Below are 47,519 nucleotides of genomic sequence, written 5' to 3' on the forward strand. Positions count from 1 at the left end.
TTCGCCAAGGACCTGCCGCGCAACAAGATCGTGTTCGGCACCGACTCGCCGCCGAACGAGCCGGGCATGTGGCTGCGCGAGCTTGAGGTGCTGTGCTCGCCCGCACCACAGGGCCTGGGCATCGACGAGGACCATCTTGAGGATTACCTGGGCAACAACATCGCAAGGTTGTGCGGCATCGAACCGACGCCGCCACCCAAGGACCTGGCGGAGGCGGACATTCGCCTGACCACCACCTACCTGTAGCGCCCCCCTTGTAGGAGCTGGCTTGCCAGCGAAGAGGCCCGTAAGTCGTGCTCTGCTTTTGCGGGCGCCTTCGCCGGCAAGCCGGCTCCTACAAAAAACCGCACCGTTTTTTAAGAGGTGAAACCATGACCCATTCGACGCTCGGGGCCTCTCAGGATTTTCACGTATTCATCGACGCCTATCGCCAGCAATACCCGGACGATGTGCTCAGCGTCCCGCATTCACTTTCAGCCGATCAGGATGTCACCGCCCTGGTCGATGCGCTCGCCTCCCAGGGCCGCGATCCCTTGTTGATCTGCGAAAAAGTCGGCCACTTCGGCGCCCCGGTGGCCACCAACCTGTTCGCCTCCCGAACGCGCATCGCCCGAATGTTCGGTGTTGCCCCGGCGCAACTACACGAGACCTTCCAGCAACGCGCCAACCACCCCATCGCCCCGCGGTACGTCGAAACCGGCCCCGTGCTGGACGAGATCTTCGAAGGCGAAGCCGTGGACCTGGCGCTGCTGCCGATGCTCAAGCATTTCGCCAGTGATCGCGGCCCCTACATCACCAACGCGATCATCATTGCCGAGGACCCGGTCAGTGGCATCGCCAACATGAGCTACCACCGCTCGATGCGCCACGCCCGGCAGACCCTCGCCACCAGCCTGCACTCACGCGGCCACCTGTGGCGCATGCTGCAAACCGCCCGCGAGCGCGGCGAGGAATTGCGCGTGGCCATGGTGGTCGGCGCGCACCCGTTGTTCATGCTCGCGGCAGCGGCACGGCTGCCATTCGGCAGCGATGAGCGCGCAGTGGCGGGCGGTTTGTTCGGCGCACCGCTGGAGTTGGTGAAGACCCCACGCTACGGCATCGGCGTCCCGGCCAGTGCAGAGTTTGTCCTGGAAGGTGCGATCGATCCGGCGGCCTATGCCGAAGAAGGTCCGTTCGGTGAGTTCAGCGGCTACTCCTCGGATCGCTCGACCAACAATGTGCTGCGGGTCGATACCCTGATGCGGCGCAAGGACGCCTGGCTGGTGGACGTGGTCGGTGGCCGCTACGCCGAACACCTGACCCTGGCGCGCCTGCCCCGGGAAGCGGAAATGAGCGAGAAACTCAAGGCGCGCTTCCCCGCCGTCACCGCCGTGCACTACCCCAATTCAGGCACGCATTTTCATTGCTACGTCGCCCTGGAACAAAGCCGCGACGGCGAAGCGCGGCAGATCATGCTGGCCCTGCTCGGCTGGGACCCGTACCTGAAAACCGTGATCGCGGTGGACAGCGACATCGACATCAGCGACGACAGTCAGGTGCTGTGGGCGCTGGCCACGCACTTCCAGCCGCACCAGGACATCTTCGTCATCGATGGCTTGCCTGGCAGCCCGCTGGACCCGTCTTCATCCGTCGACGGCACCACCTCGCGCATGGGCCTGGACGCTACCCGCGGTTCGGGATTCGACGGGATCAAGGCGCAGCTGGACCAGGACGTGCTCGACCGCGCCCGGCAACTGCTCGCAGGCCTGCAATCATGAACCGCCAGCGCATGGTGGTCGGCATCAGCGGTGCGTCGGGTTTTATCTACGGCGTGCGCCTGCTGCAATTGCTCGCCGAGCTCGACATTGAAAGCCACCTGGTCATCAGCCGCGCCGCGCTGCTGACCATGGCCCACGAAACCGATTACAAACTGGCCGACGTCACCGCGCTGGCCAGCCACTACCACCGCGCCGACGACGTGGCCGCCGGGATCGCCAGCGGTTCGTTCCGCTGCCTGGGCATGGTGGTCGCGCCCTGCTCCATGCGCACCCTGGCGGAAATCGCCACCGGCACCTCTTCAGGCCTGATCGGCCGGGCCGCCGACGTCACCCTCAAGGAACGTCGCACCTTGGTGCTGATGGCCCGGGAAACCCCGCTGACCCTCGCCCACCTGCGCAACATGACGGCTGTCACCGAGATGGGCGGCATCATCGCGCCGCCCGTTCCGGCCTTCTACGCCCGCCCGCAAGACCTTGCGCAAATGGTCGATCACAGCCTCGGCCGCGTCCTCGACCTGTTTGGCCTCGACGCCGGCACCGCGATGCGCTGGGGAGAACACACAAAACCCTGTGGGAGCGAGCCTGCTCGCGATAGGGCAATTACATCCAATAACCCTGTTGGCTGACACGCCGCCATCGCGAGCAGGCTCACTCCTACAAAAAAGCAGCATCCCTCCAAATTCATTGTGCACTGGTCAATTGTTATCAAGGAGCATCACATGAACACCCCCTTCAACGCCCCAACCCCCAACACCAAAATCCCGGTGACCATCCTCACCGGCTTCCTCGGTGCCGGCAAAACCACCCTGCTCAACTACATCCTCAAGCAAAACCACGGGCGCAAGATCGCCGTGATCGAAAACGAGTTCGGTGAGGTCGGCATCGACGGCGACCTGGTGCTCAGCTCCGAAACCGAAGAAATCTATGAGATGGTCAACGGCTGCGTGTGCTGCACCGCCGAGGTTCGGGAAGACCTGGTGCGCATCGTCCGTGAACTGGTGGCACGGCCGGTGCGACTCGATCACATCCTGATCGAGACCAGTGGCCTGGCCGACCCGTACCCGGTGGCCCAGAGCTTTTTCATCAACGACCCGATCGCCGATGAAGTGGAACTCGACGCCATTGTCACCATGGTCGATGCCAGGCACATCGCCCAGCACCTGCACGACCTGCAACTCGATGGCGTGGACAACCAGGCGGTGGACCAGATCGTCTGCGCCGACCGCATTGTCATCAACAAGGTCGATCTGGTCAGTGACGCTGAAGTAGCGGCCCTGAGCGAGACCATCCGCGGGCTCAATGCCACGGCCGACCTGGTGACCTCCAGTTATGCCGAAATCGACCTGTCGAAAATCCTTGGCATCGGCGCCTTCGAATCCACGCAGAAACTCATGGAAATCGGTGCCGACCACGATCACCACGCCGATGACCATCACCACGAACATGACGAACCCGACCATGAGCACGACCCGAGCGTGACCTCGGTCGGCATCGCCGTGGATGGCGCGGTTAACCTGGGGGACTTTCACCGCTGGATCACAAAATTGCGCACCGAGCAGGCCGACAACCTGTATCGCATGAAGGGCGTGCTGGCAGTGGCCGATCAGGACCAGCGCTACGTGCTGCAAGGGGTGCACAGCCTCGTCGAGTTCCGTGCCTCCACCCCATGGGGCGCCGAACCGCGCTCCAGCAAGATTGTGTTCATCGGCCGCGACCTGGACCGCGCGGCCCTGAACCAGGGCTTTGCCGCCTGCCTGGCAGGCTGAAAAAGGCATCGGAGCCGGTGGATGGCGGTTCCGGGCACAGAACGAGTACCCCTCTTTACCGAATAACAACAGCTAGAGGTGATTCTCCATGTCGTCAGCCAATACCCCCGCAACGTCCTCCATCCACCCCGTCGACCGGGTTCTGCCGGTGCGGCAAATGCTCACCCTCGGCCTGCAGCACATGGCCGTCTCGTACATCGGCGCCATCGCCGTGCCGTTGATTGTCGCCAGCGCCCTGAAAATGTCCCAGGCCGACACGGTGGTGCTGATCAGCACCACGCTGTTCTGCTCGGGCATCGCCACCCTGCTGCAAACCGTCGGTTTCTGGAAATTCGGCGTGCGCCTGCCGATCCTCCAGGGCGTGGCGTTCAGCAGCGTGGGGCCGGTGATCGCCATCGGCACCAACCCGGACGTCGGTTTCGCCGGGGTCTGCGGCGCGGTGATCGGCGCGGGGATTTTCACCATGTTGATCGCACCGTTCGTGGGTCGATTACGGCGCTTTTTCCCACCGGTGGTCACCGGTTGCATCGTCACCGTGATCGGCCTGCAGCTGTTTCCGATTGCCTATGAGTGGGTCGGTGGCGGTCGCCACGCCAGTGATTTCGGCGCGCCGGCGTACCTGGCCGTCGCGGCGGTGGTGTTGCTCAGCATCCTGCTGGTCAACCGCTACGGCAGCCCGATGCTGCGCAACATGGCGGTGCTGGTGGGCATGCTGGTGGGCGCGGCGCTGGCCTACGGGCTGGGCATGGGCAGTTTTCACAGCGTGCAGGAGTCGCCGTGGCTCACCGTGCCCTACCCGTTCTACTTCGGCCTGCCGACCTTCAGCCTGATTCCCATTGCGACCATGGTGGTGGTGATGATCGTGCAGATGGTCGAATCCATGGGGCTGTTCGTCGCCATTGGGGACATCGTCGATAAACCGGTGGAAGAGAAACAGGTGATCAACGGCCTGCGCGCCAATGGCTTGGCGAGCACCATCGCCGGGATGTTCGCGGCGTTCCCGTTCATTGCCTTCATGGAAAACGTCGGGCTGGTGATCCTCACCGGTGTGCGCAGTCGCTGGGTAGTCGCCATCAGCGGCTTGCTGATGTGCTCGGTGGCGCTGGTGCCCAAGGCCGGGGCGATCATCGCCTCGATGCCGACCGCGGCCCTCGGCGGTGCCGGGATCGCCATGTTCGGCGTGGTGGCGGCAGCAGGGATCCAGACCCTGGCCAAGGTCGACTATGAGCGCAACCGCTACAACGTGCTGATCGTCGGCTTCACCATCGCCGCCGCCCTGGTGCCGGTGCTGGCCCCGGCCCTGTTCAAGCAATTGCCCGAATGGTCGCAGCCGTTCCTGCACAGCAGCGTAGTGATCGCCTGCCTGGTGTCGGTGCTGCTCAACGCCACCCTCAACGGCGTCAGCGTGCCTGATGCCGCCGCCAGTGAATCCGCCACCCACAGCCTCTGACTGGAGCCGACCATGACTCAACTGCAAAACATCCTGATCAAGAACCCCGTGGCGGTGATGACCGGCCTGCGTGGCCCGCGGGCCAGGGCCGGTGCCGTGGACATCCGCATCGTCGACGGGCGCATCGCCGAAATGGCCCCGGGCCTTCAAGCGCAACCCGGCGAGCGGCTGATCGATGCGCGCCACGCGGTGGTGTATCCGGGCTGGATCAACACCCACCATCACCTGTTCCAGAACCTGCTCAAAGCGGTCCCCGAAGGATTGAACCAGGACCTGCAAGGCTGGCTGGCCAGCGTGCCCTACCCGCGCCTCAACCGCTTCACACCGCAGCTGGCGCGAATCGCCGCTCAACTGGGCATGGCCGAACTGCTGCTGTCGGGTGTGACCACCTGCGCCGATCACCATTACCTCTACCACGCCAACGGCACCACCGAGACCGGTGACCTGCTGTTCGACATGGCCGATCAGTTCGGCCTGCGTTTCGTGCTGTGCCGGGGCGGCGCGCTGGAGTCGGCCAGCGCCCATCCGGGGTTCTCGAAAACCGCGCTGCAACCGGAAACCCTGGACCAGATGGTGGGTGACATCGAACGGCTCAAGTCGCGCTATCACCAGGACACCCCGGATGCCATGCGCCGGGTGGTGGTCGCGCCGACCACACCGACTTTTTCGCTGCCGCCGACACTGCTGCGCGAACTGGCCCACAGCGCCCGCGGCCTCGGTTTGCGCCTGCACACGCACCTGTCGGAAACGCAGAACTACGTGAATTTCTGCCGCGAGAAATACAACTGCCTGCCGGTGGAATTCGTCGCCGAACACGAATGGCTCGGCCCGGACGTGTGGTTCGCCCACGCGGTTCATATGCAGCCCGGTGAAATCCGCATGCTTGCGCAAACCGGCACCGGCATTTCCCATTGCCCGGTGAGCAATGCGCGCCTCGGAAGCGGCGTCGCACCGGTGCCGCAGATGTTCGAGGCCGGGGTGCCGATTTCCCTTGGCGTGGATGGCGTGGCCTCCAACGAGTCCGGCAGCATGGTGGGCGAAGCGAACACCGCGTGGCTGATTCACCGGGCGCAGCAAGGCGCCTCGGCCACCACCGCCGAAGATGTCATCCACTGGGGGACGGCCGGCGGTGCCCGGGTGCTGGGGCTGGGTGCGGTGGGCACCCTGGAAATCGGCCAGGCGGCGGACCTGGTGATCTACGGTCTGGACCATCCACGCTTCTTCGGTTTCCACGACATTGCCGTCGCCCCGGTGGTGGCGGGTGAGCCGATCTCGGTGAAGTACAGCCTGGTCGGTGGCCGGGTGGTGGTCGATAACGGCGTGATCCCGGGGCTGGACATGCAGCGGATGCGGGCCGAAGCGTGGGATGGGGTGCGGCAGTTGATGAACATCGACGACTAACCCACCACCCCACATCCCTGTAGGAGCTGGCTTGCCAGCGAAAGCGGTGTGTCAGTTAGCAGAGAGTTGCCAGACCTGCTGTCTTCGCTGGCAAGCCAGCTCCTACAAGGGATCTCCGTCATTTTCAGGAACAATTGCCATGTCCGGCCTCAATGATCTTCTACAAGCCATCGACACCGCCGCCCACCACGGCGAAGAAAGCATCCTCGCCACCGTGGTCAAGGTGGAAGGCTCGGCCTACCGCCGTCCCGGTGCGCGGATGCTCATCCCCATACACGGCCGCACCGTCGGCACCGTCAGCGGCGGTTGCCTGGAACAGGACCTGGCAAAAAAAGCCTGGTGGCTCACCGATTCCGGCGAACCGGTGGTGCGCCGCTACAGCACGGGAGCCACCGAGGACGAAGACGACGAACAAAGCGCCCTGACCTTTGGCCTGGGTTGCAACGGCACGGTGTTCGTCATGCTCGAACGCCTTCGGGCGAAATCACCTTCCCCGGCCATCGAACTGCTGCGACGGGTGCGCGACAGCCAACAACCGGCCGCCATGGCCACGGTGATTGCCAGTTCCCGCGATGCATCGGCTCGGGTCGGTGACCGCCTGCTGTCAGACACCGAGGGCAGCCTGCGCAACCTTCAACTGAACGAGGCGATCCGCCGTGACCTGCACAAGACCCTGGCGCAGAAAAAGTCCTCGACACGGCTCTACAGCAACGCCCGTGGCGAGGTCGAAGTGTTTTTCGAGTACATCGCCCCGCCGCCTCGCCTGGTGATTATCGGCGCCGGCCACGATGCACAGCCGCTGGTGCGCATGGCCAAGTTGCTGGACTGGCACGTCAGCGTCGTCGACAGCCGCAGCCATTTCGCCCGCGCCGAACGTTTCCCGCAAGCTGACGCCGTTATCCTTGCCAGCCTCGACAACCCGTTCGACCTGGCCCCGCTGATCGACGGCGCCTTTGTGGCGGTGATGACCCACAGCTACCGCCAGGACCGCCATTGGCTGGGGCTGGCGCTGCAAGCCGCGCCCGCCTACATCGGCCAACTCGGCCCCAGGGAGCGCACCGAACGCCTGCTGGCGGAAATCGGCCCGGGACGCTCAGCGCTGCACTACCCGATGGGCCTCGACCTGGGGGGCGATGCACCGCAGAGCGTGGCGCTGGCGATACTCGCCGAGATGACGGCGGTGATGAATCAGCGCCAGGGCGGGATGCTGAGGCATCGGGGCAAACCGATTCACCAGGTGGATCTTGTGGTCAGTGAAAAGCTTGAGCCGTCAGGTATATGCCCGCTGGCAGGTGCCACCTAGAGACCTGTTCCTGACTTCATCACCAACTCTATCCGCTCACGTGCCGCACTCGTCAAACGCTTCAAACCGAATGCCTTGGCGATCTCGTGCGGTCTGTCACCTGCCGAAATCAAGGACGCGACGACCAGTAATTCTTCAGCTGCAATCTCTTCTACTGACCGAGCATCATTTGACGCGCCTGCAATCCGATAACTATTCCAGCCAGCAACGTCGCTTTCAGAATGCCAGACGAACAGACCTTCGACGGGGTCGCTCCTCAGGTGATGATTTTTTTCCGTCAGATCCAGTACCCGTTCACGAATCAGACGTCCAGAGCGCTGAAAACCATGAGCCCTGGCAATCCGCTGAACCAACAACGAATCGAGTATTGGAGCTTCTTGAACTAACACATGAGCAATCAAATCTGAAAGAACAGCGTCGTACTCTTGAGAGTAAAAGGCGTCGGCCTGAATCCGGTCACTCACATTCGTGAAGTCTGTGGCGCGATACTCGCCCTTCATTGCAGGCTTGGCGGGAGCAGCAAACGCGCCGGCAATCCTGATTTCTGCCTTCTCGTCAACGAGCCGATCCTGCGTGGAAGGACTGGCAATCGCCTCTGTCTGTTCCACGGTAGCTTCTGCCGACGGCGTCTGTACCAGGAGCAGATGAGGAACAGGTAGATCTTGAGGCTGTGCTAGCGCAGGGACTGCGCGCGATTCACTCAACAGACTCTCGAGTGATGCATGCAAACGATCAAGCGCACCAGACTTGTCAATCCACCACTCGGTAGACCACAGTCGAACCAGTTTCCACCCCAATCCTTTAAGGATGGCGCCTCGAACCTTGTCACGATCTCTGGCTGTTGCTGCACTGTGATAAGTCGCGCCATCGCATTCGACACCGGCGAGATAGTCGCCCGGTCGATCCGGATGGACGATCCCCAGGTCAATTCGGAAACGAGATACACCAATTTGAGGCACAACCTGCCAACCCTTGCGTCTCAGTCCTTGAGCAACAGCTTCTTCAAAGGGCGAATCATAGCCACCTACAGATCCCTGCACCGCCTCGGCAAGCGCCTTTGGTCCACGTTGGGCAAACTCGATAAAGTGCTTCAAATCGCGTACAGCCCGGGCGTTGGTGCGGTTCAAATCGACCATTGACGCGTCGAAAGATGAAAAAACCAACATTTCCCTGCGCGCACGTGTAATCGCGACATTCAAGCGGCGCCACCCACCCTCTTTGTTCAAGGGACCGAAGTTCATCGACATGACCTGGGCACCGGGTTCGGTCGGACCGTATCCAATACCCAACATGATCAGATCTCGCTCATCGCCTTGTACAGTTTCCAGGTTTTTAACAACGACAGGTTCGGCGATATCATCCTGGAAGAACGGCTCGATCTGCGGAAACTGCTGACGCGCCCGGTCCAACAAATCGGTAATCAGTCTCTGTTGATCAGTGTTGAGCGTAATGATCCCGATGCTATGACCGGCAGCGACAAAGGCTGGGTCCAACAAACGCTTCACGGTTTCAGTAACGATAGCCTCGGCTTCTGCCTGATTGTGTCGCCCTTTACCCTTCGCATAAACGCCATCGACACGTCGCCATTCCACAGCGCTTGCGCGGGTCTCTGATGCCGGGAAAGTAATCAGGTTACTGTCGTAGTAACGGTGGTTTGAAAATGCAATCAGACTTTCATGACGACTACGGTAGTGCCAGCTAAGGCTGTGGCTTGGAATACCCGCGCCGAGACACTCATCCAGGATACTTTCCATATCTTCCGACGTATCATCCTCTGTCGCGGACGCAGCACGATTGAAGAAGTTCGTCGGCGGCATTTGTCGGGGATCTCCCGCAATCACGACCTGCTTGCCTCTTGCAATCGAACCGATGGCATCCCAAGGCGCGATTTGCGAAGCCTCATCGAAAATAACCAGGTCGAAAAGAGCCAGGTCCGTCGGTAGATACTGTGCAATTGAAAGCGGACTCATGAGCATGCAAGGGGCAAGCTTCGTCATGGCGTCCCCCATCTCGACAGCCAGTTGTCGCACGGGTTTGTGGCGTCGGGACTTCTGCAACTCGTGCTTGAGAATGCCAAAGCCACCCTGCTTGCCAATCTCGTTTTTCGATGGAATCACACCACACAGCTTCGCTCGTATGTACCGCACTGTGAGTTTGGACAAATCCTCATCAAGACGCACAAACGCCTCAATGTCGCTTGCGTGCTCGGCAGGTACGAAGTTTCGCAGCAACGGCTGGGCATCAATCATCACGGTCGCAAACCAGCGAGCGTAGGCAGTTTCGAAAGCATTGACAGTGCCACCTTCAGGCAATGCGTTCGACGCCAACGCATCACTTAAAGGTTGAAGCCCCGACGCTACCGCCTCCTCCCTGACTCGACACCAATCACACCAGGCCTTCAGCTTGGATTCCTGACGGATGATTGCATTGGCAGCCTCCAGCAGAGATTCGATTGTGAGCTTTTGCGCAATTGGCCGGTTGCCCAAATCGTTGAATCGCTTGGCAGTTTCGTTGAAGTCAGCGAATGCATTTTTCAACTGCTGCAATGCCGAAGCAATAAATCCGCCACCGCCTAGTAACTCATTGGCTTTTACGACAAGCTTTTCAGTCGCTGCGCGCAAGGAAATCAAATCTTCGGCAGACTCGGCTCTGGCGCTGATCATCGTCCTTAGACGTTCACCCAGCTCGCACGCTTGAGCCATGGTTGGCGCATCACTGGACACGCCGTTCCATCCAGGCACGGAACTCACATCCGCAGCCAGGCCGTCCAGCGCGGTAAGCAGGTTACGCAGCTCGTTGAGCTTGAGCAGGTCCGACTCGACTTGCGGAACTCCGACGGCGCCCCCTGCCATCGCCAGATTCTTGGCGACCTTATTTTTACCAAGCGTCGCCAGGAACCAGAATCTGGCCTTCGCCGTATCCCAATCGTTTTTGACCTGTTCAAGGTTGATAGTGCGACAAGCGTCTGGCGCATACCGCAGGGACAGCGACTGCTCGATCTCTCGATATTCTGCGAGTAATTGAGCAGCTTTTTTGGCCGCACCGATCTTCGCGCTCGCGTTCAGCGTGAAGACAAATGAAAGATCAATGCCGTGGGTATCCATCAGGACCGCGACAAACTGGACCAGTCGTTCGATATCCTCGCTACTTGCAACCGCCAGTGGAAGGTCGGTTGCTTTCAGCAAACTGGTGCTGGCGACCTTGAGTCGCTCGATGGCGCCCGGAAGATCACTCGCTGCAGCAACAATTGCTTCCTGCCATCCGTTCGACCAATCCGTAGGGGCCAACAGTGAAAAGCTTGCAGACAGCTCTCGTGCAGCCTGGCTATTGAGATCGAGGCGTCTGGCGACATCGTGCAACCGAGCGTAAGCCTGGGCGTCGTGAGTTGTTCCCTCTGGCCATCCAATACGCGGTATCGAGGCATGGCCATCGCGAACAACCCGGCCAATGGCCTGGTGCACGGACAAACCGTTTGGTGCGCGACGATGCAACAGCTCAACCACTTCATTGAGTCGATTTCTCAGCGTATGCAGCTTCGCCGTTTCCGCTGTCCACTCTTCAGCGGTCAACGCATCACGAACGTCCCACGCTCGCTCAAGTTGCTTGAGCACTTCAACTTTTGACGTCTTGCTCGAATGGAGTTCAAGACAGAATTCGCCTAACCCCTGTTCTTCAAGTCGACGATAGACCACGTCCAGCGCCGCCATTTTCTCAGCGACGAACAAGACCCTGCGACCCAGGGCAAGGTTGTGCGCAATCATGTTTGCAATGGTTTGGGATTTACCGGTACCGGGAGGCCCGTCGAGTACAAAGTCACAACCACTGGCCGAAGCGACCACGGCCGCCAACTGAGAAGAATCCGCCGGTAACGGTGTAAAAAGATCGGCCGGGTTGACCTTCCTGTCCAGTTCGTTGGGTTGAGGAAAGTCACCCGCCGTCGAATAACCTTCACCGCCAATGCTTCTTTCCAACAGGTGCTTGACCATGGGGCTTTTCAGAAGCTGTTCCGAACGCGCCGCCAAATCCTGCCACATCAGGTATTTCGCAAAGGAAAAAGTCCCCAGCACGAGCTCCGTGGTGACTTCGAATCCCGGCACATCCCTGATCGCGCGTCTGACCGTATTCCAGATGCCGGCTACATCGATACCATTTTCATCGCTTGGAAGCTCCCCCTCCAACCCCGGGATGGCCAACTCGAAATCGTGTCGCAGCAACTCGAGCAATGTCAGGTTGAAGCGCGGCTCATCCTCAAGCAGCGTCATGGTCACGCCCGACAAAGCGCTTTTACGGTCAAGCTTCACCGGTAGCAGAATCAAGGGAGCTGAATAACTCTTCGGATCGTCTGCCGACTTTTTCCATTTCAGAAAACCGAGGGCAAGAAACAGCGTATTTGCGCCCCCCTCATCAAGATCGCTCCGGGCTTTGCGATAGAGATCGATCAACGCGACTTCAAGCTTGCTCTTTTCCAGGGTGGCAAGTACTTCGCCTCGAGACAGCGCCGTCCTGGCATACTCATCGCGCAAACTTTCACTGTTCTGTTGCTCATAAAGAGCAGCATCTCGCCCGCCCGCTTCGAGATCTGGCACGGAAACAATACGAATACGCTTTCCGCTGGCAAGCTGATCCTCCAATTGCGCCGGTTCAGGACAAATCAGTCGGACACCCTTTGCGTTATCGGGCAAGTGCAGGAGCCGGTTGCGCGTGGTGAGGTCAAGAAGTTTGCGCTGCCAAAGCGTTAACTTCCCGGCAGGGGAATCTGCATCCGTAGATATCTCAATGTCGAAGCCAGGCAAAGGGGGAGCTTCTTCCAAAGACTCTGATACTTCTTGCGATTCTTCAGGGGGACCGGATTTAGGCACAGACACCGACGACGCCAAAGGTCGGATGCGCTGCATACGCGCCCGATGTATATCAATGGCCATGATGAAGTCTTCATCATTGATTTGCCGTTCTGCATTGCTTATTGCCTGGCTGAAACCCGGCACAGGAAAACGGGTTGCGAGCGTCGTTTCAAATACGAGCAATTCTTTCAAGTCGATACGCTTACGTACCGCGCTGGCTTCGTCCGTAATGAGCTGAGAGAACTCTTGTGGTTGAAGCCAGGCACCAACAAACGCATGCCCTTTGGTCATGATCAACAGCGCATTCAACCCGGCCTGCTCCAGAGCTGCCGCGAAAAGCAATGCCGTATCCAGGCACGTCGCTACACCGCCCTCCAGAACAAGGCCTGGCGTTCGAACCTTTTGCCCCTGGGTTTCAAAGCTTGCGGGGGGTAACGCATAACTCAGCCTTAACCCGCACACAGCCGACCATATCGCGGAGGCCAGTTCCCACGTCCGGGTCCTGGATTTGCTTTCGTATCCGTCAATGCCATCTGCCTTTCCTGCACGACGCAAAACGTCCGATGCAGACTTCAGGATTCGATCGACCGCAGGGTCATTCGGCATGGCAAACGCGGGCAGCAGCTCTGGCATGGAGTTGATACCGCCCCATTCATTTTTTGCCAGAAGCTCAACCGCAAATGATTGGCTGAAGAGCGTTTCATCTTCGCAGCGAAGACGCAGAACGACGGTTGCCGCAAGACTTTCTGCAAGGTCAGCAAGATAGCCGGCATTAAGCGCCAGATTGCGCTCAGAAATATGAAGCGTCGAACCTTTAGCCAGACGGTCCAGGCGCCACGTTTTACCTTCGAGAAAGGGAGGATCTGCCACCAGTTCCAGCTCAAGATCGTTGAAATCTGTCTCACCGTTGTTGTGTACCGTCAGCTCACGCAGAACCGGCACAGCATTTTGGTGGGAAGCGAAGCCAATTTTGTTGGCAATCACCCCCTCGATCTTGATGGTCATAAACCATTACTCCATGGTGAACTTGACAGCACGACTGTTAATACATGCACAAATAGCGGGCATACTCCCCGACACACAGGATTTTTGAAACTGCTTTTTTTCTGAATATCGTGGTTTTTCACCCACCTATAAAAAAACGGCCGCAAGGCCGTTTCTTTTATTGAAGTATTTACACACCCAATAGGGTAATCCGCTACCTGCTTAATTGACGCCGGCCACCGCCGCCGAAGCCGCCAGCATCGCCCGCAGTAGCACCGCGCACCCGGCCGCCAGGTCATCCGGGGCGGCATTCTCGATTTCGTTGTGGCTGATGCCACCTTCGCACGGCACGAAGATCATCCCGGCCGGGCCCAGTTCGGCAAGGAAGATTGCGTCGTGCCCGGCGCCGCTGACGATGTCCATGTGCGACAGGCCTAGCCCTTGGGCCGCGCCGCGTACCGCTTCGACGCAGACCTTGTCGAAGTACAGCGGCGGGAAGTCGGCGGTGGGAGTCAGTTCATAGGTCAGGCCGTGTTCTTCGCAGGTGGTCTCGATGACTTCGCGCACTTCGGCGATCATCGAGTCCAGTCGCGCCGGTTCCAGGTGACGGAAGTCCAGGGTCATGCGCACCTCGCCGGGGATGACGTTACGCGAGCCGGGATAGGCTTGCAGGCAACCGACGGTGCCGCAAGCGTGAGGCTGATGTCCGAGGGCCGCGCGGTTGACGGCGCCGACGATCACCGCTGCGCCGACCAGGGCGTCCTTGCGCAGGTGCATCGGCGTGGGACCGGCGTGGGCCTCTACGCCGCGCAGTTTCAGGTCGAACCATTTCTGTCCGAGGGCGCCCATGACGACGCCAATGGTTTTGCGTTCATCCTCGAGAATCGGGCCTTGCTCGATGTGCGCCTCGAAATAGGCACCCACGGCGTGGCCACTGACTTTGCGGGTACCCGCGTAGCCGATGGCGTTGAGTGCTTCGCCTACCGTCACGCCCTCGGCATCGACCTTGGCCAGGGTTTCTTCGAGGGTGAATTTTTCGGCAAACACGCCGGAGCCCATCATGCACGGGGCGAACCGCGAGCCTTCTTCGTTGGTCCACACCACCACTTCCAGCGGCGCTTCGGTCTCGATGCCCAGGTCATTGAGTGTGCGCAGCACTTCGACGCCGGCCAGCACACCGAAGCAGCCATCGAACTTGCCGCCCGTGGGCTGGGTGTCGATGTGGCTGCCGGTCATTACGGGTGGCAGGTCCGGATTGCGCCCCGGGCGGCGGGCGAAAATATTGCCGACGGCGTCGATGCTGACGGTACAGCCGGCCTCCTCGCACCACTTCACGAAGGTATCGCGGGCCTGGCGATCGAGGTCGGTCAGGGCCAGGCGACAGACGCCGCCCTTGACCGTGGCGCCAAGCCTGGCCAGTTCCATGAGCGACTGCCACAGGCGGTCGCGATTGATGTGCTGATGGGTCGATTGCAGAACGTCTACGGCTGCGTTCATGGGGATCTCCTCAGGCTGTTCTTATAAATTTCTTCAGGCAATTTAGTGGTGTGCTGTAGGTCGTCTTCGCTGGCAAGCCAGCTCCTACAGGGAATCGCGATCCCTTGTAGGAGCTGGCTTGCCAGCGAAGGGGCCCTCCCTCACACCGCAGATTTCGCCACGGATGGGCTGGGCCGCATCGCGCACAACCCGTAATAAATCAACCCACCCAGGGCCGAGCCGGTAAACCAGCCATAGCTGTAGAACCAGCTGAACACATCGCTTCCCAGCGACAGCAGCGTCAACACCACCGGCACCCCGAAGGCGATAAAACCGTTCCAGTTCCACGCCGGATACACGTCGTCACGGTAAAGCCCGGCCAGGTCCAGCTGCTGTTTCTTGATCAGGAAATAGTCCACCACCATGATCCCGGCAATCGGCCCCAGCAGGCTGGAATAGCCGAGCAACCAGTTGGAATAAACCGTTTCCAGGCTGAGGTCGGAAACGATCAGGCCGAGTTTCTTCAGCAGCTCATGGGCCATCAGCGCCAGCCCGACCAACCCGGTGAGCATCACCGCCTTGGTCCGGTTGATCGCCTTGGGGGCGATGTTCTGGAAGTCGTTGGTGGGCGATACGATGTTGGCCGCGGTGTTGGTCGACAGCGTGGCGATGATGATCAGCGCCATGGCCAGCGCCACCCAGACCGGGCTCTGGATATGGCCAATCAGGGTCACCGGGTCGGACACCGTGACACCCACCAGCTTCACCGAGGCAGCGGTCATCACCACGCCCAGGGAGGCAAACAGGAACATGGTCAGTGGCAGGCCGATGATCTGCCCGACAATCTGGTCTTTCTGGCTTTTCGCGTAGCGGCTGAAGTCGGGGATGTTCAGCGACAAGGTGGCCCAGAACCCGACCATCGCGGTCAGCCCCGCCGCGAAGTAACTGGCCACGCCCGCGCCTTCTGGACGCTTGGCCGGGATCGCCAGCAGCTCGGTCATCGACACATTGGGCATGGCCCACACCAGCAACCCGACCCCCACCAGCACCAACAGCGGTGCCGAGAGGGTTTCCAGCCATTTGATCGACTCGGCGCCGCGAATCACCACCCACAGGTTCAGCGCCCAGAACACCATGAAGCCGATGACCTCGCCGGTGCCGCCCAGGGATTTCCAGCCCTCGAACACCGAGCCCAGGAACAGGTGGATCGCCAGGCCACCGAACATGGTCTGGATGCCGAACCAGCCACACGCCACCAGGGCGCGGATCAGGCACGGGATGTTGGAACCGAAGATGCCGAAGGACGAACGCAGCAACACCGGAAACGGGATGCCGTACTTGGTGCCGGGAAACGCGTTGAGCGTCAGCGGGATCAATACGATGATGTTGGCGAACAGAATCGCCAGCAGCGCTTCACCGACACTCAGGCCGAAGTACGCCGTCAGCACCCCGCCCAGGGTGTAGGTCGGCACACAAATCGCCATGCCCACCCACAACGCCGTGATGTGCCATTTGTTCCAGGTTCGTTCGTGCACCTTGGTCGGTGCTATGTCGTGGTTGTAACGGGGACTGTCGAGGACATCGCTGCCGGCTTCCAGCTCGAACAAGCCGTCGCGCTCGTTCACTTGCGATCTGATCTGTTGCATGGCCGCTCCACTGATCTTTGAATTATTTTTGCTCATCAGGGGCTGGCGGCTTCAATAAACGTGCCGGTTGCCCCGCTTGCGCATCGGGCAGTTCCATAAACACTTTGTAAACAACTGATGTTTATCAGTTTTACTGGATCAACCGGGCAGCCCTCGGTAAATGGTCATGCCATTGGTCCGCCAAGTTGTCCGAACAGTCAGGACTCAATCTGGTGCATCGATGTTTTTCTCACGGTCGCGCATCAACCATAGACCATCCTCAAACGGCTGATTTCACATAAGAAATCTTGACCATATTTAGATCCTGTCAAGTGCGTCAAAATGGTGAGCGGCCTCACCATTTTGGTGATTTGAGTTATTTATCGTTATTTATCAATTGGTTAAAACAGACATAAGCTTATAAAAAATATTCTTGCTCATTCCAATAACTCAGACTAGCTTTTATTCCTGACAGCGCTGACAGGAATACTCCGGTTATCGCTGGCCTCATATAAAACATCTAGAACCGGCATCAGCCGGTCATGCCTGCGAGGAACTCGGAATGTCTCTGTTGATCCGTGGCGCCACCGTTATTACCCATGATGAAAGTTATCGCGCCGATGTGTATTGCGCAGACGGCGTGATCAAGGCCATCGGCGAAGACCTCGAGGTTCCCGCAGGTGCCGAGATACTCGACGGCAGCGGTCAGTACCTGATGCCCGGCGGCATCGACCCCCACACCCACATGCAACTGCCCTTCATGGGCACCGTGGCCAGCGAAGACTTTTTCAGTGGCACGGCGGCGGGTTTGGCCGGTGGTACCACGTCGATCATCGATTTCGTGATTCCCAACCCGCAGCAGTCCCTGATGGAAGCCTTCCATCAGTGGCGCGGCTGGGCCGAGAAGTCGGCATCCGACTACGGCTTCCATGTCGCCATTACCTGGTGGAGTGACCAGGTTCGCGAAGAAATGGCCGAGCTGGTCATTCATCACGGGGTCAACAGCTTCAAGCATTTCATGGCCTACAAGAACGCGATCATGGCGGCGGATGACACCCTGGTGGCGAGTTTCGAGCGCTGCCTGGAACTGGGCGCGGTGCCGACCGTGCACGCGGAAAACGGTGAGCTGGTGTATCACCTGCAACGCAAACTCATGGCCCAGGGCATGACCGGGCCCGAAGCGCATCCACTCTCGCGCCCCTCACAGGTGGAAGGCGAAGCCGCGAGCCGCGCCATCCGCATTGCCGAAACCCTTGGCACGCCGCTGTATCTGGTCCACGTCTCGACCAAGGAAGCCCTCGACGAAATCACCTACGCCCGCGCCAAGGGCCAACCGGTCTACGGCGAAGTGCTGGCCGGGCATCTTCTGCTGGACGACAGCGTCTACCGGCACCCGGACTGGCAGACCGCCGCCGGTTACGTGATGAGCCCGCCGTTCCGCCCTCGCGGTCACCAGGAGGCCCTCTGGCACGGTTTGCAGGCGGGCAACCTGCACACCACCGCCACCGACCACTGCTGCTTCTGCGCCGAGCAGAAAGCCGCCGGCAAGGACGACTTCAGCAAGATCCCCAACGGCACCGCCGGCATCGAAGACCGCATGGCCGTGTTGTGGGATGAAGGCGTGAACACCGGGCGTTTTTCGATGCAGCAATTCGTCGCACTGACCTCCACCAACACCGCGAAGATCTTCAACCTCTACCCACGCAAAGGCGCGATCCGCGTCGGCGCCGATGCCGACCTGGTGCTGTGGGACCCGCAAGGCACGCGGACGATTTCCGCCAAGACTCATCACCAGCAGGTCGACTTCAACATCTTCGAAGGCAAGACCGTGCGCGGCGTGCCAAGCCATACCATCAGCCAGGGGCGCGTGGTCTGGGCCGATGGCGATCTTCGGGCTGAACGCGGTGCCGGGCGCTACGTCGAACGGCCGGCTTATCCGGCGGTATTCGATTTGCTGAGCAAGCGGGCTGAGTTGAATCAGCCTACTGCTGTTAAACGCTGAAAGCGGCCTTCGGCCTTTCGCTGGCAAGCCAGCTCCTACAATTTGAAATGCGCTCCCCTGTAGGAGCTGGCTTGCCAGCGAAGAGGCCGGTACAGGCACAAAAATGCCCATCAGAGGCAGCACCTCCATCACCGTGAGGCCAAATACCGTGATCAAGACCCTGACCCACCTCCCGCATCCCGCTGAGAGCGCGGCCGCCCTCGCCGGCCACTTCACCGACCTGGCACCGCCACTCAACGATCGCCAGGCCCACCTGGAAGCCTCGCGCTGCCTGTATTGCTACGATGCGCCCTGCGTGAATGCCTGCCCGAGCGAAATCGATATTCCCTCGTTCATCCGCAACATCCATCAGGACAACGTGCAGGGCGCGGCGCAGAAAATCCTCTCCGCCAACATCCTCGGTGGCAGTTGCGCCCGGGTCTGTCCGACCGAGATTCTTTGCCAGCAAGCCTGCGTGCGCAACAACGCCCATGAATGCGCGCCGGTATTGATCGGCCTGTTGCAACGCTACGCGGTGGACAACGCACATTTCAGCCAGCACCCGTTCACCCGTGCCGCCGCCACCGGCAAGCGCATTGCCGTGGTTGGTGCCGGCCCCGCCGGGTTGTCCTGCGCCCACCGCAGTGCGATGCACGGCCATGACGTGGTGATTTTCGAGGCCAGGGAAAAGGCTGGCGGCCTGAATGAATACGGGATCGCCAAATACAAACTGGTGGACGACTACGCACAGAAGGAGCTGGAGTTCCTGCTGCAAATCGGCGGGATCGAAATCCGCCACGGGCAAAAACTGGGAGAAAACCTCAGCCTTAGCGACCTGCATCAACAATTCGACGCGGTGTTCCTCGGCCTAGGCCTGGCAGCCAGCAAACAGCTGGGCCTGGCGCATGAAGACGCCCCCGGCCTGCTGGCTGCCACTGACTACATCCGCGAACTGCGCCAGGCCGATGACCTGAGCCAGCTGCCGCTGGCCGACCACTGCATCGTCCTCGGCGCCGGCAACACCGCCATCGACATGGCGGTGCAGATGGCGCGGCTCGGCGCCCACGACGTCAACCTGGTCTATCGCCGTGGCGTCGAGGACATGGGGGCGACCCACCACGAACAGGACATCGCCAAGGCCAATCAGGTACGCCTGATGACCTGGGCTCAACCGGAAGAAGTCTTGCTCGATGACCAGGGCCAGGTGCGCGGCATGCGATTCGCCCGCACCCATCTGGTTGAAGGCCGCTTGCAAACCACCGGTGAAACCTTCGAGCTGGCGGCCGACGCGATCTTCAAGGCCATCGGCCAGGCCTTCGACAGCAGCGCCCTCGCCGATCCGCTGGCCCGGGAACTCAAGCGTGAGGGTGAGCGCATCCAGGTGGACGAACACCTGCGCACCAGCATCCCCGGCGTGTATGCCGGCGGCGACTGCACCAGCCTCGACCAGGATCTCACCGTGCAGGCAGTACAACACGGCAAACGTGCCGCCGAGGCGATTAACGCGCAACTGATGCTCAACGTGGAGGCTGCATAAATGGCCGATCTGTCGATTATCTTCGCCGGCATCAAGTCCCCCAACCCGTTCTGGCTGGCCTCCGCGCCGCCGACCGACAAGGCCTACAACGTGGTCCGCGCCTTCGAGGCCGGCTGGGGCGGCGTGGTCTGGAAAACCCTGGGGGAAGACCCGGCGGCGGTCAACGTTTCGTCACGCTATTCGGCGCACTTCGGGGCTAACCGGGAGGTACTGGGTTTCAACAACATCGAACTGATCACCGATCGCTCGCTGGAAATCAACCTGCGGGAAATCACCCAGGTCAAGAAGGACTGGCCGGACCGCGCGCTGATCGTGTCGCTGATGGTGCCCTGCGTCGAAGAATCCTGGAAACACATCCTGCCGTTGGTGGAGGCCACCGGGGCCGACGGCATCGAGTTGAACTTCGGTTGCCCCCACGGCATGCCCGAGCGCGGCATGGGCGCGGCGGTCGGCCAGGTGCCGGAATACGTCGAGCAGGTCACCCGCTGGTGCAAGACCTATTGCTCATTGCCGGTGATCGTCAAGTTGACGCCGAACATCACCGACATCCGCGTGGCTGCCCGCGCGGCACACCGTGGCGGCGCGGATGCGGTGTCGCTGATCAACACCATCAACTCGATCACCAGCGTCAACCTGGAGCGCATGGTCGCCAATCCGATTGTCGGCAGCCAAAGCACCCATGGCGGCTACTGCGGCTCGGCGGTCAAGCCGATCGCCTTGAACATGGTCGCCGAAATCGCCCGCGACCCGCAGACCCGCGGCCTGCCCATCAGCGGCATTGGCGGCATCGGCAACTGGCGCGATGCCGCCGAATTCATTGCTCTGGGCAGCGGTTCGGTGCAGGTGTGCACGGCGGCGATGCTGCATGGTTTCCGCATCGTCGAGGAGATGAAGGACGGCCTGTCACGCTGGATGGACACCCAGGGCTACAACAGCATCGCCGAGTTTTCCGGGCGCGCGGTGGGTAATACCACCGACTGGAAGTACCTGGATATCAACTATCAGGTGATCGCGAAGATCGATCAGGAGGCGTGCATTGGTTGTGGGCGCTGTCATATTGCTTGTGAGGACACCTCGCACCAGGCGGTGGCCAGCCTCAAGCAGGCGGACGGTACCCACAAGTATCAAGTGATCGAGGATGAGTGCGTGGGCTGTAACCTGTGCCAGATCACCTGTCCGGTGCAGGACTGCATCGAGATGGTGCCTGTAGACACTGGCAAGCCGTTTCTGGACTGGAATCATGATCCGAGGAATCCGTATCATGTCGCGGTTTGAGTTCATCGGCGTCTGAACGGACGCTTTCGCGAGCAGGCTCGCTCCCACAATTGAAATGCATTCCATTGTGGGAGCGAGCCTGCTCGCGATTAGGTCGGTAGCTACACCGAAAGCCTCAAGGCTCAACCCCAAATCTCCCGCAAAATCACAAACAGCCCCCCGTTACTCCGCTGATTCGCGCCACTCCGAATCACGCCCACCTATCAGTTCTGCTAGTAGACGCCACGCGAAATATCTTCGAAGCTGGTAAACATTCAATTCGCCAGCAAGGACGTCGTCATGTCGGTCTCATCATTGAAAATTTTGCGCCGCTATGTTTACGACCCGTTGGACCGCCTTATGAGGATAGGGCTACTGGCCGGCGATGGTACCGAGCGTTTCTATCAAGAGAATCACCTGATTACCGAACTGGGACAGCAGACGCATCGAACAATCTTCCGTCATGAAACCCAGGCATTGGCTCAGAGTCAAAATGAAGCTGGTGTGACCGAAACTACATTGTTGGCAACCGACCAGGCACATTCGCTACTGAAAACGTTCTCAACGATGAGTTCGCAGCAATTCGCCTATACGGCGTACGGTAATCATCCGGCCGAAAGTGGTTTGAGCCGCTTGATCGGGTTTAACGGAGAATGTCCTGACGCTACAACGGGTCACTACCCGCTCGGGCAAGGCAATCGCTTTTTTAATCCTGTACTGATGCGATTCAACAGCCCGGACAAGTTCAGCCCGTTCGGTAAAGGCGGCATCAATCCGTATGTGTATTGCCTGGGCGATCCGATAAATTTGATTGATCCAAGTGGCAATGGTCCAGTCCCAAAATTCATTCCTTTCAGACCATGGGAGCCCATAAAAATGTTGGACCCATCATCCCTTGCCATAGGCCGACAAAGCCAAGCAGCGAAAAATCCAATGCTGAACGCATTATTGAATTCGTCCTCCGGTAGTAGCACACCATCAATGTCCAGTACATCTAGAGCATCTACCGCCGCCGCGAACTCTACCCCCCCCTCAGCTCCGCACACGCCTGGAATTTCAATCCGGCCGTTGTCTGAAACAGACGTTCTAATGGGGAACGTTCCTATCGAATTACGTAACACCCCTGAATTCGTAAACCTGAGATATTATGGAGATATTGTCGATATGTCGAAAGCTGGCAGTATCCCCATACGTAGCAATCCGACAGCCACCCAAACTAAAGCTTTAAAATCCCATATAGCGCGGGAAAAATTTATCAAAGATGAGGCCACCAAAGAGCTTCATTTCTTTAACCTATCTGAATTACTCCTACAAATTAGGGAAACCAGCGTGAAAAAATCCTTGAATTCACGTCGAATGTAAGGCAGCCGGTGAATAAAAGGCAACCTATTACATTTCGGTTTCACTCGGCAGCACTACAGGGTTGTGAAGCCCCTTTGTAGGAGCTGTCGAGTGCAACGAGGCTGCGATCTTTTTTCAGGCTTCACCTATCAGTTCTGCTGGTAGACGCCACTCGAAATATCTTCGAAGCTCACACACACTCAATTCGCCAGTGTGGATCTTCAAATCGCACACTTGGCTGTTTAGCAATTGAAAATAAAGAACACAAGTTACGAGACAAGTATTCGACAGATCCATCTAGATCACATGGAAGAAATCCGAGGCCAAATAACCTCGAATAACTGAGCACACCGATGATACACGGACTTGGTATAGTGAACGAAAAATTCATCTTACGTTGAATGAACAATCAGAGTGCGCGAGCATCGCGCAAGTTTCGGGAAATGTGGTAAGAAATACGAAGATTTGGAAGTCCTCCGATCAAGAGACCTGAATCGCCTGCGGTCGCTGCCACATCGCCTGCGAAGATGCCTCGCACCAGACGGTTGCCAGTCTCAAGCAGCCGGACGGAACTCATAAATACAAAGTGATCGATGATGAGTGCGTGGGCTGCAACCTGTGCCAGATCACGTGCCCGGTGCAGGATTGGGATAAGCCAATCACCCCGCCTTCAGCACCCAGTACGTCCACAGCAACTTCTCGGCTCGTAAGTATGAGTATCCCAACCCTACCAAGAAAACTCTCGTCAAGCTTATTCTCGACTCATCAAAGCAGACACAGCGCTATCAGAATCTGGAGTATTTTGGACAAGTATTTGACGAAACAAAAAAACACTATAGCAACTTCATGACCGTAGCCACCGACAAGCCAATTAAAGCGTTACGCTCCCATATAGCACGTAAAACCAACACCCAAAATGAAACAACTGAAAACCTCACAATGAAAACGCTGCTGAATTAATGCTGCAAATCAAGAGTATAAGCTTAACCAATTTTCAGGTTTCAATAACCCATCAACAAATCAGAGCTAGCTAGGCCCTAGCACCCGAGAATGTGCCGATAATGGGCAAACTACGGCTCCAACCCAATCCCCCGCAAAATCACACTCGTCACCGTCTGCACCGCCCGTTCGAACTGCATGTCCGATAACGGTTGATGATCATTGAGAATATTCACCTGATGATCGAAGTCAGCATAGTGCTGCGTCGAGGCCCAGATCATATACAGCAGGCTTGAAGGCTCCACCGGCAGGATCCGCCCATCGTCCACCCACTGGCGGATCTTCGCTTCTTTCATCTTGGCCCAGTCGTACAAGCTCGCGTCCAGGGTCACCCCCAGGGTCGGCGCGCCGTGGATGATTTCGTTGGCCCAGACTTTCGAGCCGTAGGGCCGGCTGCGCGAGTGGTTCATCTTGGCGCGGATGTAGCTGCTGAGCACTACACGGGGGTCATCGAACATCTCGAAGCACAGGGCGTCCTGCTTCCACACTTCCAGCAGGTCGAACAGCACGGCGCTGTACAGTTCGGTCTTGGTGCTGAAGTAGTAATGCAGGTTGGAGCGCGGCAGTTGCACTTCGGCGGCGATGTCGGCCATGGCGGTGCTGCCAAAGCCTTTTTCGGCGAAGACCTTCTCGGCCCCCAGCAGAATTTTCTCGACGTTACTGCGACGGATCTCGATCTTGTGATTGCCCATGAGGGCTCCCTGACAACAACATTAAACAAGACTAGCATCCGCTCTACCTCGCGGCGACAGGGGATAGGCAAACTTCGTACAACCCGCCTGGCGCGGCTAGACTGACCCTCACTTCGAACCTGCCGCCGAGGGACTCACCATGCACTTGAAGAACACCCTGACCGCCGCCGCCCTGTTCGCCTCGCTCTTGTGCGCTTCATCCGTGTTTGCTCACGCCCACCTGCAAGGCCAGACACCTGCCGCCGACAGCACCGTGGACGCTCCCGCGGAACTGAGCCTGGTGTTTTCCGAAGGTGTAGAGGCCGACTTCTGCAAAGTCACGATCAGCCACGACGGTGACGAGATCCTGGTAAAAAGCCTGGTCACCCAAGGCCCTGATAAAAAGACCCTGATCGTCACTCCGGCGGCCCCCTTGACCGCAGGTGACTACAAAGTCGAGTGGCATGTCGTGTCGGTCGATACCCATAAAAGCGAAGGCGCTTACGCGTTCAAGGTTGGCCAGTAATACATGGCGAACGCGATGGTGCTGTGCCGCTTCCTGCATTTCAGCGTGGTGCTGATGTTGTTTGGAGCGTGGGTGTTCAGGCCGCTGCTGCTGGGGCGCCTGACAGCACTGGATCAGCCGCTGGCTCGCGTCAGCCGGTGGCTGGCGATCGTGGCGCTGGCCAGCGGTGTCGGCTGGCTGCTGCTGGTCACCGCCAACATGGCGGGCGCCTGGGAGGCGGCGTTCGATCCGTCGATACTGTGGCGGGTGCTTGGCCGTACTTTTTTCGGTGAGGTTTGGGCCTGGCACCTGCTGCTCAACGGTTTGCTGCTGATCTTGCTGCTGACGCCATGGCGCTCTAGCCTCTGCTTGCAGCTGCCCCTGAGCGGGCTGTTGCTGGCGACCCTGGCCCCGATCGGACACGGCGCCATGCTCGATGGCCTGGCAGGCCAGTTGCTGATCCTCAATCAACTGGTGCACCTGGCCTGCGTCGGCGCCTGGCTCGGTGGCTTGATGCTGTTGCTGATGATCCTTCGACGACCGGCCGGACATCGCGTCAGGGCGCAGTTAATGCGATTCAGCGGCGTCGGCTATGTCTTGGTCGCGGGTTTGCTGATCAGCGGACTGATCAACGTCCGGGTGCTCACCGGCGCGTTCTGGCCCACGCCTTTGCTGTCGGGTTTTGCCTTGATTCTCTTGATCAAGGTGTCACTGGTCACCGCGATGCTGGGATTGGCATTGTTCAATCGATTGCGGACCGACGACTGCGAGCAGCGGCTGGCGCCGTTGCGCAACAGCGTGCTGCTGGAGTGGTTGCTGGGACTTGGCGCGGTGGCGGCGGTTTCCTTGCTGGGCACCCTGGCACCGATGATTTCTGGCTGACAAACCCTATCCCCTGTGGAAGCGAGCCTGCTCGCGATGGCGGAGTGTCAGCCTGCATCAATGTTGAATGTCATAAGGCTATCGCGAGCAAGCTCGCTCCCACAGGTTTTAATGGAGCCCCTGAAGTCATCGTATAACTTCCGATTGACAACCCCCGAAAATCCCGCAAATATCGCTGCCAACGTTGTACGACGACGTATGACAAAAATAAAAACAAAAAGCAGCAAGGGAGCGTCACAGTGAGCCAGCTCGTCCGCGATTCGTCCGCCCGTACCCCACGCCCATCGTTCACCCGCCTGCAGACGCTGAGCCTGTTCGGTTGCACCAGCCTGGCCCTCGCCCTGCCCGTCAGCAGCCAGGCCGAAGGCTTCACCGATGACGCCAAAGCCACGCTGAACCTGCGCAATGCCTACTTCAATCGCAACTACACCAACCCGGCCTACCCCCAGGGCAAGGCTGAGGAATGGACACAGAACTTCATCCTCGACGCGAAGTCCGGCTACACCCAGGGCCCGGTCGGCTTCGGTGTGGATGTGCTGGGCCTGTATTCGCAAAAGCTCGACGGCGGCAAGGGCACCGGGGGTACGCAGTTGCTGCCGATCCACGGTGATGGCCGACCGGCCGATAACTTCGGGCGCCTGGGCGTGGCGCTCAAGGGCAAGATTTCGAAAACCGAACTGAAGGTCGGCGAATGGATGCCGGTGCTGCCGATCCTGCGTTCTGACGACGGCCGCTCGCTACCGCAAACCTTTCGCGGCGGCCAGGTGACCTCCACCGAGATCAGCGGCCTGACGCTCTACGGCGGCCAGTTCCGGCAGAACAGCCCGCGCAACGATGCGAGCATGGAAGACATGTTCATGAACGGCAAATCGGCGGCCTTTTCCTCGGACCGTTTCAACTTCGGCGGCGGCGAATACGCTTTCAACGAAAAACGCACCCAGGTCGGCGTGTGGTATGCGCAGCTCAGCGACATCTACCAACAGCAATACTTCAACCTCAGCCACAGCCAGCCCATCGGCGACTGGACCCTTGGCGCCAACCTCGGCTACTTCATCGGCAAGGAAGATGGCAGCGCCCTGGCCGGTGACCTCGACAACAAGACCGCGTTTGCCCTGCTCTCGGCCAAGTACGGCGGCAACACCTTCTACATCGGCCTGCAAAAACTCAGCGGCGATGACGTGTGGATGCGGGTCAACGGCACCAGCGGCGGGACCCTGGCCAACGACAGCTACAACTCCAGCTACGACAACGCCCGGGAGAAGTCCTGGCAGGTGCGTCACGACTACAACTTCGTGGCCCTCGGCATTCCCGGCCTGACGTTGATGAACCGCTACATCAGCGGCGACAACGTACACACCGGCACCATCACCGACGGCAAGGAGTGGGGCCGTGAATCGGAACTGGCCTACACCGTGCAGAGCGGCGCGCTGAAAAACCTCAACGTGAAATGGCGCAATGCGAGCATCCGCAAGGACTTCAGTACCAACGAGTTCGATGAGAATCGGCTCTTCATCAGTTATCCGATTTCGTTGTTGTAATTTCCGAGGATCACCACGTCCTCCCGTAGGAGCCAGGCTTGCCGGCGAAGGCGTCCGCGAGATCGCCTTCGCCGGCAAGCCTGGCTCCTACAGGCAGGGATCGAGATTTTCCGCAGCATTGATGGTGACGACCCTCCGTCAACTTCCACCAATGTCGCGTTGACAAAAACCGCAAAGCCTACCGATACTTCAACAAAGTCGTACGACAACCTACAACGACCGAATAACAACAATTGCTTGCCAGGGATTCCCATGACAACCACCGCAACCGCCCAAACGCCCTTCAATCGCCTGCTGCTGACCGGTGCTGCCGGTGGCCTGGGAAAAATCCTGCGCGAGAGCCTGCGCCCGTACGCCAATGTCATTCGCCTGTCGGACATCGCCGACATCGCCCCGGCCATCGATGATCGCGAAGAAGTCGTGCCCTGCGACCTCGCCGACAAACACGCCGTGCACCAGTTGGTCGAAGGCGTGGATGCGATCCTGCATTTTGGCGGCGTGTCGGTTGAGCGCTCGTTCGAAGAGATCCTCGGCGCCAATATCTGCGGCGTCTTCCACATCTACGAGGCGGCGCGCCGTCACGGCGTCAAGCGCGTGATCTTCGCCAGTTCCAACCACGTGATCGGCTTCTACAAGCAGGACGAAGTCATCGACGCCCACTCCCCTCGCCGCCCCGACAGTTACTACGGTTTGTCCAAGTCCTACGGCGAAGACATGGCCACGTTCTACTTCGATCGCTACGGCATCGAGACCGTCAGCGTGCGCATCGGCTCTTCGTTCCCCGAGCCGCAAAACCGCCGGATGATGAGCACCTGGCTGAGCTTCGGCGACCTCACCCAGTTGCTCGAACGTGCGCTCTATACCCCGAACGTCGGCCATACCGTGGTCTACGGTGCGTCCGATAACAAGGACATCTGGTGGGACAACCGTTACGCCAGTGCCCTGGGTTACGTGCCGAAGGACAGTTCCGAAGTGTTCCGTGAAAAAGTCGAAGCCCTGCCGTTGCCAGCCGCCGATGACCCGGCGCGGGTCTACCAGGGCGGTGCCTTTTGCGCGGCCGGCCCGTTCGGCGACTGATCGCCCCTGATCTGGATCCCCACCCAAACAACCCAAGGAATGAGTTGCCATGCCAGCCGAACTGATTGTCGATGCCCGCAACACGGTGGGTGAAAGCCCGGTCTGGGTCCCCGAGGAAAACGCCCTGTACTGGGTCGATATTCCCGCCGGGGGCCTGCAACGCTGGAGTGCACAAACCGGTCATGTGCACGCCTGGAAAACCCCGCAGATGCTCGCCTGCATCGCCCGCCACCCCGACGGCGGCTGGGTCGCGGGCATGGAGACCGGGTTCTTCCATCTGCATGCGCATGCAGACGGCAGCCTCGACAGCGCCCCCCTGGCCCACGTCGATCACGCCCGCCCCGGCATGCGCCTCAATGATGGTCGCTGCGACCGTCAGGGCCGCTTCTGGGCCGGCAGCATGGTGCTGGACATGAACGCCAATGCCGCCGTGGGCACGCTGTATCGCTACGACGCCGGGCAACAGGGGCCGATCCCGGCACAGATGAACGGCCTGATCGTGCCCAACGGCCTGGCCTTCAGCCCGGACGGCAAGACGATGTACCTGTCCGATTCCCATCCGCTGGTGCAGCAGGTCTGGGCCTTCGATTACGACATCGACAGCGGCACCCCGTCCAACCGCCGCGTGTTCATCGACATGAATCAGCACGGCGGTCGTCCGGATGGCGCGGCGGTCGATGCCGAGGGCTGTTACTGGATCTGCGGCAACGATGCCGGGCTGGTTCACCGATTCACCCCCGACGGTCGACTGGACCGTTCCCTCGCCGTACCAGTGAAAAAACCGAGCATGTGCGCCTTCGGTGGCAGTCGCCTGGACACCTTGTTCGTGACCTCGATTCGCCCGGGAGACGACCAGGATGAACAGTCGCTGGCCGGTGGCGTGTTCGCCCTGGACCCCGGCGTCAAGGGTTTGCCGGAGCCGCACTTCAAGCAATGAACGCAACTGTTGGCGCTACACCGCTGTGCCTTTAATAACAAAAACAACAAATCTGGAGACACCCCCAATGGACTTCAAACGCACCTTGCTCGCCGCAGCACTCCCCCTGGCCTTCACCCTCAGCAGCGCCGCCCATGCGCTGGAAATCAAATTTGCCGACATTCACCCCGCGGGCTACCCGACGGTGGTTGCCGAAGAACAGCTGGGCAAGACCCTGGTCGCCGACAGCGATGGCAAGCTGACCTTCAAGATGTTCGCCGGCGGTGTGCTCGGCTCGGAAAAAGAAGTGGTCGAGCAGGCCCAGGTCGGTGCCATCCAGATGGCCCGGGTCAGCCTGGGCATCGTCGGCCCGGTGGTACCGGACGTGAACGTGTTCAACATGCCGTTCGTGTTCCGTGACCAGGCGCACATGCGCAAGGTCATCGATGGCGAAGTCGGTGACGAGATCCTCGACAAGATCACCCAGTCCGAATTCAACCTCGTCGCCCTGGCCTGGATGGATGGCGGCACGCGCAACATCTACACCAAGAAACCAGTGCGCAGCCTGGAAGATCTCAAGGGCATGAAAATCCGCGTGCAAGGCAATCCGATGTTCATCGAAACCATCAACGCCATGGGCGGCAACGGCATCGCCATGGACACCGGCGAAATCTTCAGCGCCCTGCAGACCGGTGTGATCGACGGCGCGGAGAACAACCCGCCGACCCTGCTCGAACACAATCACTACCAGAACGCCAAGTTCTACAGCCTGACCGGGCACCTGATCCTGCCCGAGCCGATCGTGATGTCGAAGATCACCTGGAACAAGCTCACCCCCGAGCAGCAGGTCCTGGTGAAGAAAACCGCCAAGGCCGCTCAGGCGCAGGAGCGCACGCTGTGGGATGCCAAATCGGCCAGCAGCGAAGAAAAACTCAAGGCTGCCGGCGTCGAGTTCATCACCGTCGACAAGAAACCTTTCTATGAAGCGACCGCCTCGATCCGCGAGAAATACGGCGCGCCCTACGCGGACCTGATCAAGCGCATCGAAGCCGTCCAGTAACCCTCCCTGCATTCAAGAAAGGCCCGGCACGTACTGACCTGGGTGACGGTCTGTGCGTGCCCGGTTACGGTGGAACCCGATGAAGAATCTACTGCTGCGTTTCAATGACAAGCTCTACATGACCTGTATCTGGGTCGCGGGGCTGTCCGTCCTGGCCATCGCGCTGATCATTCCCTGGGGCGTGTTTGCCCGTTATGTGCTCGGCACCGGCTCGAGCTGGCCCGAGCCCACGGCGATCCTGCTGATGATGGTCTTCACCTTCATCGGCGCCGCCGCCAGTTACCGTTCCGGTTCGCACATGGCGGTGGCCATGCTCACCGACCGCATGTCGCCGCAAATGCGCCAGGCCATGAGCGTGTTTTCCCAATTGCTGATGGCAACCATCTGCCTGTTCATGACCGTCTGGGGCAGCAAGCTGTGCCTGTCGACCTGGAACCAGTTCATGAGCGCCCTGCCGACCCTGCGCGTGGGCATCACCTACATGCCGATTCCCGTGGGCGGTCTGCTGACGCTGATCTTTGTCCTGGAAAAACTCCTGTTCGGTGACCAGAGCAACCGTCGGGTCGTGCGTTTCGATCACGTTGAAGAAAACGAAGGGGCTGCCTGAATGGACGCTTTTATTCTGTTGGGCAGTTTTATCGCGTTGATCCTGATCGGTATGCCGGTCGCGTACGCGCTGGGGCTTTCCGCGCTGATCGGCGCGTTCTGGATCGACATTCCGTTCCAGGCGCTGATGATTCAGGTCGCCGGCGGCGTCAACAAGTTTTCCCTGCTGGCGATTCCGTTCTTCGTCCTCGCCGGTGCGATCATGGCCGAGGGCGGGATGTCCCGGCGCCTGGTCGCCTTTGCCGGGGTGCTGGTCGGCTTCGTGCGCGGTGGCTTGTCGCTGGTCAACATCATGGCGTCGACCTTCTTCGGCGCGATCTCCGGCTCCTCGGTGGCCGACACCGCCTCGGTCGGTTCGGTGCTGATTCCGGAAATGGAACGTCGCGGCTATCCCCGTGAGTTCGCCACCGCCGTGACCGTCAGCGGTTCGGTACAAGCCCTGCTGACCCCGCCGAGCCACAACTCGGTGCTCTACTCGCTGGCGGCGGGTGGGACGGTGTCGATTGCCTCGCTGTTCATGGCCGGTGTGGTACCGGGCCTGTTGATGAGCGCGTGCCTGATGGTGCTGTGCCTGATCTTCGCGAAAAAGCGTGACTACCCCAAGGGCGAAGTCATTCCGATGCGCGAAGCGCTGAAGATTTGCGGCGAAGCGTTGTGGGGCCTGATGGCGATGGTCATCATCCTTGGCGGGATCCTCAGCGGCATCTTCACCGCGACCGAGTCGGCGGCGATTGCGGTGCTGTGGGCGTTTTTCGTGACCATGTTCATCTACCGCGACTACAAGTGGAGCGAGCTGCCGAAACTGATGCACCGCACGGTGCGCACGATTTCCATCGTGATGATTTTGATCGGTTTCGCCGCCAGCTTCGGCTACATCATGACCCTGATGCAGATCCCGGCAAAGATCACCACGATGTTCCTGACCCTGTCGGACAACCGTTACGTGATCCTGATGTGCATCAACGTCATGCTGCTGTTGCTGGGCACCGTGATGGACATGGCGCCGCTGATCCTGATCCTCACGCCGATCCTGATGCCGGTGATTCTTGGCATTGGCGTGGACCCGGTGCAGTTCGGCATGATCATGCTGGTGAACCTGGGGATCGGTTTGATCACACCGCCGGTGGGCGCGGTACTCTTCGTGGGATCGGCCGTGGGTAAAGTCAGCATCGAATCAACCGTCAAGGCGCTGCTGCCGTTCTATGGCGTGCTGTTTCTGGTGTTGATGGCCGTGACCTACATTCCTGCGCTGTCGCTGTGGTTGCCGCATTTGGTGTTGTAAACCCGAATGATCCTACAGCCCCTGAACTGTAGGAGCCCGGCTTGCCGGCGAAGGCGCACTCAAGGACGCCTTCGCCGGCAAGCCGGCTCCTACAGAGGCATTCCGTGTATATTTTCCTATCGCGGTGAACATGAAACCAACATTGCTCGAACTCGAAGACGAATTCACCCGCCTCACCCTCGCCCCCGCACTCGGCGGCAGTATCGTTAACTGGTCCGTGCGCAACACGGGCCAGCCGTTGCTGCGACACGCCGATGAACACGCCTTGAACACGGGCCTTCCCGGCAAACTGGGCTGCTTCCCTCTGGTGCCGTGGTCCAATCGCATTGCCGCAGGGGGGTTCGACTGCCCGGATGGCTGGCAACCGCTGACACCCAACAGCCTCACCGATCCCCTGCCGATTCACGGCAGCGCCTGGCAGCAGCCGTGGCAGGTGATTTCCACGACCGCTGACGAAGTGGTGCTGCAACTCGATAGCAGCGAGCCCTTTGCCTATTGCGCCCGCCAACGCTTCCATCTGGGCGAAGGCAAGTTGAGCATCGAATTGAGCGTCACCCACCTGGCCGAACGCGCGGCCTGGCATGGCCTGGGATTGCACCCGTACCTGCCGCGCAGCGCAGGCACGCGGCTGCAGGCAAAGGCTGGGCAAGTGTGGTTGTGCGACAGCGCCAAGCTGCCAACCGAGCTGGGTTCATTGCCGGCCGAATGGGATTTTCGGCAGCTCAAGGCATTGCCCGACACCCTGGTCGACAACGGTTTCTGTCAATGGGATGGTCACTGCCTGATCCAGCAACCCGAACTCGGTTACGAGTTGGTGTGCCAGGCCACCGGCAGCGATTACTACCTGCTCTACTGTCCCGCAGGCTTGGGGTTTTTCTGCATCGAACCGGTCAGCCACCCGGTCAACGCCCACCACTTGCCCGGTCGGCCAGGGTTGCGTTTGCTGGAGCAAGGTCAATCGGCAGAATTGACGTTCGCCCTGCAATACCGCCCCACACTCACTGTAGGAGCCAGGCTTGCCGGCGAAGAACGTTGACGCGGTATCACAGGTACACCGCGGTGCGTGGTTCGCGGGCAAGCCTCGCTCCTACAATACATCACGTGCATTCAGACACCTGCCCGCAACAGCATGTAGCCAGCAACGATCAGGCAAACGCTGGCGAATCCCACCTGCAATGCCCGCGCCGGCACTCGTGCGCAAAGCTTTCGGCCGATTACCATGCCAACGATGCTGGCGACGATGAAGGCAGCCCCCAGGCCGTCGATGCGTACCCCGGCATGCAAGGCGCCGATCACGCCGATGGCCGAGATCAGGCTGATGACCATCAGGGACGTGGCGATGATGCCGCGCATCTGCACGTCGGTCAGTTGCTTGAAGGCCGGCACGATCAGAAAGCCCCCCCCCACGCCCAGCAAACCCGAGACCACACCGGTCACCGCACCGAGGGCCGCCAGGGTCGCGGTGCATTTGGCGGTCCAGGAAAAGCGCCCGGTCTGCTGGTCGAGCATGCAGTTCTTCTGGCCCCAGTTGGCGTGACCATGATCGCTGGGACCCTCGTCCTTGCGCTCGCGACGCAACATCCGCGCAGACACCATGACCATCAGCAGGCTGAACAGGATCATCAGGACTTTTTCCGGCAGCCGATGGGCGAAGTAGATGCCCAGCGGGGAAAAAATCGCACCCAGCAAGGCGATCAACAGCGCCGCGCGATAACGCACCAGGCCATGGCGCAAACCATCGATGGCACCGACCGCCGCCGCGCTGCCCACCGCGAACAGCGCGACGGGCGCCGCCGTGGTCATGCTCCAGCCCAGCCCCAACACCAGCGCCGGCACCGCAAGAATGCCGCCCCCGGCCCCGGTCAAACCGAGTACCAAGCCCATGACCACCCCAAAAAAACTCGCCAGCAACATAGAACGCTCGTAATCCATGACAAAGGCCGGGAACGCCCGGTATCGATAGAGTGACAGGATAGAGCCCGCAGCGTTTTTTTCATCAACTGAATGTGTCGCGGGCTGGTCAGCGCAGGGAAAATGAAACTAACCTCATGACTTGCCCATGAAGAAACAACCCACATGCCTGCCCTGATTGAAGCTTTTTTTGACGACGCCTCGTCAACCTACAGTTACGTCATCTACGAAACCGATGGCGGACAATGCGCGATCGTCGACCCGGTGCTCGGCTACACCCCGGCTGCCGGACGGACCGACACCCTGCAGGCCGACCGGATCATCGCTTTCGTGCGCGAGCACCGCTTGCAGGTGCAATGGCTGCTGGAAACCCACGCCCACGCCGATCACCTGTCTGCCGCGCCTTACCTGCGCCGGGAGCTGGGTGGCAAGGTCGCCATCGGCCAGTCGATCTGCAAGGTGCAGGGCGTGTTCAAGACCCTGTTCAACCTTGAGCCGCAATTCTGCATCGACGGCTCCCAGTTCGATCACCTGTTCGCCCCAGACGAGTCATTTCGCATCGGCAACCTCAAGGCCACCGCCCTGCATGTGCCTGGCCATACCCCGGCGGACATGGCTTACCTGATCGACGGCGACATCATCCTGGTCGGCGATACCCTGTTCATGCCGGACGTCGGCACCGCCCGCTGCGACTTTCCCGGCGGCGACGCGCACCAGATGTTCACCTCGATCCACAAGCTGCTGGCCTTCCCCGCCAGCGTGCGCCTCTACGTCTGCCACGACTACCCGCCGGAGGGCCGCGAACCGCAGTGCATGAGCACCGTCGGCGAGCAACGAAAGAGCAACATCCACGTGCGCGACGGCATCGACGAAGCCGCGTTCGTCGACATGCGCACCCGCCGCGATGCCGGATTGGGCATGCCGACGCTGCTGCTGCCGGCGATCCAGGTCAATGTGCGGGCGGGGAATTTGCCGCCGGCGGAGGACAATGGCGTGGTCTACCTGAAGATCCCCCTGAATAAGTTCTAATAACGCCCCCTCCCTCTGTCGATCGTTCCCACGCTCTGCGTGGGAATGCATCCCGTGACGCTCTGCGTCACATCCGAAGCGGAACGCGGAGCGTCCCTGGCGGCATTCCCACGCGGAGCATGGGAACGATCAAGGTAGGAGCACCGTATCAGGTGCCGAGGGTCAAGCCATTGGCCGGCAACGGCAGCGCCGTTTTATAGCGCACCTGCTTGAGCGCAAAGCTCGAACGGATATTGGCGACGCCAGGCACCTTGGTCAGAAAATCCATCATGAAGCGCTCCAGCGACTGGATGGTCGGCACCAGCACCCGAATCAGGTAATCCGGATCCCCAGCCATCAGGTAGCACTCCATCACCTCGGGGCGATCGGAAATCGCCTCTTCGAAATGGTGCAACGCCTCCTCCACCTGTTTCTCCAGGCTGACGTGAATGAACACATTCACGTGCAAACCCAGCAGATCGGCATCCAGCAGGGTCACCTGCTCACGGATCAAGCCCAGTTCCTCCATCGCCTTGACCCGGTTGAAACACGGCGTCGGCGACAGGTTGACCGAGCGGGCCAGGTCGGCGTTGGTGATGCGTGCGTTCTCCTGAAGGCTGTTGAGAATGCCGATATCGGTACGGTCCAGTTTGCGCATGAGACAAAAACACCTGTTTTTTATGTTTATGCAGATTTTTTATCTGGAAATGATCTTGGGCGCAACGAAACAGAGAGAAATATTCTTCTTGGCCGGGCCTATGATTGTTGTAGGACAAGATTTCTTCCACAGAACGAAATCTGTCAGCTCACTACAAGAAATTCACAAGATCGAGCGTAGAAGCCATGAACCAAGCGTATGAACCGCTGCGCCTGCACGTCCCGGAACCCTCGGGCCGCCCCGGCTGCAAGACCGACTTCTCCTACCTGCACCTGACCGATGCCGGCACGGTGCGCAAACCCCCTATCGACGTTGAACCGGCGGACACGGCCGACCTGGCCCGTGGCCTGATTCGCGTGCTCGACAACCAGGGCAACGCCCTGGGGCCGTGGGCCGAAGGCGTGCCGGTGGAGATCCTGCGCAAAGGCATGCGCGCCATGCTCAAGACGCGGATCTACGACAACCGCATGGTGGTCGCCCAGCGTCAGAAAAAAATGTCGTTCTACATGCAGAGCCTCGGCGAAGAAGCCATCGGCAGCGCCCAGGCCCTGGCCCTGAACATCGACGACATGTGCTTCCCGACGTACCGTCAGCAGAGCATCCTGATGGCCCGTGAGGTACCGCTGGTGGACCTGATCTGCCAACTGCTGTCCAACGAGCGCGACCCGCTAAAGGGACGCCAGCTGCCGATCATGTACTCGGTCAAAGAGGCCGGCTTCTTCACCATTTCCGGCAACCTCGCCACCCAGTTTGTACAAGCTGTAGGCTGGGCCATGGCTTCGGCGATCAAGGGCGACACCAAAATCGCCTCGGCCTGGATCGGCGACGGCGCCACCGCCGAATCGGACTTCCACACCGCCCTGACGTTCGCCCACGTGTACCGCGCGCCGGTGATCCTCAACGTGGTCAACAACCAGTGGGCCATCTCCACCTTCCAGGCCATTGCCGGTGGTGAAGCCACCACTTTCGCCGGTCGCGGCGTCGGTTGCGGCATCGCCTCCCTGCGGGTCGACGGCAACGATTTCTACGCGGTCTACGCCGCTTCCGCCTGGGCCGCCGAACGCGCCCGCCGCAACCTCGGCCCGACCATGATCGAATGGGTCACCTACCGCGCCGGCCCGCACTCGACCTCCGATGATCCGTCCAAATACCGTCCCGCCGACGACTGGAGCCACTTCCCGTTGGGCGATCCGATCGCGCGTCTCAAGCAGCACCTGATCAAGGTCGGCCACTGGTCCGAAGAGGAACACAGCGCCGTCAGCGCCGAGCTGGAAGCCGAAGTAATCGCCGCACAGAAAGAAGCCGAACAGTACGGCACCCTCGCCGGTGGCCAGATTCCAAGCGCCGCGACCATGTTCGAAGACGTCTACAAAGAGATGCCGGAGCACTTGAAGCGCCAGCGTCAGGAGTTGGGGATCTGACATGAACGATCACAACAACAATATCGAGCTGGAAACCGCCATGACCACGACCACCATGACCATGATCCAGGCCCTGCGCTCGGCCATGGATGTGATGCTTGAGCGCGACCAGGACGTCGTGGTGTTTGGCCAGGACGTCGGTTACTTCGGTGGCGTGTTCCGTTGCACCGAAGGCCTGCAGACCAAGTACGGCACCTCCCGCGTATTCGACGCACCGATCTCTGAAAGCGGCATCGTCGGCACCGCCGTGGGCATGGGCGCCTACGGCCTGCGCCCGGTGGTGGAGATCCAGTTCGCCGACTACGTGTACCCGGCCTACGACCAGATCATTTCCGAAGCCGCGCGCCTGCGTTATCGCTCGGCCGGCGAATTCACCGCGCCGATGACCCTGCGCATGCCTTGCGGCGGCGGCATCTACGGTGGCCAGACCCACAGCCAGAGCATCGAGGCGCTGTTCACCCAGGTGTGCGGCCTGCGCACCGTCATGCCGTCCAACCCCTACGACGCCAAGGGCCTGCTGATCGCCTCCATTGAAAACGATGACCCGGTGATCTTCCTCGAACCCAAGCGCCTGTACAACGGCCCGTTCGACGGCCACCACGAGCGCCCGGTGACCCCTTGGTCGAAACACCCGGCCGCTCAGGTTCCGGACGGCTACTACACCGTGCCGCTGGACGTTGCCGCCATTGCCCGTCCCGGCAAGGACGTCACCGTGCTGACCTACGGCACCACTGTGTACGTGTCGCAAGTCGCCGCTGAAGAAAGCGGCGTGGACGCCGAAGTCATCGACCTGCGTAGCCTGTGGCCGCTGGACCTGGAAACCATCACCAAATCGGTGAAGAAAACCGGGCGTTGCGTGATCGTTCACGAAGCGACTCGCACCTGTGGTTTCGGTGCCGAACTGGCCGCCCTGGTACAAGAACACTGCTTCCACCACCTGGAAGCGCCGATCGAACGCGTCACCGGTTGGGACACCCCCTACCCGCACGCGCAGGAGTGGGCGTATTTCCCAGGGCCGTCCCGTGTGGGCGCGGCGTTGAAACGGGTCATGGAGGTCTGAATGGGCACGCACGTTATCAAGATGCCGGACATTGGCGAAGGCATCGCAGAAGTTGAATTGTCTCAGTGGCACGTGAAAGTCGGCGACATGGTCGTCGAGGATCAAGTGCTGGCCGACGTCATGACCGACAAGGCGATGGTGGATATCCCCTCGCCCGTGCATGGCAAGGTGATCGCCCTTGGCGGGCAGCCGGGCGAAGTGATGGCGGTTGGCAGCATCCTGATCAGCATTGAAGTCGAAGGCGCGGGGAACGTTAAGGCGTCGGCTGCTCCAGCACCGGCTGCCGTCAAGGAAGCGCCGATAGCCGCTGCACCGAAAGTCGAAGCGGTGGTGGAAAACAAACCGGTGGCGGCACCGCGTCCGGCAACCGTTTGCCAGGGCCCGATGGTCGCCCGCCAAGCCAATGAGCGTCCACTGGCCTCCCCGGCCGTACGCAAACATGCGCTGGACCTGGGCATTCAGTTGCGTCTTGTACGCGGCACCGGCCCGGCCGGTCGTGTGCTGCACGAAGATCTGGATGCCTATCTGGCTCAAGGTCAGTCCAATGCTTCGTCCGTCAGCAGCGGTTACATCCAGCGCAACGATGAAGAGCAGATCCCGGTGATCGGCATGCGCCGCAAGATCGCCCAGCGCATGCAGGACGCCACGCAACGTGCCGCGCACTTCAGCTATGTCGAAGAAATCGACGTGACTGCCGTGGAAGAACTGCGCGCGCACCTCAACGAAAAACACGGTGCCACCCGCGGCAAGCTGACCTTGCTGCCGTTCCTGGTCCGCGCCCTGGTCGTGGCCCTGCGCGACTTCCCGCAGATCAACGCCCGTTACGACGACGAAGCCCAGGTCATCACCCGCCTCGGCGCGGTGCACGTGGGCATCGCTACCCAGGCCGATATTGGCTTGATGGTGCCGGTGGTACGTCACGCCGAAGCTCGCAGCCTGTGGGACAACGCGGCGGAGATCTCCCGTTTGGCCACTGCCGCCCGTAACGGCAAGGCCAGTCGCGACGAACTGTCCGGCTCGTCCATCACCCTGACCAGCCTCGGCGCCTTGGGTGGCATCGTCAGCACCCCGGTGCTGAACCTGCCGGAAGTGGCGATCGTCGGCGTGAACAAGATCGTCGAACGGCCGATGGTGATCAAAGGCCAGATCGTGATCCGCAAGATGATGAACCTCTCCAGCTCCTTCGATCACCGCGTGGTCGATGGCATGGACGCGGCGCTCTTCATCCAGGCCGTGCGCGGCCTGCTCGAACAACCCGCTACCCTGTTTGTGGAGTAAGTCATGCACACTTTGCACACCACGCTGCTGATCATCGGCGGCGGTCCTGGCGGTTATGTGACGGCGATCCGTGCCGGTCAGCTGGGCATTCCAACCATTCTGGTGGAAGGCGAATCATTGGGCGGCACCTGCCTGAACATCGGCTGCATTCCGTCCAAGGCGCTGATTCACGTCGCCGAGCAGTTCCATCAGACCCGGCATCACAGCCAGCAATCGGCGTTGGGCATCACCGTGTCGGCCCCCACGCTGGACATCGGCAAAAGCGTCGAGTGGAAGGACGGCATTGTCGATCGCCTGACCACCGGCGTCGCGGCCCTGCTGAAAAAGAACAAGGTCCAGGTCATTCAAGGCTGGGCGAAAGTGGTTGACGGTAAAACCGTCGACGTCGGCGACACGCGCATTATTTGCGAACACCTGGTGCTGGCCACCGGGTCCAAAAGCGTGAGCCTGCCGATACTGCCGATTGGCGGCCCGATCATTTCCTCCACCGAGGCCCTGGCGCCGACGTCCGTGCCCAAGCGCCTGATCGTGGTCGGTGGCGGCTACATCGGCCTGGAACTGGGGATTGCCTATCGCAAGCTCGGTACCGACGTCAGCGTGGTGGAGGCTCAGGAACGCATCCTGCCGGCCTACGACGCGGAACTGACCCAGCCGGTGCATGAAGAACTGAAGAAACTTGGCGTGAGACTTTACTTGAATCACAGCGTCCAAGGCTTTGATTCAAATACAAATACGCTTCAAGTCAGGACACCCGATGATCGTACGTTGAATCTGGAAACAGATCAGGTGCTGGTCGCTGTGGGCCGTAAACCGAACACTCAGGGCTGGAACCTCGAAGCGCTGAACCTTGCGATGAACGGCGCGTCGATCAACATCGACGACCGCTGCCAGACCAGCATGCGCAACGTCTATGCCATCGGCGACCTCAGTGGCGAACCGATGCTCGCCCACCGGGCCATGGCCCAGGGCGAGATGGTGGCCGAGCTGATCAGCGGCAAGAACCGCGAATTCAACCCCACCGCCATCGCCGCCGTGTGCTTTACCGATCCGGAACTGGTAGTGGTCGGCAAGACCCCGGACGAAGCCAAGGCGGCAGGCTGGGACTGCATCGTGTCGAGCTTCCCCTTCGCGGCCAATGGCCGGGCGATGACGCTGGAATCGAAAAGCGGCTTCGTGCGCGTGGTCGCTCGTCGGGACAATCATGTGATCGTCGGCTGGCAGGCGGTGGGGGTTGGGGTGTCCGAATTGTCCACGGCGTTCGCGCAAAGCCTGGAAATGGGCGCGCGACTGGAAGACATCGGCGGCACCATCCATGCGCATCCGACCTTGGGTGAAGCGGTTCAGGAAGCGGCGTTGCGTGCATTGGGTCACGCGTTGCACCTGTGATTCAGAACAATTGATGGCGGCAGGGATGGCCCCATCGCCAGCAGGCTGGCTCCCACATTTGGAATGCATTCTCCTGTGGGAGCCAGCCTGCTGGCGATTTCTTGAGGCCAACTCGATTTATCTGCCTGTCATCCGATAGTCCGGGCTGCGAAATGGGCCCGGAATGAAGTATTGTTGTCCCCATCCAGAAAACGTCAGAAACATTGAACCGTTTCGGCGGTTGTTAAGTGATAGAGGGTGTCATGGGTAACGAAAGCATCAATTGGGACAAGCTGGGTTTTGACTACATCAAGACCGACAAGCGCTATCTGTCGAACTGGCGTAATGGCGAGTGGGACGCAGGCACCTTAACCTCTGACAATGTGCTGCACATCAGCGAAGGCTCCACGGCCCTTCACTATGGCCAGCAATGCTTCGAGGGCCTGAAGGCCTACCGTTGCAAGGACGGCTCGATCAACCTGTTCCGCCCGGACCAGAACGCCGCACGCATGCAACGCAGCTGCGCGCGCCTGCTGATGCCGCAGGTGTCCACCGAGCAGTTCATCGAGGCGTGCAAGGAAGTGGTGCGCGCCAACGAACGTTTCATCCCGCCTTACGGCACCGGCGGCGCGCTGTACCTGCGTCCGTTCGTGATCGGCGTGGGTGACAACATCGGCGTGCGTACCGCCCCCGAGTTCATCTTCTCGATTTTCTGCATTCCGGTCGGCGCCTACTTCAAGGGCGGCCTCACCCCGCACAACTTCCTGATCTCCAGCTACGACCGTGCCGCCCCGCAAGGTACCGGCGCGGCCAAGGTCGGTGGCAACTACGCCGCCAGCCTGATGCCGGGCTCCCAGGCCAAGAAGGCGCACTTCGCCGACGCCATCTACCTGGATCCGATGACCCACACCAAGATCGAGGAAGTCGGTTCGGCCAACTTCTTCGGTATCACCCACGACAACAAGTTCGTGACCCCGAACTCGCCGTCGGTGTTGCCGGGCATCACCCGCCTGTCGCTGATCGAGCTGGCCAAATCGCGCCTGGGCCTGGAAGTGATCGAAGGTGACGTGTTCATCGACAAACTGTCGGACTTCAAGGAAGCCGGTGCTTGCGGTACCGCCGCCGTGATCACGCCAATCGGTGGCATCAGCTACAACGACCACCTGCACGTGTTCCACAGCGAAACCGAAGTCGGCCCGATCACCCAGAAGCTCTACAAAGAGCTGACCGGCGTGCAGACCGGCGACGTCGAAGCGCCAGCAGGCTGGATCGTCAAGGTCTGACCTGACGCCCCCCTGCAATGAAAATCGCCGCCCTCGAATTCGAGGGCGGCGATTTTTTTTGCCCCATCAATCGTCCCGCGTCAGCACTTCCAGCAACTCGATCTCGAATATCAGGTTCGAATTCGGCGGGATCTTGCCCATCGTACGCTCGCCATAGGCCAGGTGCGCCGGGACCAGCAGTTTGCGCTTGCCACCGACCTGCATGCCCATCAGGCCCTGGTCCCAGCCCTTGATCACCCGCCCGGTGCCGATCACGCACTGGAACGGTTTGCCGCGACTGTAGGAAGAGTCGAATTCGCTACCGTCCTCCAGCCAGCCACGGTATTGGGTGGTGATCAGCGCGCCCTTGATGGCGGCCTTGCCTTCACCTGGTTCAAGATCAATGATTTGCAGTTCGTCGTTCATGTTCTTAACTCACATCTACGATGCCCGGGACTTGCGGGCGCGGACGCAGGTTTTCGCAGAATCCGCAGCCGATGGCAACCCGCGGAACCGAACGCCCCTGCGTCGTTCACATAAGTATCGACTTCGCGTTCAGAAAGGGATCCTCTGATGACTGGCCTGCGCAGTTTCATTCCGCCCTACATTCTGCACCGTATCGTCGCGCACGGATCTGAACGCCAGCGTTCCAGCGCCATGACCACGCTGGCCCATGTGCGCACCCTGTGGCACCCGCCTGGCCCACCGGTGCGCCCTGCTGCCGCCGCGATCCTGCCGGCGCCCGGCAAACCTGGCCAGGTGCAACGCAGCGTGCACGATGCCCAGGGCAAGATGCTCCTGCCCGGCATGCCGGTGCGCCTTGAAGGCCAGGCTGCGAGCGGCGATCCGGCGGTCGATGAAGCGTACGACGCACTGGGGGCCAGCTACGATTTCTTCTGGAAGGTGCTGGGACGCGATTCCATCGACGACAAGGGTTTCGCCCTGATTGGCAGCGTGCACTATGGCCAGGACTACGAAAACGCCTTCTGGAACGGCTCGCAGATGGTCTTCGGAGACGGCGACGGGGAAATCTTCGAGCGTTTCACCCGCTCGCTGGACGTGGTGGCGCACGAACTGACCCACGGCGTGGTCGAGAGCGAAGCGGGCCTGGTGTATGCCGACCAGTCCGGGGCGCTGAATGAATCGCTGTCGGACGTGTTTGGCGTCCTGACCAAGCAATATCTACTGCAACACACCGCCGACCAGGCGGACTGGTTGATCGGCGCGGATTTGCTGACGCCGCGCATCAAGGGCATCGGCTTGCGTTCAATGGCCCACCCGGGCACCGCCTATGACGACCCGCTGCTGGGCAAGGACCCACAACCGGATCACATGCGTAAATTCGTGATCAACCAGGAGGACAATGGCGGCGTGCACATCAATTCAGGCATTCCCAATCGGGCGTTTTACCTGGCAGCCAAGGCCCTGGGCGGATTCGCATGGGAACACGCCGGGCGCATCTGGTACGACGCACTGTGTGACAAGCGCCTGGGCCACGAGACTTCATTCAGTGCCTTTGCCAAACTGACCGTTGAGCATGCACGCCGGCGCTTCACCGCCCATGAAGCCCAGGCGGTGCAGCGTGGCTGGTCGCAAGTAGGCGTCGATGCGACGCGGGAGGCACCATGAAAACCCTGCCAAACCTGGACGACCGGGCGGTTGTGCGCCTTTCTCGCCAGGGCGGCTTCGCCGCAATCCAGGCCCTGACGCGCCCCCGGGAGATCGAATTCGCCCAATGCGATATCGAGCAGCGCTCGCGCATCTGTGTACTCCTCGAAGGTTGCCTGCCGCTGGCCAGCCCGACCACAGGTAGCGGCGATCAGCGTTTTTACCAGATCGAGCTGCGCTACCGCGAAGGCGAGCAGGACGACCAGATGGTCTTGAAAGTGCCGGAAAACCAGGCCCCCGCTGAGCTTGTGCGGCTCTGGGACGTGGGCCAATTGTTGTAGCGGCGCGGCATTGCCCGCTCGATAGCAGTGTCGCGCGATAGCCTTGAACCCAAACCTGCCTTTATCCTTGTCGACCCGCTTTACCGAGTTGATGGAGTTTTTCTCATGCCCCATGAAGGCAGTCTGTTACAAGCCGCAGTCGTATTCCTGCTCGCGGCCGTACTCACCGTTCCCCTGGCCAAGCGCCTGCAATTGGGCGCGGTGCTGGGTTATCTGTTTGCCGGGGTGATCATCGGCCCCTCGGGGCTGGGCCTGATCGGCAATACGGAAAGTGTCGCGCACATCTCGGAACTCGGCGTGGTGTTGCTGCTGTTCATCATCGGCCTGGAATTGTCGCCACGACGGTTGTGGGTGATGCGCAAGGCGGTGTTCGGCGTCGGCCTGGCGCAAGTGCTGCTGACCGGCGCGCTGCTGGGCGTGCTGGCGCTGTATGTCTTCGGCCAACCCCTGAACACCTCGATCGTGCTGGGCCTGGGCCTGGCCCTGTCGTCCACCGCGTTCGGCCTGCAGAGCCTTGCCGAACGCAAGGAACTGACCAGCCCCCACGGGCGCCTGGCGTTCGCGATCCTGCTGTTCCAGGACATCGCCGCGATCCCGCTGATCGCCATGGTGCCGCTGCTGGCTGGCAGCAGTGAGAACCTCAGCGCGGCCGACGACGTCAACCAGGGGCTGCGCGTGCTGATCAGCATCGCCATCGTGGTGGTCGGCGGGCGCTATCTGCTGCGCCCGGTATTCCGCGTGGTCGCCAAGACCGGCTTGCCGGAAGTGTCCACCGCGACCGCGTTGCTGGTGGTGATGGGCACCGCCTGGCTGATGGACCTGGCCGGTATTTCGATGGCCCTCGGTGCATTCCTTGCCGGCCTGCTGCTGGCGGACTCCGAATACCGGCACGAACTGGAAGCACAGATCGAACCCTTCAAGGGCCTGCTGCTGGGGCTGTTTTTCATGAGTGTCGGCATGGGCGCCAACCTGGGCCTGCTGTTGCGCGAGCCCATCGTGGTGCTGGGGCTGACCGTGCTGCTGATCGCCGTCAAGCTGCCGTTGCTGTTCGTCGTGGGTCGACTGGCCGGCGGCTTGAACAAGATCAGCGCCATTCGCCTGGGCATCGTGCTGGCGGCCGGCGGTGAATTTGCCTTCGTGGTGTTCAAGATCGGCCGTGACCATGGCCTGTTCGATCCGCGCCTGTACGACTTGCTGGTGCTGGCGATCACCCTGTCGATGGCGTTGACGCCGCTGTTGATGCTGTTGTGCGCCCGCCTAGTCAGCCCGAAAGTGCAGCCGGTGGTGGTACCGGAGCAATTTCGCGCCATCGACGCCGATGAACCCCGCGTGGTGATCGCTGGCATGGGCCGCATGGGGCAGATCGTCGCGCGTATCCTGCGGGCACAGAACATCAAGTTCGTGGCCCTCGACACCTCGGTGGAAACCATCGAACTGTCGCGCAGCTTCGGCGGCGTGCCGGTGTACTACGGCGACCCGATGCGTCCGGAAATCCTCAGCGCGGCCAAGGTCGCAGACGCCGAGTTCTTCGTGATCGCCACCGACGACCCGGACACCAACATCAAGACCGCTGAATTGGTGCACAAGCTCTATCCGCACATCAAGATCATTGCCCGCGCGCGCAACCGCCAGCATGTGCATCGCCTGGTGGACCTGGGTGCCCATGCGGTGCGTGAAACCTTTTACTCGAGCCTGGAAATGAGCCGGCAGACCTTGATCGGCCTGGGACTGACACACGAGCAGGCCGATGCCCGGATCAAGCGTTTCAAGCATCACGACGAACAGGTGCTCGAAGCCCAGCACGCGATTTACGACGACGCGGTGAAGGTCAAGCAGACGGCGCAGGAAGCGCGGGCGGAACTGGCGCGGTTGTTCGAGTCGGACCAGCTGGAAGAGCAGGCGAAGAACGGTTGAGATAAATTTGCCGGCCTGTTGGCCGGCAACCTAACCCCTATCACACACGGACTCCACCATGGCTGGCGAAACCGCTCTCAAGGAAATCTTCAACACCGAGCGCCTGCAGCACATCGCCGCCGAAATGACGGCGGTGTATCCCGGCTTCGATGCCAAGGGTTTCCTGGAACGGGCCAACCATGGCCTGGCCGACTTGTCGGTGATGCAGCGTATGGCCCGCGTCAGCGAATGCCTGCACGCGGTACTGCCGCTGGGTTATGAAGCGTCGCTTGCGGTATTGCGCGCCCTCGCTCCGCGTCTCAACAGCGGCTTTGTCAGCATGTGCCTGCCGCATTACGTGGCGACCTATGGCGCGGACCGGTTCGAACTGTCGATGGAGGCGCTCAAATACTTCACCGCGTTCGGCTCTTCGGAATTCGCCATCCGCCATTTCCTGCGCGACGATCTGCAACGCTCGCTGCAACTGATGCATGACTGGTCGCTGGACGCCAACGAGCATGTCCGGCGCCTCGCCAGCGAAGGTTGCCGACCACGCCTGCCGTGGTCGTTTCGCCTGGAGCAGATCCAGGCCGACCCGCGACTGGCTGCCGGGATCCTCGACAACCTCAAGGCCGACACCAGCCTTTATGTGCGCAAGTCGGTGGCCAACCACCTCAACGACATCACCAAGGACCATCCCGAGTGGGTGCTGGACCTGATCGAGGGCTGGTCGCTGGACAACAAACACACCGCATGGATCGCCAGGCATGCCCTGCGCAGCCTGATCAAACAGGGCAACCTGCGTGCCCTGGCGATCATTGGCGCGGGCGGCAAGCCTGAGGTGCAGATCATCGATGTGCAGGTCAATCCGCCGGTGATCGGGCTCGGGGAAAAAATCACCCTGTCCTTCGCGGTAAAATCCACGGTACAGGACAGCCAGCGCCTGGTGATCGATTACGCCATCGACTACGTCAAGGCCAACGGCAGCACCTCGGCCAAGGTCTTCAAGCTCAAGGCCCTGACGCTGCCGGGCAACGCCACGGAGTCCATCGCCCGTGGCCAGCACATCAAGGAACTGACTACCCGCCGGCATTACGCGGGCAGGCATGCGGTGCATGTGTTGGTGAATGGGGAGCGGTTGGCCAGTACGGCGTTTGAAATCCTTGCCTGAAACACACCTCTGAAAACGTGGGCGACTTATGCCTTGTAGGAGCCAGCGGTGCGGCGATCCTACGGGGGGGGATGCGCACGAACTCACGACTAGGTCGGCCGCCTGGCTTTTGCTTTGGCTTTGATTTTCTTGCCCCCTCACACCCTGAGTCTGTCCGTCAACCTGTGACGACCTCCATCGGAGCCTCTACCAGCGTTGATCCAAGCGCGTTGGTTGTCTGAGTACATATCCATTCCTGCGGTAACGGCCACTTATGGTTTCGCTCTTACAGCGACTCCCTTTTTCAAACGC

Annotated in this window: 37 protein-coding genes and 1 pseudogene (1 of these 38 running past the window's edge); 31 read left to right on the forward strand and 7 right to left on the reverse strand. The window is 60.5% G+C overall.

Features of this window, described 5'->3' with window-relative positions; translation table 11 throughout:
- From HFK74_RS00695 to HFK74_RS00725, 7 genes are all read left to right on the forward strand, one after another.
- A protein-coding gene (locus HFK74_RS00695; protein ID WP_008059304.1) for an amidohydrolase family protein crosses the window boundary here: on the forward strand, positions 1 to 246 show its 3' portion. It extends 660 nt beyond the left edge of the window; only the last 246 of its 906 coding nucleotides appear in the window; its start codon lies beyond the left edge, outside the window; its stop codon occupies positions 244 to 246.
- 125 nt (positions 247 to 371) lie between these two features.
- Positions 372 to 1,757, forward strand: a complete 1,386-nt coding sequence (locus tag HFK74_RS00700; RefSeq protein WP_180201947.1) for a UbiD family decarboxylase — start codon at positions 372 to 374, stop codon at positions 1,755 to 1,757.
- Positions 1,754 to 2,383 carry a UbiX family flavin prenyltransferase gene (locus HFK74_RS00705; RefSeq protein ID WP_180201948.1) on the forward strand — a complete coding sequence of 210 codons (630 nt, stop codon included), beginning with the start codon at positions 1,754 to 1,756 and terminating at the stop codon, positions 2,381 to 2,383. Before HFK74_RS00700 ends, HFK74_RS00705 begins: the two co-directional genes overlap by 4 nt.
- Before the next feature lie 93 nt (positions 2,384 to 2,476).
- Positions 2,477 to 3,523: a GTP-binding protein gene (locus HFK74_RS00710; protein ID WP_180201949.1), complete on the forward strand. Its 1,047-nt coding sequence runs from the start codon at positions 2,477 to 2,479 to the stop codon at positions 3,521 to 3,523.
- Between the two features lie 88 nt (positions 3,524 to 3,611).
- Positions 3,612 to 4,973, forward strand: coding sequence for a nucleobase:cation symporter-2 family protein (locus HFK74_RS00715; RefSeq protein ID WP_180201950.1), 1,362 nt, complete (start codon positions 3,612 to 3,614; stop codon positions 4,971 to 4,973).
- Positions 4,974 to 4,985: 12 nt separating this feature from the next.
- A complete protein-coding gene (locus HFK74_RS00720) occupies positions 4,986 to 6,374 on the forward strand; it encodes an amidohydrolase family protein (RefSeq protein ID WP_180201951.1) in 1,389 nt (462 codons plus the stop codon).
- Between the two features lie 139 nt (positions 6,375 to 6,513).
- A complete protein-coding gene (locus HFK74_RS00725; RefSeq protein ID WP_180201952.1) occupies positions 6,514 to 7,677 on the forward strand; it encodes an XdhC family protein in 1,164 nt (387 codons plus the stop codon).
- Here the strand turns inward: HFK74_RS00725 and HFK74_RS00730 are convergent.
- From HFK74_RS00730 to HFK74_RS00740, 3 genes are all read right to left on the reverse strand, one after another.
- Positions 7,674 to 13,523: a DUF3320 domain-containing protein gene (locus tag HFK74_RS00730; protein WP_180201953.1), complete on the reverse strand. Its 5,850-nt coding sequence runs from the start codon at positions 13,521 to 13,523 to the stop codon at positions 7,674 to 7,676. The two genes, HFK74_RS00725 and HFK74_RS00730, sit on opposite strands and share 4 nt — an antisense overlap.
- A 201-nt stretch (positions 13,524 to 13,724) precedes the next feature.
- On the reverse strand, positions 13,725 to 14,999 hold the full coding sequence (locus HFK74_RS00735; protein WP_180201954.1) for a Zn-dependent hydrolase: 1,275 nt from the start codon (positions 14,997 to 14,999) through the stop codon (positions 13,725 to 13,727).
- 140 nt (positions 15,000 to 15,139) lie between these two features.
- On the reverse strand, positions 15,140 to 16,624 hold the full coding sequence (locus HFK74_RS00740; RefSeq protein ID WP_180201955.1) for an NCS1 family nucleobase:cation symporter-1: 1,485 nt from the start codon (positions 16,622 to 16,624) through the stop codon (positions 15,140 to 15,142).
- Between the two features lie 541 nt (positions 16,625 to 17,165).
- On the opposite strand from HFK74_RS00740, the gene hydA reads away from it, so the two are divergent.
- From hydA to HFK74_RS33040, 5 genes and pseudogenes are all read left to right on the forward strand, one after another.
- Positions 17,166 to 18,605, forward strand: a complete 1,440-nt coding sequence (gene hydA / locus HFK74_RS00745; protein WP_180201956.1) for a dihydropyrimidinase — start codon at positions 17,166 to 17,168, stop codon at positions 18,603 to 18,605.
- Between the two features lie 148 nt (positions 18,606 to 18,753).
- Complete coding sequence (locus HFK74_RS00750) at positions 18,754 to 20,121, forward strand: NAD(P)-dependent oxidoreductase (protein ID WP_180201981.1); 1,368 nt, start codon at positions 18,754 to 18,756, stop codon at positions 20,119 to 20,121.
- On the forward strand, positions 20,122 to 21,396 hold the full coding sequence (gene preA / locus HFK74_RS00755; RefSeq protein WP_180201957.1) for an NAD-dependent dihydropyrimidine dehydrogenase subunit PreA: 1,275 nt from the start codon (positions 20,122 to 20,124) through the stop codon (positions 21,394 to 21,396).
- Positions 21,397 to 21,675: 279 nt separating this feature from the next.
- The gene (locus HFK74_RS00760; RefSeq protein WP_180201958.1) at positions 21,676 to 22,737 is read left to right on the forward strand and encodes an RHS repeat-associated core domain-containing protein; all 1,062 of its coding nucleotides are present in this window, start codon (positions 21,676 to 21,678) and stop codon (positions 22,735 to 22,737) included.
- 308 nt (positions 22,738 to 23,045) lie between these two features.
- Positions 23,046 to 23,362, forward strand: a pseudogene (locus HFK74_RS33040) (4Fe-4S dicluster-binding protein); the annotation flags it as partial.
- 424 nt (positions 23,363 to 23,786) lie between these two features.
- Here HFK74_RS33040 and HFK74_RS00770 read toward each other — a convergent pair.
- Positions 23,787 to 24,407: a TetR/AcrR family transcriptional regulator gene (locus HFK74_RS00770; RefSeq protein WP_008059330.1), complete on the reverse strand. Its 621-nt coding sequence runs from the start codon at positions 24,405 to 24,407 to the stop codon at positions 23,787 to 23,789.
- Positions 24,408 to 24,546: 139 nt separating this feature from the next.
- On the opposite strand from HFK74_RS00770, the gene copC reads away from it, so the two are divergent.
- From copC to HFK74_RS00815, 9 genes are all read left to right on the forward strand, one after another.
- Complete coding sequence (gene copC, locus HFK74_RS00775) at positions 24,547 to 24,912, forward strand: copper homeostasis periplasmic binding protein CopC (protein ID WP_180201959.1); 366 nt, start codon at positions 24,547 to 24,549, stop codon at positions 24,910 to 24,912.
- A gap of 3 nt (positions 24,913 to 24,915) precedes the next feature.
- Positions 24,916 to 25,773, forward strand: a complete 858-nt coding sequence (gene copD / locus HFK74_RS00780) for a copper homeostasis membrane protein CopD (protein ID WP_180201960.1) — start codon at positions 24,916 to 24,918, stop codon at positions 25,771 to 25,773.
- Between the two features lie 296 nt (positions 25,774 to 26,069).
- Positions 26,070 to 27,311, forward strand: coding sequence for an OprD family porin (locus HFK74_RS00785; protein ID WP_180201982.1), 1,242 nt, complete (start codon positions 26,070 to 26,072; stop codon positions 27,309 to 27,311).
- Positions 27,312 to 27,563: 252 nt separating this feature from the next.
- Positions 27,564 to 28,388, forward strand: a complete 825-nt coding sequence (locus HFK74_RS00790) for an NAD(P)-dependent oxidoreductase (RefSeq protein WP_180201961.1) — start codon at positions 27,564 to 27,566, stop codon at positions 28,386 to 28,388.
- Between the two features lie 49 nt (positions 28,389 to 28,437).
- On the forward strand, positions 28,438 to 29,325 hold the full coding sequence (locus HFK74_RS00795) for an SMP-30/gluconolactonase/LRE family protein (protein ID WP_180201962.1): 888 nt from the start codon (positions 28,438 to 28,440) through the stop codon (positions 29,323 to 29,325).
- Positions 29,326 to 29,392: 67 nt separating this feature from the next.
- Complete coding sequence (locus tag HFK74_RS00800; protein WP_008059339.1) at positions 29,393 to 30,364, forward strand: TRAP transporter substrate-binding protein; 972 nt, start codon at positions 29,393 to 29,395, stop codon at positions 30,362 to 30,364.
- Positions 30,365 to 30,443: 79 nt separating this feature from the next.
- Positions 30,444 to 30,971, forward strand: a complete 528-nt coding sequence (locus tag HFK74_RS00805) for a TRAP transporter small permease (protein WP_180201963.1) — start codon at positions 30,444 to 30,446, stop codon at positions 30,969 to 30,971.
- The gene (locus HFK74_RS00810; RefSeq protein WP_180201964.1) at positions 30,972 to 32,252 is read left to right on the forward strand and encodes a TRAP transporter large permease; all 1,281 of its coding nucleotides are present in this window, start codon (positions 30,972 to 30,974) and stop codon (positions 32,250 to 32,252) included.
- A 130-nt stretch (positions 32,253 to 32,382) separates the two neighbouring features.
- Positions 32,383 to 33,288, forward strand: a complete 906-nt coding sequence (locus HFK74_RS00815) for an aldose 1-epimerase (RefSeq protein WP_180201965.1) — start codon at positions 32,383 to 32,385, stop codon at positions 33,286 to 33,288.
- A gap of 71 nt (positions 33,289 to 33,359) precedes the next feature.
- Here the strand turns inward: HFK74_RS00815 and HFK74_RS00820 are convergent, their stop codons facing one another.
- Positions 33,360 to 34,166 carry a sulfite exporter TauE/SafE family protein gene (locus tag HFK74_RS00820; protein ID WP_180201966.1) on the reverse strand — a complete coding sequence of 269 codons (807 nt, stop codon included), beginning with the start codon at positions 34,164 to 34,166 and terminating at the stop codon, positions 33,360 to 33,362.
- A 162-nt stretch (positions 34,167 to 34,328) separates the two neighbouring features.
- On the opposite strand from HFK74_RS00820, the gene HFK74_RS00825 reads away from it, so the two are divergent.
- A complete protein-coding gene (locus HFK74_RS00825) occupies positions 34,329 to 35,192 on the forward strand; it encodes an MBL fold metallo-hydrolase (RefSeq protein ID WP_180201967.1) in 864 nt (287 codons plus the stop codon).
- Positions 35,193 to 35,340: 148 nt separating this feature from the next.
- On the opposite strand, the gene bkdR is transcribed toward HFK74_RS00825, so the two are convergent.
- Positions 35,341 to 35,829, reverse strand: a complete 489-nt coding sequence (bkdR, locus tag HFK74_RS00830) for a Bkd operon transcriptional regulator BkdR (RefSeq protein WP_180201968.1) — start codon at positions 35,827 to 35,829, stop codon at positions 35,341 to 35,343.
- A gap of 185 nt (positions 35,830 to 36,014) precedes the next feature.
- On the opposite strand from bkdR, the gene HFK74_RS00835 reads away from it, so the two are divergent.
- The 5 genes from HFK74_RS00835 (at position 36,015) to HFK74_RS00855 (ending at position 42,236) form a co-directional block, all read left to right on the forward strand.
- Positions 36,015 to 37,250, forward strand: coding sequence for a 3-methyl-2-oxobutanoate dehydrogenase (2-methylpropanoyl-transferring) subunit alpha (locus tag HFK74_RS00835; RefSeq protein ID WP_180201969.1), 1,236 nt, complete (start codon positions 36,015 to 36,017; stop codon positions 37,248 to 37,250).
- A gap of 1 nt (position 37,251) precedes the next feature.
- A complete protein-coding gene (locus HFK74_RS00840) occupies positions 37,252 to 38,310 on the forward strand; it encodes an alpha-ketoacid dehydrogenase subunit beta (RefSeq protein ID WP_180201970.1) in 1,059 nt (352 codons plus the stop codon).
- A complete protein-coding gene (locus HFK74_RS00845) occupies positions 38,311 to 39,588 on the forward strand; it encodes a dihydrolipoamide acetyltransferase family protein (protein ID WP_180201971.1) in 1,278 nt (425 codons plus the stop codon). It abuts the gene before it with no gap.
- Between the two features lie 3 nt (positions 39,589 to 39,591).
- Complete coding sequence (lpdA, locus tag HFK74_RS00850) at positions 39,592 to 40,974, forward strand: dihydrolipoyl dehydrogenase (protein ID WP_180201972.1); 1,383 nt, start codon at positions 39,592 to 39,594, stop codon at positions 40,972 to 40,974.
- A gap of 242 nt (positions 40,975 to 41,216) precedes the next feature.
- Complete coding sequence (locus HFK74_RS00855) at positions 41,217 to 42,236, forward strand: branched-chain amino acid aminotransferase (RefSeq protein WP_180201973.1); 1,020 nt, start codon at positions 41,217 to 41,219, stop codon at positions 42,234 to 42,236.
- A 66-nt stretch (positions 42,237 to 42,302) separates the two neighbouring features.
- Here the strand turns inward: HFK74_RS00855 and HFK74_RS00860 are convergent, their stop codons facing one another.
- On the reverse strand, positions 42,303 to 42,641 hold the full coding sequence (locus HFK74_RS00860) for an FKBP-type peptidyl-prolyl cis-trans isomerase (RefSeq protein ID WP_180201974.1): 339 nt from the start codon (positions 42,639 to 42,641) through the stop codon (positions 42,303 to 42,305).
- Between the two features lie 147 nt (positions 42,642 to 42,788).
- Here HFK74_RS00860 and HFK74_RS00865 point away from each other — a divergent pair, with 147 nt between their 5' ends.
- The 4 genes from HFK74_RS00865 to HFK74_RS00880 all read left to right on the forward strand — a co-directional run bounded on the left by HFK74_RS00865 (position 42,789) and on the right by HFK74_RS00880 (position 47,228).
- Positions 42,789 to 43,844 (forward strand): M4 family metallopeptidase, encoded by a 1,056-nt coding sequence (locus HFK74_RS00865; protein ID WP_180201975.1) that lies wholly within the window; start codon positions 42,789 to 42,791, stop codon positions 43,842 to 43,844.
- On the forward strand, positions 43,841 to 44,164 hold the full coding sequence (locus tag HFK74_RS00870; RefSeq protein ID WP_180201976.1) for a protealysin inhibitor emfourin: 324 nt from the start codon (positions 43,841 to 43,843) through the stop codon (positions 44,162 to 44,164). The genes HFK74_RS00865 and HFK74_RS00870 overlap by 4 nt, the downstream gene beginning before the upstream one ends.
- A gap of 105 nt (positions 44,165 to 44,269) precedes the next feature.
- Positions 44,270 to 46,078, forward strand: a complete 1,809-nt coding sequence (locus HFK74_RS00875) for a monovalent cation:proton antiporter-2 (CPA2) family protein (protein WP_180201977.1) — start codon at positions 44,270 to 44,272, stop codon at positions 46,076 to 46,078.
- Between the two features lie 58 nt (positions 46,079 to 46,136).
- A complete protein-coding gene (locus HFK74_RS00880; RefSeq protein WP_180201978.1) occupies positions 46,137 to 47,228 on the forward strand; it encodes a DNA alkylation repair protein in 1,092 nt (363 codons plus the stop codon).
- Positions 47,229 to 47,519: the final 291 nt, after the last annotated feature.

Origin of the sequence: Pseudomonas sp. SbOxS1 (assembly GCF_013416725.1) — a bacterium.
Taxonomy (GTDB): Bacteria; Pseudomonadota; Gammaproteobacteria; order Pseudomonadales; family Pseudomonadaceae; genus Aquipseudomonas.

Coding starts and splice junctions, on each gene's coding strand:
- HFK74_RS00700 (WP_180201947.1), top strand. CDS start 372: ATGACCCATTCGACGCTCGGGGCCTCTCAGGATTTTCACGTATTCATC.
- HFK74_RS00705 (WP_180201948.1), top strand. CDS start 1,754: ATGAACCGCCAGCGCATGGTGGTCGGCATCAGCGGTGCGTCGGGTTTT.
- HFK74_RS00710 (WP_180201949.1), top strand. CDS start 2,477: ATGAACACCCCCTTCAACGCCCCAACCCCCAACACCAAAATCCCGGTG.
- HFK74_RS00715 (WP_180201950.1), top strand. CDS start 3,612: ATGTCGTCAGCCAATACCCCCGCAACGTCCTCCATCCACCCCGTCGAC.
- HFK74_RS00720 (WP_180201951.1), top strand. CDS start 4,986: ATGACTCAACTGCAAAACATCCTGATCAAGAACCCCGTGGCGGTGATG.
- HFK74_RS00725 (WP_180201952.1), top strand. CDS start 6,514: ATGTCCGGCCTCAATGATCTTCTACAAGCCATCGACACCGCCGCCCAC.
- HFK74_RS00730 (WP_180201953.1), bottom strand. CDS start 13,523: ATGACCATCAAGATCGAGGGGGTGATTGCCAACAAAATTGGCTTCGCT.
- HFK74_RS00735 (WP_180201954.1), bottom strand. CDS start 14,999: ATGAACGCAGCCGTAGACGTTCTGCAATCGACCCATCAGCACATCAAT.
- HFK74_RS00740 (WP_180201955.1), bottom strand. CDS start 16,624: ATGCAACAGATCAGATCGCAAGTGAACGAGCGCGACGGCTTGTTCGAG.
- hydA (WP_180201956.1), top strand. CDS start 17,166: ATGTCTCTGTTGATCCGTGGCGCCACCGTTATTACCCATGATGAAAGT.
- preA (WP_180201957.1), top strand. CDS start 20,122: ATGGCCGATCTGTCGATTATCTTCGCCGGCATCAAGTCCCCCAACCCG.
- HFK74_RS00760 (WP_180201958.1), top strand. CDS start 21,676: ATGTCGGTCTCATCATTGAAAATTTTGCGCCGCTATGTTTACGACCCG.
- HFK74_RS00770 (WP_008059330.1), bottom strand. CDS start 24,407: ATGGGCAATCACAAGATCGAGATCCGTCGCAGTAACGTCGAGAAAATT.
- copC (WP_180201959.1), top strand. CDS start 24,547: ATGCACTTGAAGAACACCCTGACCGCCGCCGCCCTGTTCGCCTCGCTC.
- copD (WP_180201960.1), top strand. CDS start 24,916: ATGGCGAACGCGATGGTGCTGTGCCGCTTCCTGCATTTCAGCGTGGTG.
- HFK74_RS00790 (WP_180201961.1), top strand. CDS start 27,564: ATGACAACCACCGCAACCGCCCAAACGCCCTTCAATCGCCTGCTGCTG.
- HFK74_RS00795 (WP_180201962.1), top strand. CDS start 28,438: ATGCCAGCCGAACTGATTGTCGATGCCCGCAACACGGTGGGTGAAAGC.
- HFK74_RS00800 (WP_008059339.1), top strand. CDS start 29,393: ATGGACTTCAAACGCACCTTGCTCGCCGCAGCACTCCCCCTGGCCTTC.
- HFK74_RS00805 (WP_180201963.1), top strand. CDS start 30,444: ATGAAGAATCTACTGCTGCGTTTCAATGACAAGCTCTACATGACCTGT.
- HFK74_RS00810 (WP_180201964.1), top strand. CDS start 30,972: ATGGACGCTTTTATTCTGTTGGGCAGTTTTATCGCGTTGATCCTGATC.
- HFK74_RS00815 (WP_180201965.1), top strand. CDS start 32,383: ATGAAACCAACATTGCTCGAACTCGAAGACGAATTCACCCGCCTCACC.
- HFK74_RS00820 (WP_180201966.1), bottom strand. CDS start 34,166: ATGTTGCTGGCGAGTTTTTTTGGGGTGGTCATGGGCTTGGTACTCGGT.
- HFK74_RS00825 (WP_180201967.1), top strand. CDS start 34,329: ATGCCTGCCCTGATTGAAGCTTTTTTTGACGACGCCTCGTCAACCTAC.
- bkdR (WP_180201968.1), bottom strand. CDS start 35,829: ATGCGCAAACTGGACCGTACCGATATCGGCATTCTCAACAGCCTTCAG.
- HFK74_RS00835 (WP_180201969.1), top strand. CDS start 36,015: ATGAACCAAGCGTATGAACCGCTGCGCCTGCACGTCCCGGAACCCTCG.
- HFK74_RS00840 (WP_180201970.1), top strand. CDS start 37,252: ATGAACGATCACAACAACAATATCGAGCTGGAAACCGCCATGACCACG.
- HFK74_RS00845 (WP_180201971.1), top strand. CDS start 38,311: ATGGGCACGCACGTTATCAAGATGCCGGACATTGGCGAAGGCATCGCA.
- lpdA (WP_180201972.1), top strand. CDS start 39,592: ATGCACACTTTGCACACCACGCTGCTGATCATCGGCGGCGGTCCTGGC.
- HFK74_RS00855 (WP_180201973.1), top strand. CDS start 41,217: ATGGGTAACGAAAGCATCAATTGGGACAAGCTGGGTTTTGACTACATC.
- HFK74_RS00860 (WP_180201974.1), bottom strand. CDS start 42,641: ATGAACGACGAACTGCAAATCATTGATCTTGAACCAGGTGAAGGCAAG.
- HFK74_RS00865 (WP_180201975.1), top strand. CDS start 42,789: ATGACTGGCCTGCGCAGTTTCATTCCGCCCTACATTCTGCACCGTATC.
- HFK74_RS00870 (WP_180201976.1), top strand. CDS start 43,841: ATGAAAACCCTGCCAAACCTGGACGACCGGGCGGTTGTGCGCCTTTCT.
- HFK74_RS00875 (WP_180201977.1), top strand. CDS start 44,270: ATGCCCCATGAAGGCAGTCTGTTACAAGCCGCAGTCGTATTCCTGCTC.
- HFK74_RS00880 (WP_180201978.1), top strand. CDS start 46,137: ATGGCTGGCGAAACCGCTCTCAAGGAAATCTTCAACACCGAGCGCCTG.